60 protein-coding genes, 4 tRNA genes and 6 pseudogenes (1 of these 70 running past the window's edge) are annotated in these 56,594 nt (G+C 52.3%); 57 read left to right on the forward strand and 13 right to left on the reverse strand.

From position 1 onward, the window contains the following. Positions 1-77 precede the first annotated feature (77 nt). From C7B16_RS10545 to C7B16_RS10580, 8 genes and pseudogenes are all read left to right on the forward strand, one after another. Complete coding sequence (locus C7B16_RS10545) at positions 78-404, forward strand: hypothetical protein (protein WP_258182540.1); 327 nt, start codon at positions 78-80, stop codon at positions 402-404. Between the two features lie 243 nt (positions 405-647). Continuing rightward, positions 648-890 (forward strand): annotated as a pseudogene (locus C7B16_RS10550) (DUF551 domain-containing protein); the annotation flags it as partial. A gap of 355 nt (positions 891-1,245) precedes the next feature. Then, positions 1,246-1,806, forward strand: a complete 561-nt coding sequence (locus tag C7B16_RS10555; protein ID WP_033801022.1) for an ORF6N domain-containing protein — start codon at positions 1,246-1,248, stop codon at positions 1,804-1,806. 299 nt (positions 1,807-2,105) lie between these two features. Then, on the forward strand, positions 2,106-2,261 hold the full coding sequence (hokD, locus tag C7B16_RS10560) for a type I toxin-antitoxin system toxin HokD (protein WP_000813256.1): 156 nt from the start codon (positions 2,106-2,108) through the stop codon (positions 2,259-2,261). A 258-nt stretch (positions 2,262-2,519) separates the two neighbouring features. After that, a pseudogene (locus tag C7B16_RS10565) lies at positions 2,520-2,748 on the forward strand (hypothetical protein). Between the two features lie 66 nt (positions 2,749-2,814). Beyond that, complete coding sequence (locus C7B16_RS10570; protein ID WP_107179657.1) at positions 2,815-3,087, forward strand: hypothetical protein; 273 nt, start codon at positions 2,815-2,817, stop codon at positions 3,085-3,087. 1 nt (position 3,088) lies between these two features. Continuing rightward, positions 3,089-4,138, forward strand: a complete 1,050-nt coding sequence (locus C7B16_RS10575; RefSeq protein ID WP_107179658.1) for a DUF968 domain-containing protein — start codon at positions 3,089-3,091, stop codon at positions 4,136-4,138. Between the two features lie 13 nt (positions 4,139-4,151). Then, the gene (locus C7B16_RS10580) at positions 4,152-4,973 is read left to right on the forward strand and encodes an antitermination protein (RefSeq protein ID WP_107179659.1); all 822 of its coding nucleotides are present in this window, start codon (positions 4,152-4,154) and stop codon (positions 4,971-4,973) included. A 303-nt stretch (positions 4,974-5,276) separates the two neighbouring features. Here the strand turns inward: C7B16_RS10580 and C7B16_RS10585 are convergent, their stop codons facing one another. Further along, the gene (locus tag C7B16_RS10585; RefSeq protein ID WP_107179660.1) at positions 5,277-5,570 is read right to left on the reverse strand and encodes a hypothetical protein; all 294 of its coding nucleotides are present in this window, start codon (positions 5,568-5,570) and stop codon (positions 5,277-5,279) included. A gap of 331 nt (positions 5,571-5,901) precedes the next feature. Here C7B16_RS10585 and C7B16_RS10590 point away from each other — a divergent pair. From C7B16_RS10590 to C7B16_RS10625, 5 genes are all read left to right on the forward strand, one after another. Continuing rightward, positions 5,902-5,977: transfer RNA gene (locus tag C7B16_RS10590), tRNA-Met, on the forward strand. A gap of 1 nt (position 5,978) precedes the next feature. Further along, positions 5,979-6,055: transfer RNA gene (locus C7B16_RS10595), tRNA-Arg, on the forward strand. Between the two features lie 2 nt (positions 6,056-6,057). After that, a tRNA-Thr gene (locus tag C7B16_RS10600) sits at positions 6,058-6,133 on the forward strand. Between the two features lie 79 nt (positions 6,134-6,212). Then, positions 6,213-6,287 (forward strand) — tRNA-Gly (locus C7B16_RS10610). Between the two features lie 598 nt (positions 6,288-6,885). Next, entirely contained in the window at positions 6,886-7,248 is a 363-nt protein-coding gene (locus C7B16_RS10625) for a type II toxin-antitoxin system PemK/MazF family toxin (protein ID WP_258182546.1), read from the forward strand. 332 nt (positions 7,249-7,580) lie between these two features. On the opposite strand, the pseudogene C7B16_RS25935 reads toward C7B16_RS10625, so the two are convergent. Further along, positions 7,581-7,718: pseudogene (locus tag C7B16_RS25935) on the reverse strand (hypothetical protein); the annotation flags it as partial. A gap of 236 nt (positions 7,719-7,954) precedes the next feature. Here C7B16_RS25935 and C7B16_RS10635 point away from each other — a divergent pair. The 33 genes and pseudogenes from C7B16_RS10635 to C7B16_RS25620 all read left to right on the forward strand — a co-directional run bounded on the left by C7B16_RS10635 (position 7,955) and on the right by C7B16_RS25620 (position 34,067). Beyond that, entirely contained in the window at positions 7,955-9,940 is a 1,986-nt protein-coding gene (locus C7B16_RS10635; protein WP_107179665.1) for a DUF6645 domain-containing protein, read from the forward strand. A 392-nt stretch (positions 9,941-10,332) separates the two neighbouring features. Next, positions 10,333-10,545 (forward strand): DUF1378 family protein, encoded by a 213-nt coding sequence (locus tag C7B16_RS10640; RefSeq protein ID WP_107179666.1) that lies wholly within the window; start codon positions 10,333-10,335, stop codon positions 10,543-10,545. A gap of 77 nt (positions 10,546-10,622) precedes the next feature. Next, positions 10,623-11,066: a DUF826 domain-containing protein gene (locus tag C7B16_RS10645; protein ID WP_143192597.1), complete on the forward strand. Its 444-nt coding sequence runs from the start codon at positions 10,623-10,625 to the stop codon at positions 11,064-11,066. A gap of 57 nt (positions 11,067-11,123) precedes the next feature. Beyond that, entirely contained in the window at positions 11,124-11,441 is a 318-nt protein-coding gene (locus C7B16_RS10650; RefSeq protein WP_107179668.1) for an HP1 family phage holin, read from the forward strand. Beyond that, complete coding sequence (locus C7B16_RS10655) at positions 11,425-11,958, forward strand: lysozyme (RefSeq protein ID WP_107179706.1); 534 nt, start codon at positions 11,425-11,427, stop codon at positions 11,956-11,958. Before C7B16_RS10650 ends, C7B16_RS10655 begins: the two co-directional genes overlap by 17 nt. Positions 11,959-12,266: 308 nt before the next feature. Continuing rightward, positions 12,267-12,392, forward strand: a complete 126-nt coding sequence (locus C7B16_RS25290) for a hypothetical protein (protein WP_258182541.1) — start codon at positions 12,267-12,269, stop codon at positions 12,390-12,392. A 221-nt stretch (positions 12,393-12,613) separates the two neighbouring features. After that, the gene (locus C7B16_RS24555; RefSeq protein ID WP_143192598.1) at positions 12,614-12,799 is read left to right on the forward strand and encodes an Rz1 family lipoprotein; all 186 of its coding nucleotides are present in this window, start codon (positions 12,614-12,616) and stop codon (positions 12,797-12,799) included. Positions 12,800-13,097: 298 nt separating this feature from the next. After that, on the forward strand, positions 13,098-13,760 hold the full coding sequence (locus C7B16_RS10665) for a hypothetical protein (protein ID WP_107179670.1): 663 nt from the start codon (positions 13,098-13,100) through the stop codon (positions 13,758-13,760). A gap of 387 nt (positions 13,761-14,147) precedes the next feature. Beyond that, positions 14,148-14,735, forward strand: coding sequence for an RNA polymerase subunit sigma-70 (locus tag C7B16_RS10675; protein WP_107179672.1), 588 nt, complete (start codon positions 14,148-14,150; stop codon positions 14,733-14,735). Beyond that, entirely contained in the window at positions 14,677-16,662 is a 1,986-nt protein-coding gene (locus tag C7B16_RS10680) for a phage terminase large subunit family protein (protein WP_258182542.1), read from the forward strand. Before C7B16_RS10675 ends, C7B16_RS10680 begins: the two co-directional genes overlap by 59 nt. Positions 16,663-16,928: 266 nt before the next feature. Further along, positions 16,929-18,593, forward strand: a complete 1,665-nt coding sequence (locus C7B16_RS10690; RefSeq protein ID WP_107179674.1) for a phage portal protein — start codon at positions 16,929-16,931, stop codon at positions 18,591-18,593. Further along, a pseudogene (locus C7B16_RS10695) lies at positions 18,590-19,446 on the forward strand (S49 family peptidase). The gene C7B16_RS10690 and the pseudogene C7B16_RS10695 overlap by 4 nt, the downstream one beginning before the upstream one ends. Next, the gene (locus tag C7B16_RS10700; protein WP_107179675.1) at positions 19,443-20,000 is read left to right on the forward strand and encodes a hypothetical protein; all 558 of its coding nucleotides are present in this window, start codon (positions 19,443-19,445) and stop codon (positions 19,998-20,000) included. Before C7B16_RS10695 ends, C7B16_RS10700 begins: the two are co-directional and overlap by 4 nt. Further along, positions 19,997-20,392, forward strand: coding sequence for a head decoration protein (locus C7B16_RS10705; protein WP_107179676.1), 396 nt, complete (start codon positions 19,997-19,999; stop codon positions 20,390-20,392). Before C7B16_RS10700 ends, C7B16_RS10705 begins: the two co-directional genes overlap by 4 nt. A 55-nt stretch (positions 20,393-20,447) precedes the next feature. Beyond that, entirely contained in the window at positions 20,448-21,503 is a 1,056-nt protein-coding gene (locus C7B16_RS10710; protein WP_107179677.1) for a major capsid protein, read from the forward strand. A 1-nt stretch (position 21,504) separates the two neighbouring features. After that, positions 21,505-21,690 (forward strand): hypothetical protein, encoded by a 186-nt coding sequence (locus C7B16_RS10715; protein WP_107179678.1) that lies wholly within the window; start codon positions 21,505-21,507, stop codon positions 21,688-21,690. After that, positions 21,674-22,009, forward strand: coding sequence for a head-tail joining protein (locus C7B16_RS10720; protein ID WP_107179679.1), 336 nt, complete (start codon positions 21,674-21,676; stop codon positions 22,007-22,009). The genes C7B16_RS10715 and C7B16_RS10720 overlap by 17 nt, the downstream gene beginning before the upstream one ends. Further along, the gene (locus C7B16_RS10725) at positions 22,006-22,572 is read left to right on the forward strand and encodes a phage tail protein (RefSeq protein WP_107179680.1); all 567 of its coding nucleotides are present in this window, start codon (positions 22,006-22,008) and stop codon (positions 22,570-22,572) included. Before C7B16_RS10720 ends, C7B16_RS10725 begins: the two co-directional genes overlap by 4 nt. A 6-nt stretch (positions 22,573-22,578) precedes the next feature. Further along, positions 22,579-22,848, forward strand: a complete 270-nt coding sequence (locus C7B16_RS10730) for a DUF2635 domain-containing protein (RefSeq protein ID WP_107179681.1) — start codon at positions 22,579-22,581, stop codon at positions 22,846-22,848. Then, positions 22,845-24,350, forward strand: coding sequence for a phage tail sheath subtilisin-like domain-containing protein (locus C7B16_RS10735; protein ID WP_107179682.1), 1,506 nt, complete (start codon positions 22,845-22,847; stop codon positions 24,348-24,350). Before C7B16_RS10730 ends, C7B16_RS10735 begins: the two co-directional genes overlap by 4 nt. Before the next feature lie 41 nt (positions 24,351-24,391). Further along, positions 24,392-24,754 (forward strand): phage tail tube protein, encoded by a 363-nt coding sequence (locus C7B16_RS10740; RefSeq protein ID WP_107179707.1) that lies wholly within the window; start codon positions 24,392-24,394, stop codon positions 24,752-24,754. After that, complete coding sequence (locus tag C7B16_RS10745; RefSeq protein ID WP_107179683.1) at positions 24,754-25,035, forward strand: phage tail assembly protein; 282 nt, start codon at positions 24,754-24,756, stop codon at positions 25,033-25,035. Before C7B16_RS10740 ends, C7B16_RS10745 begins: the two co-directional genes overlap by 1 nt. Positions 25,036-25,173: 138 nt before the next feature. After that, positions 25,174-27,033 carry a transglycosylase SLT domain-containing protein gene (locus C7B16_RS10755; RefSeq protein ID WP_107179685.1) on the forward strand — a complete coding sequence of 620 codons (1,860 nt, stop codon included), beginning with the start codon at positions 25,174-25,176 and terminating at the stop codon, positions 27,031-27,033. 10 nt (positions 27,034-27,043) lie between these two features. Continuing rightward, on the forward strand, positions 27,044-28,465 hold the full coding sequence (locus tag C7B16_RS10760) for a DNA circularization N-terminal domain-containing protein (RefSeq protein WP_107179686.1): 1,422 nt from the start codon (positions 27,044-27,046) through the stop codon (positions 28,463-28,465). Beyond that, positions 28,462-29,550, forward strand: coding sequence for a phage baseplate assembly protein (locus C7B16_RS10765; protein ID WP_107179687.1), 1,089 nt, complete (start codon positions 28,462-28,464; stop codon positions 29,548-29,550). Before C7B16_RS10760 ends, C7B16_RS10765 begins: the two co-directional genes overlap by 4 nt. Then, positions 29,547-30,128, forward strand: a complete 582-nt coding sequence (locus C7B16_RS10770; protein ID WP_107179688.1) for a phage baseplate assembly protein V — start codon at positions 29,547-29,549, stop codon at positions 30,126-30,128. The genes C7B16_RS10765 and C7B16_RS10770 overlap by 4 nt, the downstream gene beginning before the upstream one ends. A gap of 1 nt (position 30,129) precedes the next feature. Next, positions 30,130-30,624: a phage GP46 family protein gene (locus C7B16_RS10775; RefSeq protein ID WP_181244193.1), complete on the forward strand. Its 495-nt coding sequence runs from the start codon at positions 30,130-30,132 to the stop codon at positions 30,622-30,624. Then, on the forward strand, positions 30,567-31,706 hold the full coding sequence (locus tag C7B16_RS10780; RefSeq protein WP_107179689.1) for a baseplate J/gp47 family protein: 1,140 nt from the start codon (positions 30,567-30,569) through the stop codon (positions 31,704-31,706). The genes C7B16_RS10775 and C7B16_RS10780 overlap by 58 nt, the downstream gene beginning before the upstream one ends. 10 nt (positions 31,707-31,716) lie before the next feature. Then, entirely contained in the window at positions 31,717-32,298 is a 582-nt protein-coding gene (locus C7B16_RS10785) for a putative phage tail protein (protein WP_107179690.1), read from the forward strand. Next, a complete protein-coding gene (locus tag C7B16_RS10790) occupies positions 32,289-32,519 on the forward strand; it encodes a hypothetical protein (RefSeq protein ID WP_107179691.1) in 231 nt (76 codons plus the stop codon). The genes C7B16_RS10785 and C7B16_RS10790 overlap by 10 nt, the downstream gene beginning before the upstream one ends. Further along, on the forward strand, positions 32,503-33,147 hold the full coding sequence (locus C7B16_RS25300; protein WP_258182543.1) for a phage tail protein: 645 nt from the start codon (positions 32,503-32,505) through the stop codon (positions 33,145-33,147). Before C7B16_RS10790 ends, C7B16_RS25300 begins: the two co-directional genes overlap by 17 nt. Before the next feature lie 29 nt (positions 33,148-33,176). Then, complete coding sequence (locus C7B16_RS10800; RefSeq protein ID WP_107179692.1) at positions 33,177-33,875, forward strand: DUF4376 domain-containing protein; 699 nt, start codon at positions 33,177-33,179, stop codon at positions 33,873-33,875. A gap of 93 nt (positions 33,876-33,968) precedes the next feature. Beyond that, positions 33,969-34,067: pseudogene (locus tag C7B16_RS25620) on the forward strand (capsid protein). Between the two features lie 162 nt (positions 34,068-34,229). On the opposite strand, the pseudogene C7B16_RS25305 reads toward C7B16_RS25620, so the two are convergent. After that, positions 34,230-34,325 (reverse strand): annotated as a pseudogene (locus C7B16_RS25305) (hypothetical protein); the annotation flags it as partial. Continuing rightward, on the reverse strand, positions 34,322-34,888 hold the full coding sequence (locus tag C7B16_RS10810; RefSeq protein WP_000891641.1) for a hydrolase: 567 nt from the start codon (positions 34,886-34,888) through the stop codon (positions 34,322-34,324). The pseudogene C7B16_RS25305 and the gene C7B16_RS10810, both read right to left, overlap by 4 nt. A gap of 310 nt (positions 34,889-35,198) precedes the next feature. Here C7B16_RS10810 and aspS point away from each other — a divergent pair, with 310 nt between their 5' ends. The 4 genes from aspS to ruvC all read left to right on the forward strand — a co-directional run bounded on the left by aspS (position 35,199) and on the right by ruvC (position 38,945). After that, entirely contained in the window at positions 35,199-36,971 is a 1,773-nt protein-coding gene (gene aspS / locus C7B16_RS10820) for an aspartate--tRNA ligase (protein ID WP_107179693.1), read from the forward strand. A 117-nt stretch (positions 36,972-37,088) separates the two neighbouring features. Beyond that, positions 37,089-37,541, forward strand: coding sequence for a dihydroneopterin triphosphate diphosphatase (gene nudB / locus C7B16_RS10825; protein WP_010375688.1), 453 nt, complete (start codon positions 37,089-37,091; stop codon positions 37,539-37,541). A 107-nt stretch (positions 37,542-37,648) separates the two neighbouring features. Further along, a complete protein-coding gene (locus C7B16_RS10830) occupies positions 37,649-38,389 on the forward strand; it encodes a YebC/PmpR family DNA-binding transcriptional regulator (protein WP_000907234.1) in 741 nt (246 codons plus the stop codon). A gap of 34 nt (positions 38,390-38,423) precedes the next feature. Further along, positions 38,424-38,945, forward strand: a complete 522-nt coding sequence (gene ruvC / locus C7B16_RS10835; RefSeq protein ID WP_001516546.1) for a crossover junction endodeoxyribonuclease RuvC — start codon at positions 38,424-38,426, stop codon at positions 38,943-38,945. A 1-nt stretch (position 38,946) separates the two neighbouring features. On the opposite strand, the gene C7B16_RS10840 is transcribed toward ruvC, so the two are convergent. Then, on the reverse strand, positions 38,947-39,549 hold the full coding sequence (locus C7B16_RS10840; RefSeq protein WP_001024955.1) for a YebB family permuted papain-like enzyme: 603 nt from the start codon (positions 39,547-39,549) through the stop codon (positions 38,947-38,949). Between the two features lie 275 nt (positions 39,550-39,824). On the opposite strand from C7B16_RS10840, the gene ruvA reads away from it, so the two are divergent. Beyond that, positions 39,825-40,436, forward strand: coding sequence for a Holliday junction branch migration protein RuvA (gene ruvA, locus C7B16_RS10850; RefSeq protein ID WP_000580346.1), 612 nt, complete (start codon positions 39,825-39,827; stop codon positions 40,434-40,436). Between the two features lie 8 nt (positions 40,437-40,444). Beyond that, positions 40,445-41,455, forward strand: a complete 1,011-nt coding sequence (ruvB, locus tag C7B16_RS10855) for a Holliday junction branch migration DNA helicase RuvB (RefSeq protein ID WP_000568526.1) — start codon at positions 40,445-40,447, stop codon at positions 41,453-41,455. 87 nt (positions 41,456-41,542) lie between these two features. Here ruvB and dsbB read toward each other — a convergent pair whose 3' ends face one another. Beyond that, positions 41,543-42,073 carry a disulfide bond formation protein DsbB gene (gene dsbB, locus C7B16_RS10860; RefSeq protein WP_000943467.1) on the reverse strand — a complete coding sequence of 177 codons (531 nt, stop codon included), beginning with the start codon at positions 42,071-42,073 and terminating at the stop codon, positions 41,543-41,545. Between the two features lie 145 nt (positions 42,074-42,218). After that, positions 42,219-43,760, reverse strand: coding sequence for a Na(+)/H(+) antiporter NhaB (gene nhaB / locus C7B16_RS10865; RefSeq protein WP_001516544.1), 1,542 nt, complete (start codon positions 43,758-43,760; stop codon positions 42,219-42,221). A 221-nt stretch (positions 43,761-43,981) separates the two neighbouring features. On the opposite strand from nhaB, the gene fadR reads away from it, so the two are divergent. Next, on the forward strand, positions 43,982-44,701 hold the full coding sequence (fadR, locus tag C7B16_RS10870; protein WP_001516543.1) for a fatty acid metabolism transcriptional regulator FadR: 720 nt from the start codon (positions 43,982-43,984) through the stop codon (positions 44,699-44,701). 143 nt (positions 44,702-44,844) lie between these two features. Here the strand turns inward: fadR and C7B16_RS10875 are convergent, their stop codons facing one another. Then, positions 44,845-46,377: a SpoVR family protein gene (locus C7B16_RS10875; RefSeq protein WP_000190867.1), complete on the reverse strand. Its 1,533-nt coding sequence runs from the start codon at positions 46,375-46,377 to the stop codon at positions 44,845-44,847. Positions 46,378-46,706: 329 nt separating this feature from the next. Here C7B16_RS10875 and dadA point away from each other — a divergent pair, with 329 nt between their 5' ends. Together dadA and dadX are read left to right on the forward strand one after the other, a co-directional pair. Next, positions 46,707-48,005 (forward strand): D-amino acid dehydrogenase, encoded by a 1,299-nt coding sequence (gene dadA, locus C7B16_RS10880; protein WP_107179694.1) that lies wholly within the window; start codon positions 46,707-46,709, stop codon positions 48,003-48,005. A gap of 9 nt (positions 48,006-48,014) precedes the next feature. After that, positions 48,015-49,085 carry a catabolic alanine racemase DadX gene (gene dadX, locus C7B16_RS10885; protein ID WP_107179695.1) on the forward strand — a complete coding sequence of 357 codons (1,071 nt, stop codon included), beginning with the start codon at positions 48,015-48,017 and terminating at the stop codon, positions 49,083-49,085. Between the two features lie 54 nt (positions 49,086-49,139). Here dadX and C7B16_RS10890 read toward each other — a convergent pair whose 3' ends face one another. Both C7B16_RS10890 and ldcA read right to left on the reverse strand, forming a co-directional pair. After that, a complete protein-coding gene (locus C7B16_RS10890; protein WP_000338390.1) occupies positions 49,140-50,882 on the reverse strand; it encodes a potassium/proton antiporter in 1,743 nt (580 codons plus the stop codon). A 95-nt stretch (positions 50,883-50,977) separates the two neighbouring features. Then, on the reverse strand, positions 50,978-51,892 hold the full coding sequence (ldcA, locus tag C7B16_RS10895) for a muramoyltetrapeptide carboxypeptidase (RefSeq protein WP_000077266.1): 915 nt from the start codon (positions 51,890-51,892) through the stop codon (positions 50,978-50,980). A 99-nt stretch (positions 51,893-51,991) separates the two neighbouring features. Here ldcA and emtA point away from each other — a divergent pair, with 99 nt between their 5' ends. Further along, positions 51,992-52,603 (forward strand): membrane-bound lytic murein transglycosylase EmtA, encoded by a 612-nt coding sequence (gene emtA / locus C7B16_RS10900; RefSeq protein WP_001516541.1) that lies wholly within the window; start codon positions 51,992-51,994, stop codon positions 52,601-52,603. 1 nt (position 52,604) lies between these two features. Here emtA and ycgR read toward each other — a convergent pair whose 3' ends face one another. After that, positions 52,605-53,339 (reverse strand): flagellar brake protein YcgR, encoded by a 735-nt coding sequence (gene ycgR, locus C7B16_RS10905; protein WP_105224430.1) that lies wholly within the window; start codon positions 53,337-53,339, stop codon positions 52,605-52,607. Positions 53,340-53,538: 199 nt separating this feature from the next. Here ycgR and C7B16_RS10910 point away from each other — a divergent pair, with 199 nt between their 5' ends. After that, complete coding sequence (locus tag C7B16_RS10910; protein WP_000511315.1) at positions 53,539-53,793, forward strand: GlsB/YeaQ/YmgE family stress response membrane protein; 255 nt, start codon at positions 53,539-53,541, stop codon at positions 53,791-53,793. Between the two features lie 49 nt (positions 53,794-53,842). Here the strand turns inward: C7B16_RS10910 and C7B16_RS10915 are convergent, their stop codons facing one another. Both C7B16_RS10915 and modD read right to left on the reverse strand, forming a co-directional pair. Next, on the reverse strand, positions 53,843-55,813 hold the full coding sequence (locus C7B16_RS10915; RefSeq protein ID WP_061090495.1) for a TonB-dependent receptor plug domain-containing protein: 1,971 nt from the start codon (positions 55,811-55,813) through the stop codon (positions 53,843-53,845). 25 nt (positions 55,814-55,838) lie between these two features. Continuing rightward, positions 55,839-56,594, reverse strand: partial view of a ModD protein gene (gene modD, locus C7B16_RS10920; RefSeq protein ID WP_016262064.1) — the 3' portion only. It continues 99 nt past the right edge of the window; only the last 756 of its 855 coding nucleotides appear in the window; its start codon lies beyond the right edge, outside the window; the stop codon is at positions 55,839-55,841.

The following is a 56,594-nucleotide window of genomic DNA, read 5'->3' on the forward strand; positions in this document are numbered from 1 at the left end:
GTTGATGCTGCAAATGAAGCCATGAGTTACTACGACGATTAATGTCTGGAGGCCGCCCGAAAGGGCGGTAATGAAAAATGACTGAATTAACCAAAGAGCAATTAATCGAAGAGGCTAAATTAAAAATAGCGATTGCGAAATGCCATCCAAATTCAGGAATGGCACAGGTAGAGGGCGAGTTATTCAAAATTGCACTGGCATCGCTGGAAGCAGAGCCAGTGGCAAAGATTATAGCCCACTACCCATTAGGAATTGACGTAGGCAAACAAAAGTTCGTACAGGCCATTGGAGAGCTTCCTGATTTTGGCGGACATCTATTCGCTGCGCCGCCAGCGCCGGTAGTGCCGGAGAAAATCAATATGTCCTCATTGTTGCCTCTCATGAGTGATCAGTTGATGGCGTAGGGGTATGTGAAAGGCTGGAACGCCTGCCGCGCCGCCATGCTTCAGGGTAGCCAACCTGTAAGCCAAACTTACAACTTGCCAGAATTAATCGAAGGCATGGAAGTTTCCATTGATGTAAGCACTTGTGATGCTGATTTAGGTAATCGCTATTTCGGCACCGTCACCGAGGCGTTAGAACTTGATACTGCCAAGAATGGTTACATCCTCCTGGTTCAGGACGCAGAGCCAAACTTCGATGTAAATGGCAACTCTCCGGTAACTCCGGATGGTTGGATAAGCTGTAGTGAGCGAATGCCGGAAAAGAATAAGAACGTGCTTATTTCGGTGAATTTCGATAGCTCTCTGGTTGAGCCGCTAATATGCTCCGCACGCTATACCGGAAGTACATTCCGGCGTGGAGATGTAACGGTTAAGCCAGGTAATGGTATTGAGCAGGCAACCCACTGGATGCCACTGCCAGAACCGCCGCAGGAGGTGAATCAATGACCTGGCCTGAAGCATTCACCACGGTAGGGATTGCAATGGCGGTGGCACTGGTGGTGTATTCGATTTGTCGCTGGGGTTGACGTAATTACTAATCCGGGGCTATATTCCTCACGCGCCAGCAAAATCTGGCGTCGGGATTGGAACCCCGGATATTCAACCGCGACAGACACACGCCGCGAGCGTGTTTTTTTATTGTCGTAAGCACACGCACATCTGAATAATGGTGGGGCGTATGGGGGAGCTGAAAGGCTCGCCGGTTGGTTGATCCGGTAGTTCCAACCCTGTACGTCTCACCACCCAATGATTGGAACCTGACGGTGGTGATAGTTAAATCCATCAACCAGAGGGCGTTATCATGACGACTCAAGTTTCTGTCGAAACTCTTTCCCCGATCACACACAACCAGATCCCAGTTGTCACTACAGAGTTACTTGCCAAACTATATGGCTGTAGCGTCGAGTGTATTCATAGAAATCACCACCGTAATAAAGAGCGATTTGCAGAAGGGAAGCACTACATAATTGCGAAAGGCGCAGACCTCCAAAATTTGAAAATCTCTTTAAGGGATTTTCAAACGATCGCCCCAAATGTCCGAAAGCTCATCCTCTGGACAGAACGCGGAGCAGCCCGTCACGCCAAAATGCTCGAAACCGATCAGGCGTGGGAGGTATTCGAAAAACTGGAAGACTGCTATTTCAGCCAGAAGCAGATGCCATCAGAACAGAATCAGATGATTAAAGGAGATGGCAGGACACTGGTTATCCGGTTTGATGAGCATGGCAATATCAGATTTGTCGAAAAAGTGCCTGATGATGTGCTGGTCTGTACTGTGGAGAACTTTAAATTCTGGATGGAGAAAAACGGCTGGCTGGTGGTTGATAAATCGCAGTTACTGGAAAGGCTGATGCAGCTTTAGTTACTGATACCCCGTATGACAGCGCGCCTGATAATCACGCCATTTACGGTGTTGAACGGGTGGTTTTATGGATCGTCTTTCTGACTGATTTTATATTGGCTGGGTAACGGGAGTTAAGTAGAATTGCTGCGGGTGCTTGAGGCTGTCTGCCTCGGGCATGCCACTGTAAGGCAGACAGAGAAAAGCCCCAGTTAACATTACGCGTCCTGCAAGACGCTTAACATTAATCTGAGGCCATATCTATGCTCTACACACGTAGGTTAGCCTCTTACGTGCCGAAAGGCAAGGAGAAGCAGGCTATGAAGCAGCAAAAGGCGATGTTAATCGCCCTGATCGTCATCTGTTTAACCGTCATAGTGACGGCACTGGTAACGAGGAAAGACCTCTGCGAGGTACGAATCCGAACCGGCCAGACGGAGGTCGCTGTCTTCACAGTCTACGAACCTGAGGAGTAAGAGACCAGGCGGGGGAGAAATCCCTCGCCACCTCTGATGTGTCAGGCATCCTCAACGCACCCGCACTTAACCCGCTTCGGCGGGTTTTGTTTTGTTATTGTAAATGTTTTTGTTGTCTTTGTTGTGATTATGTGACTAAGTATTGTTGTTAATCAGTGTGGCTTCGCAGTTAGAATGGTGGCTCTTAAGTAGCGCGCATGGAGAAGATGGATAGGCCCCGAACGGGGGGAGTGCTATTTATCCAGAAGGATTCTGAAGATGAAAATCAAAGAATTGCGTGAAATTTTAAGTGAAAATGGTCTTTACGCTGTGTGCGTTGAGAATGGAACTGTTGTCAGTCATTGCCTCATTAAATGTCTACAATTTCAACAAAAGAAGAGAGGGGCAGCGTTAATTTATTTTGCGTGAAAATGAATTTGTCACATCATTGTCGTATCTGAAAGAAACCGGACTTAAGGCTGGTTTTTCTGCTTTTGCTGATGAGTGAATTCATCTACAATTTCGGGCTGGGCTGACCCCCTGCTGAGTAACACCGTGCCACCGGAGAAAGCCGATGGCACGACATGCTAAATCTCACAATTCTGAAACCGACTTTGCCAACAGGCACGGGCGGCGTTCTCATACATTCAAATCTGACTGGTTTCAACATGACCCATGCACTGAAGAGCAGGCCGAGTGGCTGATTCAGAACTACCGCAGACGTGGGTATGAGTTTAGGAAAGCCCTCAGCCTCGATTATCGTCACTGGATAATCTCCGTCAGGCTTCCTTACTCCGAACGCCCACCGCGTCCGTCCCGCACATTCCAGCAACGCATCTGGAGGTAACGTGCGGGTATTACTTCAACCTGTTCTTGTGCCAGAACTCGGGCTGGTGATCCTTAAGCCAGGGCGCGAATCCATGCCGGTATTTCACAATACCCGGGTACTGGTGGAGCCGGAACCGAAAAGCATGCGTAATCTGCCGTCCGGAGTCGTTCCCGCCGTTCGACAGCCGCTGGCAGAGGATAAAACATTACTGCCATTTTTCAGCAACGAACGGGTGATTCGTGCTGCTGGTGGCGCTGGCACACTGTCTGACTGGTTATCACGCCACGTAAAATCCTGCCAGTGGTCACATGGCGATTATCATCACAGCGAAACCGTCATACATCGTTACGGTACCGGCGCGATGGTGTTGTGCTGGCACTGTGACAACCAGTTGCGTGACCAGACATCAGAATCACTGGAGCTGCTTGCTCAACAAAATCTGACCGCATGGATGATTGACGTCATCCGTCACGCGATAAGCGGTGTGCAGGAGCGGGAATTATCGCTCGCTGAATTGTCCTGGTGGGCGGTCTGCAATCAGGTGGTGGACGCACTACCTGAGGCAGTATCGCGTCGTTCTCTGGGATTGCCGACAGAAAAAATCCGCTCGGTGTACCGTGAAAGCGACATCGTACCGGGAGAGCAGACCGCCACCAGCATACTGAAGCAGCGCACAAAAAATATTGCGCCGCCGTCTCACGCCCACCAGCAACAGAACCCACCACAGGAAAAGACGGTGGTCAGCATCACTGTTGATCCGGAGTCTCCGGAATTTTTCATGAAACGGCCTAAACGTCGCCGTTGGGTTAATGAAAAGTACACGCGCTGGGTTAAGACACAGCCGTGTGCGTGTTGTGGTAAGCCAGCCGACGATCCCCATCACCTGATTGGTCACGGCCAGGGGGGGATGGGGACAAAAGCGCATGACCTTTTTGTGTTGCCTTTGTGCAGAAAGCATCATGACGAGCTGCACGCGGATACTGTGGCATTTGAAGAGAAGTACGGCGACCAGATGGCGCTGATATTTCGTTTTATCGATCGCGCGCTGGCAACTGGCGTACTGGCGTAAGTGGAGGACGAGCATGAACCTTGAGGCCTTACCAAAATATTACTCCCCAAAATCTCCAAAATTGAGCGATGACGCACCGGCTACAGGCTCAGGATGTTTAACAATTACGGATGTGATGGCTGCGCAGGGTATGGCACAAAATCGTGCTGAGATGGGTTTTTCTGCGTTCCTTGGGAAAATGGGCATCAGTATGAATGACAGGGAGCGGGCAACAGAACTGCTGGCAGAATACGCTCTCAGTCGGTGTGATCGCGTGGCAGCATTAAGAAAACTTCCGGCAGAAATAAAACCGGTAGTGATGCGCATTATGGCTTCGTATGCGTTTGAGGATTATGCCCGGAGCGCGGCGAGCAAAAAACAGTGCCCATGCTGTCACGGAAAAAAATTTATTGAAAGCGAGATTTTTACAAACAAGATTCAGTATCCGGATGGTAAGCCGCCAGTATGGGCAAAGTGTACAAAAGGCGTGTATCCGTCTTACTGGGAAGAATGGAAAAAAGTCAGGGAGATGGTAAAAGTTGCCTGTCCTGAGTGTGGCGGAAAGGGGGAGGTATCCACAGCCTGTAAAGATTGCCGTGGGCGAGGTGTTGCTGTTCATCGTGAAGAGTCGGAAAAGCAGGGGATGCCTGTTTTCAGAAGCTGTCAGCGTTGTGCGGGGCGTGGCTATGAAAGATTGCCGTCAACAGAGGTATTTTATGCCATATGTTGTGTGACAAAACTGATAACACGCGCGTCATGGAAAAAAACTGTTAAACAATTCTATGACACGCTGGTGGTTCAGTTTGATATTGAGGAAGCATGGGCTGAACAGCAGTTAAAAGAGGTAACCAGATGACAATATTGACTTTTCTCCAATCTGTGATATTATATTCCTAATAATGGGGTTTTTATGCTTGATTCTAAAAGAGTTTTGTAACCGCGCCAGTGCGCGGGTTTTTGCATCGTTGACATCCTCCACGCCCTGAAGGATGGGGTTTTACGATGCACCGGATAATTCACGGGTAAATCCGAAAAAATACTCTTCGTCAGAGGACTGTCGGAGATGAATTGTTCAGACTGGATTTGTGTTCCGCAATCTCGAAAAACTGACTTGTTGATAAAAATATAGTGCGGTCTGTAAACGCATTGATTGTGAACGTTAATGTCTTGTCAGGGTCTCACTACATAATTGCAATGCATCATTCAGGACCTTATAACTCTCTTGTGTTGCATCTTTTATACCAGCCTCTCTTACTGGTCTTCCTTCTGTTGAATATTCTATCCAGAATGAACCGGAGAAGTTTGACATTTTATATGTCGCGAATTCTTTTGCATTAATGGGAAGCTTGATGCCATTGAGATCCATTATATAACCACTTTCTTGAATAGACTTGGAAAGACAATTTATTATTTCGTTTGTTGGCACTCTGCTGTCTAAGTGAGGGTGATCCACAACGGCTCCTGCACAGAGAATACTCAAAGATATTATAAAGGTGTTTTTTTTCATGGTCGCGTTTTTTGGGAATTGTTTTTGTATGTGGTCTGTCGTGGTGATAGATATACCTGTTGCATCATTTTATTTCAAGATAGGATGAATTTTTTGTCTTAATGATATCTAAAGTTTTATTTTTCATGGAGCGGTATAAATCAACAAATTATGCAGCTTAATTAATGTTCGTATTAGATAAATAAATGTAACTTTATTTATCTTTTTTATGATTCGATAATGTAGACTGTATATAGTCTGGATATATGTGAGCCTAACGGATCAAATTCGTTATTCTGGCTCTTTAGTTTGGTGGTGAGAGCGAGCGACTCATAATCGCCAGGTCGCTGGTTCAAATCCAGCAAGGGGCACCAGCCGTCACTAGCTCATCAGGAAAGAGCATCAACCTTCTAAGTTGAGTTTACGGGGTTCGAGTCCTCGGTGGCGGTCCAGTGCCGACTTAGCTCAGCAGGCAGAGCAACTGACTTGTAATCATCAGGTCACCGGTTCGATTCCGGTAGTCGGCACCACACGCTGTTAGCTCAGTGGGATAGAGCAATTGCCTTCTGAGCAATCGGTCACTGGTTCGAATCCAGTGTGGCGCACCATGCGGTCATCGTATAATGGCTATTACCTAAGCCTTCCAAGCTGATGATGCGGGTTCGATTCCCGCTGGCCTCTCCACATATATTTGTGAGCATCAGTATGTTGAACGTTTTATTACGCTATCTTTCATCTGTAAAAATAAGCTCCCAACAACTATTTATGCTGGCATTAGCGATGATAGTTATTGGTTCTCTCGGAGTGAGTTTATTTGTTATTTTTTATCGATAATTGATATTTTTACTGTTAAATCAGAGTGGCACAAACAGAAATAAAAGACGCTGTGAAGCCGGGTTGTATATTAAAAATAACCGCCACTAAGTTCGAATTTCTAAAAATGTTAAAACTATCACATTTCATTATATTGGGTGTTGGCGAATAACCCGCTGTTTTGTTAGAAATAATTTTGCATGGTGAATCCCCCTGTGCGGCGGGGCATAAATGACCGAGGTTGTCTTCCGTGTTCGTTGGTATTGCGGATTCTGTCTGGTCATTGCAGAGTTCACCGGGAGGCACCCGGCACCATGCAGATGATGAAAGTGAATGTGCATGTAACCCCCTCTCCGGAGGGGGGTTTTACGGGTAGAAATGCCGTAGTGTAGTGGAGTTCACAAATCGTCATTATCAGGCAACGGGATTTATGGTATTAAAGTATCAGCCATCTGTTCGTTCTGTTTTAATGTATGATTTTCGGGGAATGGTTGTCCCGGAAATAGTCAAGGTCAGACTTGTGGTGGTTGTGTCTAGAAACAGACATAACAATCCATTGGTAACAGTAGTACCAATAAGTACTACTGAACCGATTCCTCGTAGATATTGTCATCATGAGTTATCAGAAAATCCCATTCCCGGTAATGAGCATATTACTTGTTGGGTGAAATGTGACATGTTAATGACGGTTTCATTGAGTCGATTGGATCGCATAAAAACCAGAACGTGGGAGGGACGAAATTACATTGTTCCCATGATTACGGAAGACGAGTTTGAGAATATTAAACGGGCGGTATTGCACGGGATAGGGATTGCTTACCTGTATCGATAATCGTTTTCGATTATCGAATTCGATATGATTTTATATTGATACTCATAGTGTGTTGATTGATATTGTCGCTGTACCCTGATGGGACTTGTGAGACTTCCGGACAGGAAGCCAGGAGTAGCGATAAGGTGATGACAAGCCTGCTGTCCCTGTGACAAAGGCACCTTAGTGGTGCCTTTATCATTCTTACCAGAAGCCCCTGCCGCTGAGCGGGTTTTGTCGTTTCTGGAGAAGGAAAATTCGCAACCATTATATTCCGATAACAAAATAACTTTATTTGATAATATTGTGCACTTGCCAGTTTATGGTGTTGATGCCATTTTTCTTATTTGCTAAAAAACTCCTGCATGGTGAATCCCCCTGTGCGGAGGGGCATATCAGCAAGGTCGCAAATATCCTTCGGCTTTAGCGGGCAATATTGCGGGTTCGGGTGCTGATACTGAACTCACCGGGAGGCACCCGGCACCATGCAAATGATGAAAGTGATGAGCATACCAGCCCCTCTTCGGAGGGGCTTTTTTATGGGTGAAAAAATGCCCGTAGTGAGTACGGGCAAATTTCATGAGTTATACATCGGATTTTTTATTGCCTTCAGATATTAGCTGCAAGGTGAAGGAGTGTGCAATACCTGATCACATATATAACGCGCTGAATTTATGGGGTCGCCATTCGGTGGCCTTTTTTCGTTCAACCAGACAAGGAGTGACTCATGTCTGAATCCTGGGATTTAATCTCAGCGTCTTCGTCAGGCGCACTGCAACACGCAGTGCAGGAGAAAATAGCTGCGGGATGGTCGCCCTCCGGTTCGCCGTTTTCTCACGCCGGTGCGCTGCTTCAGGCAATGGTAAAAAACGGTGCAGGTGATGTTTCCGGAGGCACATCCACTGAACCGGATTATTACTACGTGGTGGTACTTGCCGGGCAGTCAAACGGCATGGCTTACGGTGAGGGTATTCCGCTTCCGGAGACTTACGACCGCCCTGACCCGCGAATTAAGCAACTGGCCCGGCGCAGTACGGTGACACCGGGCGGCGAAGCCTGTTCATATAACGACATCATCCCGGCAGACCACTGTCTGCACGATGTGCAGGACATGAGCGGCTTTAACCATCCGAAAGCAGACCTGACAAAAGGCCAGTACGGCACGGTTGGTCAGGGACTGCATATTGCCAAAAAACTGCTGCCGTTCATTCCGGCGAATGCCGGTATTCTTCTGGTGCCCTGCTGTCGCGGGGATTTTGCTTTCACGTCAGGCTCAGCAGGAAGCTTCAGTGAGAGTACGGGAGCCACATCAGCATCCGGCTGCTGGCAGACCAGCGCGGCGTTGTACAAGGACATGGTGTTCCGCACGAAGGCCGCCCTGAGTTGTGATCCGAAAAACGTGCTGCTGGCGGTGGTATGGATGCAGGGGGAAGCTGACCTTAAGTCATCCACTTACACGCAGCAGCCAGCCCTGTTTACTGCGATGGTTGGTCAGTTCCGTACTGACCTTGCATCATACGCCGGACAGTGTACTGGTGGTTCAGTCGGTAGTGTGCCGTGGATTTGCGGTGACACGACATATTACTGGAAAAACACGTATGCCACGCAGTATGAGGCAGTTTATGGCGGTTACAAAAACCAGGAGAGTCAGAATATTTTCTTTGTGCCGTTCCTGACGGATGAGAATGGCGTAAACTCGGCCACCAACGAGCCTGCTGAAGACCCGGATATTGTGGCTGTGGGGTATTACGGTGCCGCCTCGCGAACAACGGCAACGCTGGTCTCTTCTGCGCGCAGCAGTCATTTCAGCTCATGGTCGCGCAGGGGAATTATCGCTGACCGTCTTGCGTCAGCGATTCTCACTCACGCCGGACGCACTGAGGACTTTATTACTGGTGAATTACCTGACACGACCGGAAGCCCGTCCGGTGGCAGTGACCCGTCCGTAAATACGGGCAGCGGTGATAACACCACTGATACCGGCACCACAACGCCCGGAACGGGAAGTGAGGGGACCACTGACACCACACCTGCCACAGGGGATATCACCCTGAGTGCGGATAATGGTGAGCTGTCTGCGCAGGGCTGGACAGTGAACGGCACCACGGTGACCAGCACCGCAAACACCCTGACGTCACAGGGTGAGACGCTGGCGCAGAATGTGTTCAGTATTAACGGTGCCACAAACAACGTCTGGACTCTGACACATCCGGCGACCTCCGGCAGTGACCTTCTTACAAATGGCGGTGAGTTCTTCTGCCGTTTCCGTATCACGAGTACGCAGCTTATAGCAAACCGTTATGCAACGGGGATTTACTGGCTGATGCCGTCAGCCCCTGACGGTGTGACGTTTAACCGGACGGGCAGCGGCATGACGCCTGCGTTACTGAACCTGTACGTGCAGACGGACAGCAGCAACATGAATCTCTGCATGCACTGTAAACAGGGCAGTAATGCCAATCTGAAGATTGCCACGATTGGTGCGTTCGACAATAACTGGCACACCATTTCCCTGAAATACCAGGGAGGCGGTACAGCACGAGCCACCCTGACAGTGGACGGAACGGAAGTGGGTGATTTGACGCTGACATGCACGCCAGCCGCTTTAGCCGGGGACACGCTGACGCTGAGCGCCATCACGACCAACACAACCTACAACATTGAGGTGGAAAGTCTGAGTGTGACGGTGAACGGGGCTGCGGAAACAGCTTAACGGAAGGCAAAAAAATACCGCCGGACAGAAGGTAGAAACCGGCGGCACGGTCATTTTATGGATATCCACAATAAGGCAAAAAATGCACGGAGCTGTTTTTAACCGGCGGACATGTGTCGGGTCAATAAGGCGGAGGAATAATGACATTTTTACATCTGATATTACTGTATTTCGGTGAACTGGTCGGTAGCTATAAATATCACCCGGCACCATGAAAGGCGTGAGAAGAATAAAAAAAACCGCCAGTCAGAGGTTGCTGAATCACTGGCGGGGAGCCTTACCCAAGCTTATTAAAGGAGTCTAACGTTATATCCACTGAGAAGAACGATGAGTTTCTTCACACGGCTTTTTTATCTGACAGCGACTGATTTGGTCAACATCCCGGAGGAATAATGACATTTTTACAGCTGATATTACTGTATTTCTGCACGGTGGTGTGTGCGCTGTACCTGCTGAGCGGTGGCTATAAGGTCATCCGTAATTACGTGCAGGGTAAAATAGATGCGGCAGCCGCAGAGAAGGTGAAGGCTTCGGCAGCCGCATCTCCTGCTGCAACGACATCCACGGCACCAGTAACCACGCAGACAATTGACACCTGTTCGTAATACTGGTGATGCATTACCTGTACATCCTGAACTCTGCCCTCCCGGCGGAGTTTTTTATTTATGAAGAGGACAAATCAATGGCAGAAGAAAAAACAGCAGTAACCGGTCTGGTGACTGAGGACATCCTGAAACAGGCACTGGCATCCCGTGAGGTGCTGAACCCGCTGAAGGTGGCAGTGAAGAAGCAGCTCAGTGGACAGATTGACGCCGCGGTGGAAAGTTTGCTGACCTCCCTGACCGGGCAGGCGGTGGATGGTGCCGGGGGTACTGACGATGCTGCTGATGAGGCGGCGGAAGGTAAAAAAGAGCATACCGTGAAAGAAATCGACACCGGAGGGAATACGGAAACATCTGAAGGTCAGGACACGGCTCAGACCGCCGGAGATAACCAGACCGGTACGCAGGTTTCCGGCGAAGCATCTGCAACCGGTAATGCTGCCGGAACACAGGCCGCTGAAGTGAAAACGACCACCACCGTTCAGGCGCAACCCGCAGCAGCACAGGGGCAGAAACAGGCGTAATCCTTATCTGCAACTCCGTCATCACAGGCGGGGTTGCATTCAGCAGGAGATGACACGTTGAACCCGGAAAAACACAGTACATGGCTGGCGTATCTGTGGGCTGTCATTGCGGGGTATTTTCCCTCGATGTCGCTGGATGACTGGGGGGCACTGGTTGGGATTGTGCTGGCTGTGGGGACATTTCTGGTTAACCGGCATTACAAAAGGCGGACGGCAGCAGCCCAGGATGCGCAGGTTGAAGCCATGCGGCAGCGCAACCGTATTCTGGCGCAGATAGCGGACAGAGCCAGGGATTCACCGGACAGCACGCTGAAGACCTTGGTGTCGGTGTCTGAAGAGCCGGAGGGGAATTATGGCGGTGACAGGAAAGATTAAATACGGCCTGTCGGCTGCCGTTCTGGCGCTGATTGCCGCAGGGGCTTCTGCGCCTGAAATCCTCGACCAGTTTCTGGATGAGAAAGAAGGCAACCACCTGACGGCATATCGTGATGGTGCCGGAATATGGATCATCTGCCGTGGTGCCACAATGGTGGACGGTAAGGCTGTCACAAAAGGCATGAAACTGACAAAGGAAAAATGCGTTCAGGTTAATGCCATTGAACGGGATAAGGCGCTGGCGTGGGTGGAGAAAAACGTCAGGGTGCCACTGACTGAACCGCAGAAAGCGGGCATCGCGTCATTCTGTCCGTACAACATCGGGCCTTCGAAATGCTTCACCTCAACGTTTTACCGGAAGCTGAATGCCGGAGACCGGAAAGGTGCATGTGCTGAAATCCGCCGATGGATATATGACGGCGGCAGGGACTGCCGGAACCGCTCAAATAACTGTTACGGGCAGGTATCGCGGCGTGACCAGGAGAGCGCGCTGGCGTGCTGGGGTATGGATCTGTGAGATATCTGCCTTCTTTGGTGTGCTTTGCAGCAGCGGCATATCTTGCTGCAAATGGTACAGACGGATGGGGATGGTTTTTGTTTGCTGGCGTCATTTTTAGTGATGGCGCCCTTTTTATGGAGGATATATGAAACGTATCAGTCGTGAAAAAATCATTGCAGGATTTCGTGATGGTATCCTGATTTATCGTTATCTTGAGATTTTCGAAACTTCGGATAAATGCAGACATTGTCGACTGACAGATTGACAATGAAGATCTAATTCATATGAGGTGCTACCAGGTTAATTACCGCAATTAAGGGGTAAACATGTCAGGCAAACTCATAATGCTGGGGGAAATCCTTTGGGTCATTGTCTGCATTTCATTTTCAGCAACGCTGGCTGCTCTTCTTCTTCCCATGGCCTGGATGGCGTTGTATGCGGCAGGGCTGTGATATGAACCGTTTTCTGTATGTGGTGATTATTGCCCTTCTGGTGGCCTGCGGTGCGCTGTGGCTGGCAACAGACCATTACCGCGATAACGCCATTACCTACAAAGCGCAGCGCGATAACAAAGCCAGTGAACTGGAGAAGGCGAACGCAGCCATTACTGACATGCAGCAGCGCCAGCGGGATGTTGCTTCACTCGATGCGAAATACACAAAGGAGTTAGCCGATGCGAAAGCTGAAAATGAAACTCTGCGCGCTGATGTTGCCGCTGGTCGCCGCAGCCTGCGCGTCAACGCCATCTGCGTATCCACCACAGACAAAACCACCGGCACCGCCAGCGTGGATAATGCAGCCCGCCCCCGACTGGCAGACTCTGCTCAACGGAATTATTTCACCCTCAGAGAGCGGCTGATGACGATGCAGAAGCAACTGGAAGGGGCGCAGGAGTATATCCGTACTCAGTGTATTAAGTAGCCGGGCTGTTGTGAGCGTCAGGGCTGTATTACATCCTGGCCATAAAAAAAAGCCGCAGGTGTTATGCGGCATAAAATGGCACGAATTGAAGAGTGTTCTTCTGGTGCTTATTTTTTATCTGATTTCCTGAGGCGTAATCAACTCGAAATATCCGTGGGTATATAACGGAAATTCCTTTTATTTGCGCACATTGATATTTTCTGGTTCTAAGTGTTTGATAATGTGGAGGACTGTTGGTGACAGATCTGAAATCGCTACCCCGTCAGTTGCGATCGCTACAGAAGCAGGTGCGTTTTGCAACAGCACGGGCAATTACCTCTGCAGTGAGGCAAATAGAAGCGGCAGAAAAAGAAAACCTTCGCCAGAAACTGGATAACCCGACACCGTTCACCGTGAACTCTGTGCGCTCAAAGGGGGCTACAAGGGATAATCTGTCAGCTCAGGTGTTCATTATGGATACCGCCGCGCCATATCTTGAACCGTTTGAAAAAGGCGGGCTGCATTATCTGAAAGAAGGCCGGAAGGCCATTCTGAATCCCAAAAACATCCGGCTGAATAAATACGGCAATCTGCCAAAGGCAAAGTTGCAACAACTGAAAGCAAAACCTGACGTTTTCATCGGTAAGATTTCAACCCGTTATGGAGAGGACGTCGGAGGCGTCTGGCAGCGTAAGAAACCCAAAAAAGTGGCCAGAAACAGGAAGCGAAAACGTTCGCCCAACGGCACACGGGCACCACGAAGAAAAAGCAGACCACCCAAACTGGTTATTCGCTTTGGTGATGCACTGCCTGTGACACCTGTACTGGGGTATCAGGAGCTGGCCCACAAAATGGCATCGCGTCTTATGAACGTTGAGATGAGCGCAGCGCTGGAGCAGGCGTTAAAGACGGCGAAGTGAAACAGGGCATTGCCGTCCTGTTCCCTTCCGATAAAGAGACAACTGCTCACCTGATCGCATTGCTGTCTGATTAATGCCAGACGTGAAGCATTTTACCTGTGGCTGGGGGGGGGGTAACGGATCCTTCCTGAAGGCCTTTATTGCACGGGCATTGCGCGAGCGCGGTGTTTCGCCAGCTATAAATTTTCAATTTTGCGTCCCAATGTCCCATTGTTAGCAAATTGTTGCATCCCTTGTCGCGCGCAGGATACACCTTGGTTAACAATTTTTTAACGTGGGGCATTTGGGACATTTTTATGCCCCAATGTCCCATTTCATGTCCCATCACCGGGACATTCATTTTGATGTCCCGGCGTCCCCATTTTCGGAGGTGATTCAGTGAGCTTAATGACGGTTGGTCAGTACGCTGAACATGCTAGGGTGAACCGGAAAACGATTTCACGGTGGATCAAGGCCGGTACGTTTGTCGTCATGGACGGAAAAAAAATTAACGTGGAGGCGACGGATGAAAACCTGAAGCGTTTTCGTGACAGCGCCGATCCGCGTGCGGCAAACGGACATAAAACCCGGGCTGCCAGAAAAGTCAGGGAATCGCAGACCGGCACGGTGGAAGGGTTTGAACAACGGGCCAGGGAGGTGTTTGATTCACTGGCTTCTGATGACATCGTTATCCGTCCACTGGAAGCGTCCCGTGCAATGAAGGAACACTTTCTTGCGGAGATGGCGCGTCTGGAATATGAGGTGAAGAAAGGAACGCTGCTCCCGTGGAAGCACATGATTGAGCGGGTGAGTGCTGAATATACCCGGATGAGAACCCGCCTTGTTGCTCTTGCGCCGGAACATGGTCCCCGTCTGCGGGCACTTGCGGGAATGACGGATGACCAGGAGTTTACAGCGGCGCTTCAGGAACTGATTTATGAAGCACTTGTCGAGCTTGGCGCTGATGACAGAGCAGCCACCGGAGATACAGTTTGAAGAGGCGCTGATTTCGGCCCGACGAGGTGTTGTTCCGGCACCGCCGATGTCCTTAAGCCAGTGGGCTAACACCTTTGCCGTTCTTTCCCGTGAGACCAGCGCCCAGACAGGGAAATTCCGCTCATACCCGTATCAGGACGGCATCATGGACGCCATCACCGATCCGTCGGTCACGTATGTGTCGGTGATGAAATCAGCCCGTGTGGGCTACACCAAAATTCTTGACCATGTGGTGGGGTATTACCTGGCGCATGACCCGTCCCCGATCCTGGTGGTTCAGCCGAGGGTGGAGGACGCGGAGGACTACAGTAAAACTGAAATTGCACCGATGCTGCGCGACACGCCGGTGCTGGCGGCAATCAGCGGCGACCCGAAGGCGAAAAACAGCAACCAGACCATTCTTCGCAAAACCTTTTCGAACGGCGCAAATCTCACGCTGGTCGGAGCCAACTCGCCAGGCGGTTTTCGCCGTATCACATGTCGCATCATCCTTTTTGACGAAGTGGACGGTTATCCGGCAGGTGGGGCGGGAGCTGAGGGGGACCAGATAGCGTTGGGGACAAAGCGTTCTGAAACGTTCTGGAACCGCAAAATTGTTCTCGGTTCCACGCCAACCGTGAAAGGCGTGAGCCGTATTGAGAAAGCCTGGCAGGAAAGCGATCAGCGCCGTTTCTTTGTTCCGTGTCCCCATTGCGGTGAATATCAGGTACTGGAATGGGGCAGTAAAAGCACCCCGTACGGTATCAAATGGGAAAAGGACAGTGAGGGGAACGGACTGCCGGAGACAGCTTATTATCTGTGCCGTCACAATGGCTGTGTGATTGTGCACAGTGAACTGCCCTGCATGCTGGTAAAAGGCGAGTGGCGTGCCGGTGCGCCCTTCAGGGGACATGCCGGTTTTCATATCTGGACGGGTTACAGTCCACACTCTAATGCCTCATGGCCAAATCTGGTTGCTGAGTGGCTGAGGGTGAAGGACGACCCGCTGATGCGCCAGACGTTCATCAACACCACGCTGGGTGAACCTTACGAAGATGCAGGCGAGTTTGCGATGAGTGAACAGCGGCTGATTGCCCGCGTTGAAGTATGGGCGGCAGAGCTCCCCGATGGCGTTGTTCTTCTCACTGCGGGGGTGGATACACAGGATGACCGTTTTGAAATCACCGTACTCGGCTGGGGCATGAACGAAGAGTGCTGGGTGATTGCGCATGACGTGATTTTTGGTGACCTGGAAACCGCCGAGCCGTGGGAGCGCCTGGATGCTTACCTTAAACAGATCTGGCGGCGGGCTGACGGTTTCGGGCTGACCATCTCAGCGGTCTGCCATGACTCTGGCGGCCACCATACAAACAAAGTGTATGAGTTCTCGAAGGCGCGTATCGGGCGGCGTATCTGGGCCATCAGGGGGGAGTCTGCTACCGGAGGGAAACGCAGCCCTGTGTGGCCAACCCGCAGTGTGTCATCCCGTACGCGTAAATCTTTCCGTCCCGTCATTCTGGGGGTGAACTCAGCAAAGGATGACATCCGTTACCGTCTGCATATCGAACCGGATCCGGCAGGGGAGCCGACAGCGGGCTGTATCCACTTCCCGTCTTTTCTGGATCTGCACTATTTCAGCCAGCTGCTCTCTGAGCGACTGGTGAGAAAGGAGAGCGGCGGACAGGTGTACCGGGTCTGGGAGCTGTCCGCCGGACGGGCGAATGAGGCGCTGGACTGTATGGTTTACGGCTATGCCGCTCTGAAGGGACTACTTCATCACGGGCTGAAACTTAACCGTATGGCTGAACGGGCAGTGCAGGATCGCTCGTTCATGCAGTTGCCGCCGGATAAACCAGAAGAAAAAACGGATTTCAGTATGCCGGGCGTAAAAATTCCTGAAAAAACCAGAGAAAAAATACCACTGTATAAACGTCTTCCGGGAGGTTGAAAATGATCCTGAACAATTCGGGCGTGCTTGCAGGCATGACCAGAGAACAGTTGCAGTCTGCCCTGAATCAGGCTCAGGCTGCTTATCTTGAGCTTTTGTCCGGAAAGCAGGGGTGTGTCCTTTTCCTACACCCAGGGTGATGGCACGCGATCTGTGACCTACTCACAGGCAACGGCATCTGATCTTCTGGGACTGATCCAGACCATTCAGCTGGCGCTGGGTCTGCGGACCCGTCGTGCGGTAAGTTTCAGATACTGAGGCGGATGATGCAGAAATACAGCCGGATAGTGGATATTCACGGGAAGCCGTTACCTGTGGCACCAGGAAAAATGAATGCGCTGAATTGTGGCGGACGTGTACCTTACGACGCGGCAGACCGGCATCACGGTTCTGTTGCTGACTGGAACCCGTTACTCTGGTCGCCGGATTCTGAAGTTAATATCTGGCGTAACCGTATGGTTGCGCGGATACGGGATCTGGTACGCAATGATGGCTGGGCCAGCGGTAGCGTCACGCGACTGCTGGATAATGCCATGGGGGTGGTGTTCCGCCCCAGACTGAAACCGGATTACCGTATGCTGGCAGAGATGACAGGCAACAGCGCCTTTGATGCTGGCTGGGCTGATGAATACGGGCGCTGTGTGGAGGCGCACTGGCGTAACTGGGCAAATGACGTGTCATGTTATTGCGATCTGGAGCGTCGTCAGACACTGCCGCAGTTATTCAGGCTGGCGTTCCGTCATAAGCTGATTGATGGTGATGCGCTGGCAGTACTGCACTGGCGACCTGACCGGATTGCGCCGGGGCGTGGTCGTTATGCCACGGTGGTTCAGGTCATCGACCCGGATCGTCTGAGTAACCCAAACGACACCTTTGATTTGCCCCATATACGCGGTGGTGTGGAAATTGACGCTGACGGGGTGCCGGTGGCTTATCACATCAGGGCAGCACATATGGGGGACTGGTGGAGCGGGAAGGATACGATGCGCTGGGATAAGGTGCCCCGGGAAACTGCATGGGGGAGGCCGGTTGTTGTCCATGATTTTGACCATGACCGGGCGGGGCAGCACCGCGGGACGGGGATCCTGACGCCGGTTGTGCAGCGAATGAAAATGCTGATTAAGTACGACCAGTCGGAGCTTGAGGCTGCCATTCTGAATGCGGTATTCGGTGCCTATATCACCTCGCCTTTCGATCCGAAACTGGTTGAAGATGCGCTGAATGATAATGTTGAATCAGAGCTTTCTGCATATCAGAACAGCCGGATTGGCTTTCACAGGGATAAGCGTATCACCCTTCCGTCCGGAGCCAGGATGCCGATTATGCATCCGGGTGAAGGCATTGAAACGGTGAACGCGGCCCGTCCCGTATCTAACTTTAAGGACTTCGAAAATGCGTTACTGCGTAATGTGGCTGCCGCACTGGGGCTGTCCACCCAGCAGGTGACGCAGGACTGGTCGGATGTTAATTACAGTTCGGCCCGTGCGGCACTGCTTGAGGCGTGGAAAACACTGATCCGTCGCCGGGATGAATTTGCGGTCGGCTTTGCCCAGCCGGTGCTCTGTGCGTTCCTCGAGGAGCTGCACGAAGAAGAAGATTTGCCGTTGCCTGCCGGTGCACCGGATTTTCTGGAGGCCCGCAGCGCTTACTGTCGTGCACAGTGGATGGGACCGGGCCGTGGCTGGGTGGATCCGGTTGCGGAGAAAAAAGGTTCCATTCTGGCAATGAATGCCGGGCTTTCGACGCTGGAAATCGAAGTGGCGGAGAATGTGGGGGAAGATTATGAGGAAATCCTGGATCAGCGTGCCCGTGAAGAGCGCGCATTCAGGGAACGTGGCCTGACCCCCCCTGACTGGTTTCAGGCAGAACAGTTTGCCACCACGCCTCCGGGCAGTGCACCGGCAGAACCAGAGGAGTCTGATGTTTCATGAATCAACTTGCACTGCTGAGCCAGCGCCTGCTGAACACGCCGCTGGCGCTGCATCCGCGAAAAGCGGAGATCATCGTGTCGGCACTTGCTGAACGTCTCGGGATCACCCGGATAAACGCGGGTGCCTGGTATGATGACGATGAGGCGGATTTTTGCCGGCCTGCCCGCGACAGCGGGTATGACATTCTTGAGGGGATCGCCCTCATTCCCGTACACGGAACACTTGTCCAGAAACTGGGGAGGCTGCGGCCTTTCTCCGGCATGACGGGGTATGACGGCATCCGGCGAAATTTTCTGACGGCGCTTAATGACCCTGACGTGAAGGGCATCTGTCTTGATATTGATTCACCCGGCGGAGAAGTGGCCGGGTGTTTTGATCTGGTGGACACCATTTTTACCCGTCGCGGGCAGAAACCGGTGTATGCCATTCTCTCTGAGTCGGCGTATTCGGCGGCGTATGCCATTGCCAGTGCTGCTGACCGGATTCTGGTTCCCCGGACGGGTGGCGTGGGTTCTGTCGGCGCTATTTATGTCCACTGTGACATGTCGCGCCAGATGAAAGATGAGGGGCTGAACGTGACCATCATCACCTGCGGCAGCCGGAAGGCGGAGACCAGTCCGTTGCGCCCGCAGAGTGAGGCGGCGCAGGCCGCGCTTCAGGATGATATTGATGCCGTCGGGGCGCTTTTCACCGAAACGGTTGCCCGTAACCGTGGCATCAGTGCGGATGCGGTCCGGGCGCTCGAGGCCAGGACGCTAAGGGCTGAGGAGGGCGTACGGGCAGGGCTTGCCGATGATGTGATGCGCCGGATGAGGCATTTTCTTTACTGTTAATGGAGACAGAGAAAGTATGAGTAAATTTAATTTTCTGCACCTGCTTGGTTCAGGCCGTCATGCCCGTATGGATGACGATCCGGAGGACAAACGCGACGAGGAAAACGCGGAGGAAGATGAGGATCGCCGCGAAAGCCGTAAGGCCCGCTCCCGTGCAGAGGGTGACGATCCGGATGATGGCAATGATGACAACAAAGCGTCACGTGCTGATGATGACCCGGATGATGACAGCGATGAAAACAATGCGGAAGGTGACGATAAAGACGAAAAAGCCAGGGCCTGCGAGCGTGCACGCTGTGCGGCCATTTTCGCCACGTCTTATGCGGCAAAAAATCCGGCTCTTGCCGCAGAGCTGGCTTTCAATACCCGCATGAGCGTGAAGCAGGCCAGAGCGGTGATGAAAGCGGCGACGGAGGTCATGGCAAACCAGAAAGGCGGACTGGCGGCCCGTATGCAGCATGCACCGCGACCGGAGACCGGGCGGGATGTGCGTCCGGCACCGACGGATGCACACGCACTGGCTCAACACGCAATGGCACTCTACAACGAAGCAACGGGAGGTAAGAAACAATGACCACGTACGGAAATAATCCGGTGACGCCGGGGTACTGGAGCAGCGAATACCAGCCGGATCAGTTGCTGTGCGGACCGCTTCAGCACGTCACAAAAACCGTGACGATCAGCGGTGGAGAGGTGTATCAGCGCGGTACGGTGCTCGGTCGTGTTACTGACAGCGGGGCTTTCACGCTCAGTGTTCCGTCTGCGACTGACGGCAGTGAAACGCCGGTGGCAATTCTGGCCGATCTGGCGGATGCCACGTCCGGTGATGTGCTGGCAGGTGTCTACGTGATGGGTGAGTTCAACGCAAACCGCGTGATTTTCGGTGAAGGCTGGGACATCAGCGCCCTGACTTCTGCGCTGGAGAAAGAAAAAATCTTTCTGCGAAATCCGGTCATGGCACCGTGATCCCGTCTGAAACCTGAACAGCCGCATGATGCGGCTTTTTTTATGGAATTTTTTCATGAGCGAAAAACAGTTTAATTTGCTGTACGACACAGCGTTTCTGGCGCAGGTGGTGCCAAACCTGTTTGTGGCGCAGAACTGGCTGCTGGACAGTTTCTTCCCGAATATCGTGATGAGCGATACCGAGTATGTGGCCATTGACGTGGAGGTGGGAGCGCGCCGTATGTCGCCGTTCTGTTCCCCGCGCGTCGAGGGGATCATGGTTGAGTCACTGCCGTATCAGACAAACACCTTTAAACCGGCATATATCAAGGACAAACGTGTTCCCGATTTGCTCCGTCCTGTCCGACGTATGACTGGTGAGCGTCTGGGAGGTCGGGAGTACACACCGGCAGAACGGGCAATGCTGAACATCCAGTACGAGATGGAGGATCAGATCAACATGCTGAACCGTCGTCTGGAGTGGATGGCAGCGCAGGCGCTTCAGTATGCGAAAGTGACAATATCCGGAGAGGGCTATCCGACCACCGAAGTGGATTTTCGTCGTGACAGTGACCTGACGGTGACGCTCAGTGGTGATGATGTCTGGCCGGATGCTGAAAACACCACCATTCCGACATCATGTCTGGAAGCCTGGTCGACCCTGATGCTGAAAAAATCCGGTGCGTATCCCACGGAGGTGATTTTCACCCCGTCGGCGTGGAAAGCATTCATGAACGACAGCTTCATTCGTGAGAACGCCATCAACATGCCGGCGCTGAACCCGACCAGTAACGTGGTGAACCCGGGGACACAAATCAACACCGGTGCAGTATACAAGGGTAAGTGGGGCAGTTTTAACCTCTGGCTGTACAACGACTGGTTTATTGATCCGGATGACAACACGGAAAAACCGATGCTGGACGACGGTAACGTCATTCTGACGGGGGCGGCACTGATGGGGACCCGTGCTTTTGGCTGCATTATGGATCCGGCGTTCAATTACGCGCAGATGGCCTATGCCCCCAAAATGTGGGAGCAGCAGGATCCGGGACAGATTTTCCTGATGATGCAGTCGTCACCGATTGTCATCCCGTCCCGTGTGAACGCGTGCCTGTGCGCCACGGTGGTGTGATATGGCGTCCGGCAAAAAGGCGGCACCGGTTGATTATGTTGTGCTGCGTGGTTGCGTGCAGCACAACGGTCAACGGTTTGTGCAGGGCAACGTGATCACCCTGAGTTGCAGTGAGGCACAGCGTCTGCTGAAACTGGGGGTGATTGTTTCACTGGCGGAGATGAAAGGCGATGGCCGGACCGGTTGACTGGGATAAAAAACTTCTTGCCCCGTTGTTTGGTGTGTTTGGTGAGGAATGTGAACACCGCCCGCGTGGCGGTGAACCTTACCGGCTTACGGGGATTTTTGACCGTGCTTATGTTCAGCAGGTGATTGTTGAGGACGGCGGCACGGAATCAAACTCAGTGTTTCCCGTGCTGGGGGGGCGTGATGCAGAGTGCCGGGTGAAGCCGGAGCAGGGCGATATTTTTCTCATCGTGAGGACAGGTGATCTGTACACCGTGAACGATGTTCAGCCGGACAGTCACGGCGGAACGCGTCTGGAGCTGAACAGGGTTAAATCATGAACACAGCTGAAGCAGTGAAAATCATCGTGGCGGCGCTGGCGGAGCACAGCGGTACTGAGCGGGTGTACACGCCACGGAGCCTGCCCGTGCAGCTTGATCAGTATCCGTTGATTGTGGTCACCGCGCCGGTGGAACACAAGACCTCTCTGGGGCGGCATACCCCCCAGTTCACGACCGTCACCACCCTGCGTATCGATGGCCGCGTGCTGGCGTATGACAGCGAAAAAGGACGTTGTGATGGTGATGGTATTGCCTGGGAGGGAGCGTTGGAGCTGAAAGAGAGGATTGAGCGGGCGCTGATTGGCAATCCGGATGTCAGAATGAAATTTCAGCAAATCAGCACCATTCGTTCACAGTTGGGGGTGGATTCGCAGGGCGACGGACATATTGCGCAGGTGCTGCTGGAGATGGATTTTGAATATTATCAGGGGCCGGAAGACTTCTTTATTTCAGAGCTCGCCCCTCTGCGCGTAGTGAACGTACGCGGTGTTAATCCGCCGTTTCGTCTGCATATTGATCTGACCGCCGGTGAGAAGCCGGACAGCAAAAAAGAACCGGAGTAAATAATCATGTTTGTGAAACCAGCACCGGGGCGCATTGTGCGTTACCCCGGCGACCCGGCACGTCTGTTGCCGGAGAGTGGCGCGGATGTGCCGGAACGGGATATTTTCTGGCGCAGACGACTTCAGCAGGGGGATGTTGTCCTGGTGACAACAGGTACGGCAGAAGTGGCTCCATCCGGGCAAACCACGACGGTGGTTAATGACATCCGGACAGATGATGCCCCTGAGTCGTCACCGGAAACAGCAGAGGACACAGGAAAGGAGGATGAGGCATGACGGTATCCTTCAGTAATATCCCGTCGTCAGACATTCGGGTGCCACTGTTTTACGTCGAAATTGACAATTCGATGGCGAACAGCGCCACGGAAACACAGCGTACGCTGCTCATTGGTCAGATGACCAGTGAGGGTACGGCAACGGCGGGCACGGCGTACCGTTGCACGTCTGCATCCACGGCTGCGGGGTTGTGTGGTGAAGGTTCAATGCTGCACACGATGATGGCGGCTTATCTGAAGAATGACAGCTACGGTGAGACGTGGCTTCTCCCTCTTGCGGACAATAAGAGTGAAATGACCGCAGCCACCGGCAGTATCTCTGTGGACAGTGTACCGACAGCTTCCGGTGTCATTTCCCTTTATATAGCAGGAACCCGTATCCGTCAGAGTGTGAAAGCCACCTACACTCAGGCTGAGATAGTCACAGCCCTGGTGACCCGCATCAACGGCACTGCCAGTCTTCCGGTCACAGCCGCTGCCGGTAGTGATGGTGTGTCGGTTGTTCTCACGGCAAAAAATGCCGGAGAGGCCGGAAACACGATTGATATCCGCGTGAATTACCTCGGTTCTTCCGGTGGCGAATACACCCCTGAAGGGCTGACGCTGACCATCAAGGCGATGAATGGCGGAGCCGGTGCGCCGGATATGATGGATGCGCTGGCCTCGCTGGGTGACCGGACATTTGATTTCATTGTTCTGGCCTATTCTGACACGGCATCGCTGGATGATATGAAGACGTTTCTTTCAGACGATGAAGGACGCTGGGCGTGGGACAAACAGATTTACGGACATGCTTTTACCGTGGCGACAGGAACGTATGCTGAGCTGGCCGCGAAAGGTGAAGCCCGTAACGATCAGCACATGACGTTCTGGGGCATGTATGACGTTCCGAACACGTCATATGACTGTGCTGCGGCCATGGTGGGTGCACTGGCGCAGTCTGTGCGTAATGATCCGGCAAGGCCGACCCAGACGCTGTCTGTTTCCGGTATTCTGGCTCCGCCGCTGGCGAGTCGCTTCACGCTGACCGAACGAAACAATCTCCTTTACAGCGGGATTTCGACGTTCACGGTATCGGATGACGATACGGTGACGCTGGAGAACACCATCACCACGTACCAGACCAACAGTTCGGGTGCGGCAGACGACAGTTACCTGCAAATCGAAACGCTCTATACCCTGATGTATGTGAACCGGTACATGAAAACACAGATCACCTCAAAAATGGGGCGGATGAAACTGGCCGATGACGGAGCCAATATTCCGGCAGGTATGGCCATTGTGACACCGGCAATCATCAGGGCGGAACTCATTGCTCAGTTCCGGACGCTGGCGAACAACGGCTATGTGCAGGACGCCGACAGTTTTGCGAAGCAGATCCTGGTGGAGCGTGACAAAGATAACCCGAACCGCGTGAACGTGGTGTGGCCGGGTCGTCTGATGAACCAGCTGCGTATTTTTGCGGTACTGAATCAGTTCCGGCTGAACAGCAGCAGTGATTAACCATGATGCCGCCTTCGGGCGGTTTTTTTTCGGAGACTGAAATGAGCCAGAACGCATTAGCGGGAACCTGCACTGTGACGGTGGACGGCATGTCCGTCAATGTCGCCGGGTCGTTCAAATACTCTGTGGGGGAAAAAGAGCGGGAAACCCTGACGGGGATGAGTGGTGTTCATGGTTTTAAGGAGTCGTATAAAGCGCCGTATATCGAAATGACGGTGCGTGACTCCGGTTCGCTGTCGCTGGCGGATTTTGCCGGTTACACCGATGTGACGGTGGCGGCCTATCTGGTGAACGGCAAGACGGTGATTGGTCAGAACATGTGGCTGGTCGGCCGGATCGAAACGGACAACAACGATGCAACATTCACGGCCCGGTTTGAGGGGCGTGAAGTGACGGAGAGCTGATGATGAATGAGAAACAGAATGAAGAACTGGTGGTGACACTGAAGCGTCCGGTAAGGGATCCGGACACAAAAACAGAGTTTCGCGAGCTTCGCCTGCAGGAGCCGGTGCTGTTTCAGGCGGAAGATTTTCACCGCAATTCTGCCACGATGGGGGCGATGGCTGCCATGCGGGAACTGATTGCGGCGGTGGCAGGTGTGCCTTCGGCCCCCCTGAAATTCATGGCGGTGTCAGACTACAAAAAATGCGAACGGTTCCTGACCGGTTTTTTCCTGGACGCCTGAGCCACTGGCAGGCGAAGGCGGCAGAGCTGACGTGGTTTTTTCACTGGTCCCCGCGTGACGCGTGGGGACTGACGATGAGTGAACTGGCCTGGTGGCGGGCGCAGGCATCAAGGATTAACGTACTGAGGGCAGGCGGAGATGGCAAATGATTTTGTTTTCAGTATTAACGCCAGTGGTAATGCCAGCGAACAACTGAACAGCGCGACCCGGGCGGCGGAGTCACTCAGCGAGCAGGTGGACGAAGCCCGTAAAAAACTGTCGGAAGCCACGGAGGCAATACGCGGACTGAGCGGAGGACTGACGGAGGCCACCGGCTCAGAGAGTCAGAAGAACGCGGACACGATGACGGCATATTTTGAGCGCCTGTCACGGCTCGGGAAAGATACCGCGCAGCATTTCGGTGACATTGTGCCACCGTTACGTAATGTCGGGGCGCTGTCCTCCGGGTTGATGGGGTCCCTGGGGCGCTTCGGCCTTTCCGGTGCGGCTGTGCTGGCGGGTGGTATGGCGGTGAAAAGCCTTTACGGCAACCTGAAGCAGGCGTCGGATTCGGCTTACAGTCTGGATGTGAATGCCAGAAATGCCGGAATGAGTGTGAGTACGTTCAGTCGTTTTGCCGGGGTGTTCCGGCAGTTGGGGGTATCGGCAGAACAGGCAAACGCGGAGACCGGTTCGCTTTTTTCGAAGCTGAACGACGCGCTGAACACCCGTTCCCCGGAGGTGACCGGCATTCTGAATCAGTTCGGTGTGAAACTGGCGGAAAACAGCGATCACACGGTGAACCTGGAAAAAAGCACGCAGAACCTGATCGATGCCTTTGGACGGCTTAATGGTTCATCGCAGAAGGTGGTGGCTGACGCGCTGGGGCTGTCGGATGCGCAGCTGGCGTTACTGCGTAACATAAAGGATTTAAACACCTCCCTCAGGGAGCCCGATCGTCTGGGGCTGACAATGCCGGACAGTCTGAATGCAAAACTGGTTCAGTCAAACACCAATCTGAACCGCCTGTCGGCAGCATGGGATGCGTTTACTGACAGACTGCAGGCGAACGTGGCGGGCGGTGATATTGCCACGGCACTCACGGAAAAGGCCGTTGATTTTCTGGCGGGGGTGGATATGACGCAGGCACAGGTGGACGAGTTACGGGACTATGTGTATTCACACCGTGAAACCATAAAGGACTTTAAACCCTCTGAACTGATGGACCTGGATGAGGGAAAAGCCAGCTCCGGCCTGAAGAGAAAATATGAACAGATATTTGGTGAACGGGACAAACGGCTGAGAGGGAATGCGATGATGCTCAGTGATGATCTTGCAGCAGCGTTGTCACCCCCTTCCCCTGTTGCGCCATTACCGGATAAAAATGCCGGTGGGCGGGATATTACGCCTGAGCTGCGGGCGCATTTTTCCCGCCTTGAAAAACAGTACCACCTGCCTGAAAACACGCTTTACGGGCTGGCCATGACGGAGTCATCGGGACGGGCAGATGCGGTCGGCCCGGTCACCCGTTACGGCACGGCGAAGGGGATGTTCCAGCTTATCGACCCGACCGCGCGGGAATTCGGTCTTTACGGGAGGGATGTTTTTGACCCGTACAAAGCTTCGGATGCGGCTGCCAGAAAAATGGTGGGGCTGATGAAACAGTACAACGGAGATCTGCAGCTTTCACTTCAGGCTTACAACTGGGGCGAGGGTAATCTGAATGCTTGGCGTCGCGGACAGAAAAATATGCCGTCGGAGAGAATGAACTATGCGCCGAAGGTTCTGGGGCATATGAACAGGGTTGACGCGGATCCGGTGTCAGGTGGCGTTGTCCGTCCTGCGGGGAACAGCATCATACCGTCATCGCCTTCGGGTTCCGGTGTCCGTGAAGCGCTGCAGCAGGCGTTTGATGAAAACAAAATCCGGCTTGATATTTCTGTCACCAGTACCGCCACCGGGCAGACGACCCGTCAGACGGTGAAAGGCGGGGCGGTGGCAACTGCCATGAACATCTGAGGAGGTTGATTTGGGCATTATCACGAATGCTGTTGCGTCAGCCCTGGGGCTTTCATCCTCTGCGGGTTGGGCGTGGCGGGATCATATCCGCCAGGCATCGTTCAGGGGGGGGCCGTTTGCCGTTGTCAGCGCGGACGGCATGTTTGGCAGACGCGTGGCCATCCATGAATATCCGTTCCGGGACTCGGTGTGGATTGAGGATCTGGGGCGCAGTGCCCGTCGGTTTACCGTCCGGGGATTCCTGATTCAGGACTGTCTGGTGTATTCCGCCGGAGATGTGTTCGCGCAGCGCGATGCCCTTATTGCTGCCTGTGAGACCGGAGAGAGCGGACTGCTGGTACACCCGACGCTGGGTGAACTGACGGTTTATGTCCCGGATGGTGGTTTGTGTATTGAAGAGGGTGTGGAGTCTGAGCGGGTTTTTGCGTTCAGTCTGGCCTTTGTTGAGTCAGGGGAGAAGGTTTTTTCGGTTGTGTCCGGCACAACCTCTTCATCATCAGAAACTTGGTTTAAGACGATGACCACCATGGCTTCCGTTACGCTGGCCACCATCACCGGGGAAATGAACGGTGTCACCGGTGCCATCAGGGAAATAAAAAGTACCGTGAGCGCCTGGCAGACGATACTGGCTTCTGCCGGGACGTCGGTAACCGGTATGGTCGGGACGGTTTCTTCCCTGTTTTCACCGTCGTCGTACAGCCGGTTCTGCACGGGAAATTCTTCTGATTACGCCACGGGCAGTACCTCTTCCACGGCATCTGCGCTCAGAACCTGGCTTTCCACTACAGAAGCTGACGATGATGAGGTGATGTCCGTCATCCGTGCGTGCTCTGTGTCTGAGCAGGCGAAGATTGATGCGGCGGTGAGCGCACTGGACGATATTGCCACGGCTGACGATATGGTGGCGCGCATAAAGGAAGTGATCACCCTCATAGCCTGTTCCCTGGGCAGTGCAGAGGAAAAAATACGCCTGCTGGAAGAGACTGCCGTTGCCCGGAATGGTTCTGACGGGGACGGAAACACATCAGACGTGCTTTCATCGGCCACGCAGGCGTATATCTGCGGGATGGCTGTCGGTGCCATGCTCTGGTGCCTGATGCAGTACACCCCCCGGGGATTGCAGGAGGCTGACCGGATGATGGGGAAAGCCAGGACGATAACCGGGGATGTGCTGCTTCTGCTGGCTGATATGGGGGATGACGACGGGTATGCGGCACTGAATGCACAGTACACACAGTTCGTTCAGCACTGGCAGTCGCAGTACCTTTCTCCGTCGTTCTGGATGACGGTAAAAACGCGTATGCCACAACCGTCCCTGTCACTGGCGAACCGTCTGTATCAGGACGCAGCGCGGGCGGATGAGCTGGTGAAGGTGGCTTCTCCGACCCATCCTGCCTTCATGCCCGTAAGTTTTAAAGCGAGGAACACATGACGACTGAACCTGATAACACGCTGAAACTGAAGGTGAATGGCGTGACGTTATCCGGCTGGCAGAATGTGCGGGTCACCCGCGGGACAGAGCGTATGCCGTCGGATTTTGATTTGCTGCTTACGGACTGGTATCCACAGGAGGGGCAGCAACTGGCTCCGCCGGGAAGCAGCTGTACCATTTCCATTGGTGACGATCTGGTTATCACGGGGTATGTCGATGCGTGGCATAACACGCTTTCCCCCCGGACGCATGAGATCAGGGTGACCGGACGGGGAATGTGTCAGGATCTGGTTGACTGCTCCGCCTGGTGGGAAAACAACATGATTAAGCGGGGTGATGCACTGACCATCATCAGAAAGCTGGCGTCGGTGTATGGTATCACTGTGACGACGAATGTGACGGATTTCACCACGGTACCGGATTTTGTCATCAACTGGGGCGAGTCTCCGCAGCAAATCATAGACCGTATCTGCCGGTATGAGGGGCTGCTCTATTACGATCTTCCCGACGGGAGTCTGTTTCTGACGCGTGTTGGTACAGCGTCAGCCGCAAGCGGTGTTGAAGAGGGGGGCAACCTTCAGAAAGCGGGTTACACCCTTTCAATGAATGAGCGTTTTTCTGAATACATCGGGTTATCGGTGTCGGTGAACACGATCAGCGAACTGTCACCGTCCTCCGGATATGACACGGTAATGCTGGCCACTGCCGGTGATCCGGAGGCTGCCTCCATGCGTACCCGGAAACACATCACGATAGTGGAAAGCGCACTGATGGCAAATGGCTGTGCACAGCAGGCGGTGAACTGGGAGATGAACCGGCGCTACGGCCGAAGCATGGCGGTGAATGTGACGGTGGACAACTGGCGGGACAGTGCCGGGGCGCTCTGGCAGCCCAATACGTTTGTCCCGGTGAATATTCCGTCACTGGGGGCGGATAACCTGAACTGGATCCTCTCAGAGGTGACGTTCAGCCGGAATGATGATACCGGAACAACGGCAGATCTTGTTCTCATGCCCCCGGAGGCGTTCAGTGTGCAGCCATACCGTTTTTATTCCGGCGTGGCCGGACAGGATGTCCTGCAATGATCAGCAGCAGAGAACTTTTTTACCGGGTGATATCACTCTTCAGTACCGGCCGGGTGACAGCGGGTGATGACAGCGGCGTGGTTCAGACCGTGCAGGTACAGAGTCCGCACGAAATTCGCAGTGACACCCCGGTACTGCAGCAGTTTGGTTTTTCATCGTCACTTCCGGTGGGAACGGATGTGGTTGTGCTCAGCCAGGGCGGAAACCGCAGCAGTGCGGTGGTGGTGGCCTCCGGTCATCAGTCTTACCGCATTAACGGGCTGAGCAGCGGGGAGGTGATGGTGTACAACCAGTGGGGGCAGTTCGTCCGCCTGACCGAAAAGGGCATTGTGGTGGAAGCAAAAGGGCAGCCGGTAACGGTGAACAGCGCCACGACACTGGAGGTGACGGCAACGGACAGTGTGATGCTGAAGACCCCGCACCTGAAGGTGTCCGGTGATATTACGGATAACTGCGAAAGCAACAGCACCACCCTGAAGGCACTGCGGGATGCGTACAATACGCACACCCATCCGGTCAGCGGGGTGAAAACGGGTGACAGCAGTGTGACGAGTCAGATAACAACACGAACGGTATGACATGAGCGATATCACGCTTTTTTACGATGAAGAGATGCTCCGGTGTGACTGGATGACCGGAACCGGCGATCTGGTGTGTGGCGATGATTTGCAGACGGCGATGTTCATCAGTCTGTTATCGGACAGGCTGGCTGATGATTCTGATGATACGGACGGCAGTGACCGGCGCGGATGGTGGGGGGATCTGGATCAGGATTACCGTGTTGGTTCCCGTCTGTGGCTGCTGCGTCGTCAGAAACTGACCACACAGGTGGCTCTGAAAGCAGAGGATTATGCCCGTGAGGCGTTGCAGTGGATGGTGGACGACGGCGTTGTCTCATCCCTGACGGCGGAAGCCATGATTGTGTATCCGGACAGGCTGAAACTGACAATATCGTATTCCCTGCCGTTCAGAGGTGACGGGATCCAGGTCGTTTTATCAGTTGTGGGAGGTATGAGATGCCTTTTGAAAGACCCGGACTGTCTGAGCTGCGGGAGAAAAGCCGGTCAGATGTGAAAGACAGCCTGGAAGAGACGGGGGCACTGTTGCGTTTTGCCTCCCTGAGGATCCTGGCCGATGTCACTGCCGGAATGACGCATCTGCATTACGGCTATCTGGACTGGATAGCGCTTCAGTGCACACCGTCCACGGCAACGGATGAATACCTTGAAGCCTGGGGCACTCTGAAAGGTGTGACCCGGCGTACGGCGGTTGCGGCGACATGCGGTTGTGTGAGTTTTTCGGGGACGTCAGGCAGTATCATCCGTGCCGGGGCAGTACTTAACAGGGCTGACGGCTATCAGTATACCCTGGATTCGGATGTGACTCTTGACGGCACAGGGGCGGGGACAGGCAGCGTGACGGCGGTGCTGCCGGATCCTGTTGATGATGATACCGGTGGGGGGGAAAACGGGAATGCTGATGCAGGCACGACACTGACACCGGATACAAGCTGGGCGGGGATCAGCAGTGTTGTCACTATGACGGAAGACGCCACAGGTGGTACTGATGCTGAAGATGAGGATGATTACCGCCAGAGGGTGCTGTATGCGTACCGGAATCTGCCTCAGGGAGGATCTGCTGCAGACTATGTTCAGTGGGCGCTGGAAGTTCCGGGTGTGAAGATGGCATGGTGCGTTAACCGTGTTCTCGGTCCCGGAACGGTCGGTGTATTCATTCTGGCCGACGAAGAGGATGCGGACGTTGTCGGGGATGACGGTGTTGCTTCCGGCGAGGACTGGACATTCCGGAAAGCCACGGGACTCAAACTGACCGTGGCGGATTATATCCGTGAGCGGCAGCCGGTCACTGCGGTGGTGTATGTCATGTCTCCGGTGGAGAAAAGTATTGATATGGAATTGCGGGGGGTGAGTGGAGTCACGGATGCGATGAAGGCACAGATCACGTCTGCCATCGACAGCGTACTGGAAAATGTGAATGCGCTTAATGGTGATGGTGTGGTGAATGTGTCTGATCTGTATTACGCCATTGCGGACATCAAAGGTACAGAAGGGTTCATCCTTGCCATTCCGGATGAGAATATCACTCTGTCACAGGGGGAGATCCCCGTAAGGGGAACGGTGACATGGAGTTCATGAGGAGAGGAGGATGAGTCGTTACTCGCTGAGTGATTATACGCAGGCGCTGATGAATCTGCTGCCACGGGGCATAGTCTGGAACAGGCAACCGGACAGCGTGCAGTACCGGGCGCTCAGGGGGCTTGCCGGGTCATACCAGCGGAGTGATGCCGATGCATGTGCGCTGATAGCCGGCGCATTTCCGGCGGATGTGGAGCAGGCGAGGAAATTCATTCTGGCCAAACTGTTATCCACGGGTGGTCAGAGCAGGGAGTATTTCACGGCGCTGGGCGCGACGATGGGTTTTGTGGTCAGCATCCTGGAATATCGCGTGCCGTTGAGTGGTTTTTCCTCTTGTGGTGCATCCCTGAATACACGCAATAACAGTTTTGTATGGATGGTGGAGGTACAACCGCCGGGTGATGAGGTGACGACCAGCACGGCGTATCTTGAGTGTCTGTTCCGGCGATATGCCCCGGCACACACGCTGGTGATGTTTGAGTATCTGTCTGCGTACGCCGTAACGCTGTCCGTTCTGCCGGGAATGGAGGCAAACAGTGTGTCGGGTTATCTGACGGGAGACAAAGGGGGGGTGTCTCCGGCGTGGCGGTGACGGTTACCCTGAAAGCTATGAACGGACAGCATGATGTACGGCAGGCAGTGACGGACAGCAACGGTTTTTATATTGCAGTGAGTGACGGGGATATTTTCAGGGGATATCACAGCGTGTATGCGGATGCGGTAGTGGATATGCCGGATGATGTTACCGTGTCGGTACGCAGTGAACTGATGTTGTTGAATTGTACGGAGAAGAAAGATGAGGAAAATCAGTAATATCACATCATATGTGGATGAAAACGATGAGTTCACTGATGGTGACATCGCCGCAGGCGTGAAGCCAACGCCGTTGCTGGCATTGTGGTTTAACGTTATTCAGCGTGAACTGGTTAAGGTGGTGGAAAGTGCGGGACTGACGCTGGATCCGACCGATGACACACAGTTGTGGCAGGCGCTGTCAGAATATTTTGCCTCTTCGACGGACATGAAAACAGCTATTGGCGCTCTGGGGACAATGGCTTCCCAGAACAGTGATGCGGTGAATGTTACGAGAGGGAAAATAGAGGGCGCGGAGCTTATTGGTGATTTACAGGGAAACGCAGCCACGGCCACGAGGCTACAGACCGCCCACACCATTAATGGCGTGACTTTCGACGGTACTTCGGACATCACGATCTCATCGGGCATGTCCCAGTCCACTGCTGACACCCGGTATGTGCAGAATGTGAGGCTGGGTTCAGAAACGTCAGTATTAATGCCGTACGCGGGGAAAGTCAGTATAACCGGGCAGGTAATATCGGCGTTATCCATAGCGGGCGAAGTGGATAACAGTGCAGATTATGCCTATTTTCGTCCGGTACAGATAAACATAAATGGCACCTGGGCTACGGTTTCTCAATTGTAGTCACGGGTTCCGTGATGAGAATTAACGCTATGAATAACTTTAACAATTTCACGCTTTATACGCCGGGTAGTGATATCAGCTCAGAGCTGACCGGTGCGGGAGCGCTTTTTCTGCGGGACGAAGACGGACAGGACTGGTACGAATGTCAGAAACTGTTTGCAGAAGATACGTATAAAATCGCTTATGACAGCGACAATATTGTCCGCAGCATCACGACCGATGTTTCCACCCTGTTTCCGCTGAATCTGAGCGTTGCGGAAACTGAAACGCTGCCGGAGGGTTGCGATATTTCCGGACGCTGGAAATATGACAACGGTGAGGTGGTGGATACCCTGACGGTGGAGGAAGCAGCCATCAGGAAAACCGCAGAAATCAACGGCTGGCGTAATATGCAGGAGCAGGGAAACGTGATATTTGAGGCAGAGGGCTACCGGTGGGATGCCAGCCTCGCATCACAGACGCGAATAGAACCCGTCATGACGATGGTGACGTCGGGGACACTGCCGGAGGGATTTTTCTGGACGGATGCGGATAACGAAGATATCCCGGCGACATCTGAGTTGCTGACGGCGATTTATGAAGGGATGCAGCAGGCACTGGTTGCACAGGGATTTAAAATTCATGAACGTCAACGCCAGATGAAACAGGAGGTGTCGGAACTGACGACGGTGGCAGAGATAGAGGCGTACGAGGTCGGATGGGGAGAGGACATAACGACAGAGGAATGACAGCCGCGAGAATGCGGTTTTTTTGTGCCTGAAAAACAACCCCCGTCCTTCATGGTGTGGAGGATGACAAAATAATAAAGAGAACCGCAGTACATCGTATGCAAGAACGTACTGCGGCTGGCTGGATAACTTTCGATAGTGCGAGTATTGAATGATTTCCAGCCATTATTGGTCTTACGCGCAAATTCATGAACAAACTACTTGTCTATCGCGGGGCATCTATGGGGCATGTATGGGACATTTTTTATCGACGAATTTCGTCGAAGTTCGTCGACATTGTAAACGAATCATCTATCCAACCCTTGAAAAACGGCGCTCCTGGACGATCTTCGTCGATTTTTAAAAATGTTGCGTCACGCAGTTAAAATGGCGGGCGTACTCTTCCAGGCTGGAGATCCCCAACCGCACCCATTTTGGATGCGACCATTGCGGCAGACCGATATAAATCATAACGCGTTGAGGATCTCTTCCACGCGACGCACACGAGCAATGCGCGGGTAGATATGGTTGATGCTGTTGTTGTGCTGTTCGGTACTGGCGGCGCTACAGGCGTCTTCAGCGATCACCAGATTAAACCCTAACTCCCACGCGTTACGGGCGGTGGACTCAACACCGATATTGGTTGAAATCCCACACAAGACAATGGTGTCAATGCCACGACGGCGTAATTGCAACTCCAGATCCGTACCGTAAAACGCACCCCATTGACGTTTAATGATTTCAATATCGCTGTCAGTTGCACCTAACGCCGCAGGATGCCGCCACCAGTTCTCCGGCAACGTTTTGGCAGGCGAAGGCGCATCAACCGGCTGTTTCAATGCTTCGGCATAATCGGCAGACCAGCCGACGCGCACCAGAAATACGGACTGTCCGTTTGCGCGAAATTTCGCCGCCAGTTTTCCGGCGCGATTAACAACATCCTCGGCAGTATGTGGGCCACCGGCAAAAGGCAAGATGCCTTCCTGTAAATCAATCACCACCAGCGCAGTGGTTTTAGCATTAAGCTCAAGCATGATCTCTCCTGATAAAACAAAATCGTACCTCTCACCTTAATGCGATTAGCCGATGGCAGGATGACAAATTTTGTTAATTTTTATGTGTTCAGGCAACACCTTTATAGCAAACAAGGGTAGAGTCTGATTCCAGGCCTGATATAAAGTGGTAACGAGTCGTTCCAGAGCGGGCCAGACTCTTACGGTGCGGCAGAATTTCCAGTATAATAGCCGCCTTTTTTCATTCAGTTGTGACATACAGCTAACGCTGCGACTTAGGTCACCTGCGCAGCAGGGGACATCCGCCGGCAGCTAAGTTAAGGGATATCTCATGCGTACAGAATATTGTGGACAGCTCCGTTTGTCCCACGTGGGGCAGCAGGTGACTCTGTGTGGTTGGGTCAACCGTCGTCGTGATCTTGGTAGCCTGATCTTCATCGATATGCGCGACCGCGAAGGTATCGTGCAGGTATTTTTCGATCCGGATCGTGCGGACGCGTTAAAGCTGGCCTCCGAACTGCGTAATGAGTTCTGCATTCAGGTAACGGGCACCGTGCGTGCGCGTGACGAAAAAAATATCAACCGCGATATGGCGACCGGCGAAATCGAAGTGCTGGCGTCTTCGCTGACCATCATCAACCGCGCAGACGTTCTGCCGCTTGACTCTAACCACGTCAACACCGAAGAAGCGCGTCTGAAATACCGCTACCTCGACCTGCGTCGTCCGGAAATGGCTCAACGCCTGAAAACGCGCGCTAAAATTACTAGCCTGGTGCGCCGTTTTATGGATGACCACGGCTTCCTCGACATCGAAACTCCGATGCTGACCAAAGCGACGCCGGAAGGCGCACGTGACTACCTGGTGCCGTCTCGTGTGCACAAAGGTAAATTCTACGCGTTGCCGCAGTCTCCGCAGTTGTTCAAACAGTTGCTGATGATGTCCGGTTTCGACCGCTACTATCAGATCGTTAAGTGTTTCCGTGACGAAGACCTGCGTGCTGATCGTCAGCCTGAATTTACCCAGATCGATGTGGAAACTTCGTTCATGACCGCGCCGCAAGTGCGTGAAGTCATGGAAGCCCTGGTGCGTCATCTGTGGCTGGAAGTGAAGGGCGTAGATCTGGGCGATTTCCCGGTAATGACCTTTGCGGAAGCTGAACGCCGTTATGGTTCTGATAAACCGGATCTGCGTAACCCGATGGAACTGGCCGACGTTGCCGACCTGCTGAAATCCGTTGAGTTTGCGGTATTCGCGGGGCCAGCGAACGATCCGAAAGGTCGTGTTGCTGCTCTGCGAGTTCCGGGCGGGGCATCGCTGACCCGTAAGCAGATCGACGAATACGGTAACTTCGTCAAAATCTACGGCGCGAAAGGTCTGGCTTACATCAAAGTCAACGAACGCGCGAAAGGTCTGGAAGGTATCAACAGCCCGGTAGCGAAATTCCTCAACGCTGAAATCATCGAAGCCATCCTGGAGCGTACCGCCGCACAAGATGGCGATATGATTTTCTTCGGTGCCGACAACAAGAAAATTGTTGCCGACGCGATGGGCGCACTGCGTCTGAAAGTCGGTAAAGATCTCGGCCTGACCGACGAAAGCAAATGGGCACCGCTGTGGGTTATCGACTTCCCGATGTTTGAAGACGATGGCGAAGGCGGCCTGACGGCAATGCACCATCCGTTCACCTCACCGAAAGACATGACTGCCGCCGAGCTGAAAGCGGCACCGGAAAATGCGGTGGCGAACGCTTACGATATGGTCATCAATGGTTACGAAGTGGGCGGTGGCTCTGTGCGTATCCATAATGGTGATATGCAGCAGACGGTGTTTGGCATTCTGGGTATCACCGAAGAAGAACAGCGCGAGAAATTCGGCTTCCTGCTCGATGCCCTGAAATATGGTACGCCGCCGCACGCAGGTTTGGCATTCGGTCTTGACCGTCTGACCATGCTGCTGACCGGCACCGACAACATCCGTGACGTTATCGCCTTCCCGAAAACAACGGCGGCAGCGTGTCTGATGACTGAAGCCCCGAGCTTTGCTAACCCGACTGCACTGGCTGAGCTGAGCATTCAGGTTGTCAAGAAGGCTGAGAATAACTGATATGAATAAAATACACGAAATCATTTGCGGTGCATCGAGGCGGCAACTGAGTGAACTCCCATGAGCATAGATAACTATGTGAATGGGATGAGCGAAAGCAGCCAACGAAGAGGCAGCGTGAAGGATAAAGTGTATAAGCGTCCCGTTTCGATCTTAGTGGTCATTTACGCACAAGATACGAAACGGGTGCTGATGTTACAGCGGCGTGACGATCCTGACTTCTGGCAGTCGGTAACCGGCAGTGTGGAGGAGGGTGAAACCGCGCCGCAAGCTGCTATGCGCGAAGTAAAGGAAGAGGTCACCATTGATGTTGTTGCTGAACAACTGACCTTAATTGACTGTCAGCGCACGGTAGAGTTTGAAATTTTTTCACATTTGCGTCATCGCTATGCGCCGGGCGTGACGCGTAATACGGAATCATGGTTCTGTCTTGCGCTACCACACGAGCGCCAGATTGTTTTTACTGAACATCTGGCATACCAATGGCTTGATGCGCCCGCTGCGGCGGCGCTTACTAAGTCGTGGAGCAACCGACAGGCGATTGAACAATTTGTAATTAACTTAGCCTGAGAAGGCGTATACACAAAATCCTTCGAGCTGTATCAAGGTGGTAAACGAGAGCCGCTAACGCAGGCAGCCTGAAGGATCAAGTGTATAGTTATTTTGGAGATATTTTTATGGCAGGTCATAGTAAATGGGCCAACACCAGACATCGTAAAGCTGCGCAGGATGCTAAGCGCGGTAAAATCTTCACTAAAATCATTCGTGAGCTGGTGACCGCAGCTAAACTGGGTGGTGGCGATCCGGATGCTAACCCGCGTCTGCGTGCTGCCATTGATAAAGCACTGTCTAACAACATGACCCGTGACACCCTGAACCGCGCAATTGCACGTGGTGTGGGCGGTGATGATGATGCGAACATGGAAACCATCATCTACGAAGGTTACGGTCCTGGCGGCACTGCAATCATGATTGAATGTCTCTCTGACAACCGCAACCGTACCGTTGCTGAAGTGCGTCACGCATTCAGCAAATGTGGTGGCAACCTCGGTACTGACGGTTCCGTGGCTTATCTGTTCAGCAAAAAAGGTGTGATCTCCTTCGAGAAAGGTGACGAAGACACCATTATGGAAGCGGCGCTGGAAGCAGGTGCTGAAGACGTTGTGACCTATGATGACGGCGCGATTGACGTTTACACCGCATGGGAAGAGATGGGTAAAGTACGCGACGCTCTGGAAGCGGCAGGTCTGAAAGCAGATAGCGCGGAAGTATCTATGATCCCGTCAACCAAAGCTGATATGGATGCAGAAACCGCACCGAAACTGATGCGTCTGATCGATATGCTGGAAGACTGCGACGACGTGCAGGAAGTTTACCATAACGGTGAGATCTCTGATGAGGTTGCAGCGACCCTCTGATGAGGCCGGCTAAACAACAAAACGGAGACGCGTGATGGCGATTATTCTCGGCATTGACCCGGGTTCACGCGTTACCGGTTACGGCGTTATCCGCCAGGTGGGCAGACAACTGTCCTACCTGGGTAGCGGATGCATACGCACCAAAGTGGATGATTTACCGTCTCGTCTGAAGCTCATTTATGCAGGCGTGACGGAAATCATCACCCAGTTCCAGCCAGATTATTTCGCAATCGAACAAGTCTTTATGGCGAAGAACGCCGATTCTGCCCTGAAACTGGGGCAGGCGCGTGGTGTGGCGATTGTGGCAGCGGTGAATCAGGAATTGCCGGTATTTGAGTATGCCGCTCGCCAGGTAAAGCAAACCGTGGTGGGTATTGGCAGTGCCGAGAAAAGCCAGGTGCAGCATATGGTTCGCACCTTGCTGAAACTTCCCGCTAACCCGCAGGCAGACGCCGCTGATGCGCTGGCAATTGCCATCACCCACTGCCATATCAGTCAGAATGCGATGCAGATGAGCGAATCGCGGCTGAATCTGGCTCGCGGGCGACTGCGTTAAATTATACTGCCTCGGTCAGTTCAGGCTGAGGCGTATCTACTCCTTCGGCATGAATCAACACCAGACCCGGATGATGCCACAAACTCGCTGGCGTTACGGTTTTTCGCGCCCACGGAATTGAGCCTAAAAACCAGAATTTCCAGAAAGTAAGTTTTGCATGTGGATTGCTGTGTAATAACTCTTCAAAAGTTTCTATCTCGCCTACCGGAATACATAATGCTTCTTTATAAATATCAAAGACAAACTTTGAGCAGAACTGGCGAGATGACTCATATTTAAACCCGGTGTGATAGAGCTTGCGCAGTCGAGAGGGAACCTGTTCTATCAGCCTTTGTTTTTGCTGTTCTGTCAGCCCTGCACCTAATCGCTTTACGGCATAGCGTTGGTGAGAAGAACGTTTAATAAAATGGGACAGTGTGGTGATGGTGGAGAGGGGAACACGGCTTTCTGCGACCAGAAAATCATCGCCGTCATGACCGATAATGATCCCGACGTGATTACTCCAGCAATTCGATGCGGCAGAAATTTGGCCGAATAATGCGGCACCTATACATGTAAATACAATATCACCAGTTTCATATTCAGCAGGATAATTAATATTCACTTTATCATTCCATTGAAATAAATTTGAATATGTTTAATAACATAAAATCTTTTTTATCGCAGGTATAGTCAAGTTTATTTTTTTTGGGGGTCTTTTACCTGAATATTTAATATATAAAATATTTGCTTTCAATATGACCTGGAGAATGAATTATGCAGTGACAATTCTCCGTTCATCGAGACGCCTCGCAATTTTTCTGCATCCTTCGCTGGATATCTATCCAGCATTTTTTTATCATACAGCATTATCTTTGATTCATTACGCAGGAGCGTCATGTGATAGGCAGGCTGAGAGGCATCATTCTGGAAAAACAACCCCCGCTGGTGTTACTTGAAGTGGGCGGCGTAGGCTATGAAGTGCATATGCCGATGACCTGTTTTTATGAACTCCCTGAAGCGGGCCAGGAAACGATAGTCTTCACCCACTTTGTAGTACGTGAAGACGCGCAGTTACTGTACGGTTTTAACAATAAGCAAGAACGCACGCTGTTTAAAGAACTGATTAAAACCAACGGTGTGGGGCCGAAACTGGCACTGGCGATCCTCTCTGGTATGTCAGCGCAGCAGTTTGTTAATGCCGTTGAGCGAGAGGATCCTGCAGCACTGGTGAAATTACCTGGCATAGGTAAAAAAACTGCCGAACGGCTGATTGTTGAAATGAAAGATCGCTTTAAAGGCCTGCACGGCGATCTGTTTACACCGGCTGCCGATCTGGTGTTGACCTCACCGGCAAGCCCGGCAACCGACGATGCCGAGCAGGAAGCGGTTGCTGCGCTGGTGGCGCTGGGCTATAAACCACAAGAAGCCAGCCGCATGGTGAGCAAAATCGCTCGTCCTGATGCCAGCAGTGAAACATTAATTCGCGAAGCCCTGCGCGCCGCGTTATGAGGTAAAGGATGATTGAAGCAGACCGTCTGATTTCTGCCGGTACGACCTTGCCGGAAGATGTGGTAGATCGCGCTATTCGCCCCAAATTACTGGAAGAGTATGTTGGTCAGCCGCAGGTCCGTTCGCAGATGGAGATTTTCATCAAAGCAGCGAAACTGCGCGGCGATGCCCTCGATCATCTATTGATTTTTGGTCCTCCTGGCCTGGGAAAAACCACGTTAGCCAACATCGTTGCCAATGAAATGGGCGTCAATTTACGCACAACGTCTGGTCCGGTACTGGAAAAGGCGGGTGACCTGGCGGCAATGCTGACCAACCTTGAACCGCACGATGTGCTGTTTATTGATGAGATCCATCGTCTCTCGCCAGTCGTGGAAGAGGTGCTGTATCCGGCGATGGAAGATTACCAGTTGGATATTATGATTGGTGAAGGCCCGGCAGCGCGTTCGATAAAAATCGATCTACCACCGTTCACCCTGATTGGCGCGACCACGCGTGCTGGCTCATTGACATCGCCATTGCGTGACCGTTTCGGTATAGTGCAGCGCCTGGAGTTTTACCAGGTGCCTGATCTGCAATATATCGTCAGTCGTAGCGCACGGTTTATGGGGCTTGAGATGAGTGACGATGGCGCACTGGAAGTCGCTCGCCGGGCGCGAGGTACGCCACGTATCGCTAATCGTTTGCTGCGTCGTGTGCGTGATTTTGCCGAAGTGAAGCATGATGGCACAATCTCGGCAGATATCGCCGCCCAGGCGCTGGATATGCTTAATGTCGATGCAGAAGGTTTCGATTATATGGATCGCAAGTTATTGCTGGCGGTAATCGATAAATTCTTCGGTGGTCCGGTTGGCCTGGATAACCTGGCTGCAGCCATTGGCGAAGAGCGTGAAACCATTGAGGATGTGCTGGAACCTTATTTGATTCAGCAAGGCTTTTTGCAGCGTACACCGCGCGGGCGTATGGCGACAGTGCGGGCGTGGAACCACTTCGGGATTACACCGCCAGAAATGCCGTAGAGCGGATAAAGCGTTAACGTCGCATCTGGCATTGAATTATTGACAGGATGAATCGAGACAGGCGCTCCCGCAGGAGCGCCTGATTGATTAGCGACCAAACAGGTCACGTTTTTTCGCTTTAAATGGCTGGGAAATCACCACCAGCACTGCGACAATCAGGTAAGCAACAAAAATACCGAGCAACCACTGCGGCATATCCAGACCTAAAAACTCCCACTGACGCTCAGCGCAATCACCAGAGGCGACAAACACTTGTGGCACCCATTTATCCAGCGGCAGCCAGTCCGGGAAGCGAACCATGAAATCACAGGTCATAAACGGCGAAGGATAGAGCTGGAGCATGGTGTGTTCGTAAGTTAACTGCACACCACGAAACGCGCTATACAACCAGATAATCATCGCCACATAACGCAGCGGCGTTTTCGGGGCGATAGCGCCAATCAACGCGGCACCCAGAACACCGAATAACGCGCAGCGTTCATAAATACAGAGCACGCAAGGTTTCAATAACATCACATGCTGGAACCACAGCGCCGTCAGTTCCAGTGCCAGAGCGGTAAGCGCCATTAACAACCAAGCACCCCGCCCCTGTGAACATTGGTTCAAAAATCGCAACATAATAATTTCCCTGCAATATGCATCGAATGCGCAGTTTAAACCAATTCATTCGTTGCGCCACCAGGAGGGAGTAAAAATAGGATGTAATTGAACAATTATCGGGCGGAAAGGCAAACCGGGCATGAATATGCCCGGTAAGTTGTTATCAAAGCGTTGCTATCCACCCCATTTGCATAAACCATTCAGTTACAGGGGCAAGAGTAAACTCTACGCAGAGTAGCCCGACGAGGGTCAGTACGAGGGTGTAGGGCAGAGCCATCCATACCATGCGGCCATAAGAAAGACGTATCAATGGCGCGAGAGCGGAGGTTAACAGGAACAAGAACGCAGCTTGTCCGTTCGGCGTGGCGACGGATGGCAGGTTGGTCCCGGTGTTAATGGCGACGGCCAGCAGTTCATATTGCTTCATACTGATAGCGCCGCTCTCCATTGCTGCTTTGGCTTCGTTGATATAAATCGTTCCCACAAAGACGTTATCCGAAATGGAAGACAGCAAACCGTTGAAGATATAGAACAGCGATAGCTGGGCGTGTTCTGATGCCTGCAATACAAACTGGATAATTGGGGAGAACAGTTGTTGGTCGATAATCACCGCAACTACCGAGAAAAAGACCGTCAACAGTGCAGTGAATGGCAGAGATTCGGTGAAGGCTTTGCCGATAGCATGTTCATCAGTGACACCGGTCAGTGATGTAGTCAGAATAATGACAGACAAACCAATCAGGCCGACTTCCGCCAGATGCAACGCCAGCGCGGTGACCAACCAGACGCCGATAATCGCCTGGACAATCAGGCGAATTTTATCCTGACGTGTACGCTGGTTACGGCTTTGATCGTCAAACTGCTGCAGCACTTCGCGGACTTTCTCCGGCAGCGTTTCACCGTAGCCAAACCAACGCATTTTCTCCACTAACAGGCAGGTTAACAAACCACAAATCAGAACCGGGACGGTTACCGGTGACATGCGCAGGAAGAAATCGCCAAAATGCCAGCCAGCAGCTTTCGCAATAATCAGGTTTTGCGGTTCACCGACCATGGTCATCACACCGCCTAATGCAGTACCGACACCCGCGTGCATCATCAGGCTACGCAGAAAACCACGGAACTGCTCCAGCACCACCTTGTAATGCTTGTCGATATGGCTGTCGTCTTGCAGATCGGTATCTTCGGCACGGGAAGAAGCCACTCGGTGATAAATACCATAAAAACCCACCGCAACGCTGATCACCACGGCCACTACGGTTAAGGCATCCAGGAACGCGGAGAGAAACGCAGCCGCCACACAAAAAGAGAGCGATAACAGCATTTTGGAGCGAATGCTTAACAGCAAGCGGGTAAAGATGAACAGCAATAGCTGTTTCATAAAATAGATACCCGCCACCATAAACATCAGTAGCAGCAAGACTTCAAGATTCGCCGCCACCTCTTCACGGACGTGCTCCGCGCTGGTCATGCCTATGAATACCGCTTCGATAGCCAACAGGCCGCCAGGCAGTAGCGGATAGCATTTGAGCGCCATCGCCAGGGTGAAAATAAATTCCGCTACCAACAGCCAGCCAGCAACAAAAGGGCTGATGAGGAAAATTAACGGGTTAACAATTAAGAAAATAATGAGGGCAAGTTTGTACCAGTCAGGTGACTGGCCCAAAAAATTGCGCCATAACGCGCGGCCCCAGGAGATCTCCATGATGGTTTCCCTTACCTTACAAATAATAAATGATGTTTTTATGTTAGAACGCAAAGCTTAACGGCCAGGCAGGAGTGAGGCAAGTCTTGATAGTCAAGCGGAAAGAGATGCGGAAAATGAAGCCCTGATCCCTTTTTTCTTCTTTTTGTCTGCTATCAGCGTAGTTAGCCCTCTGGTATGATGAGTCCAACTTTGTTTTGCTGTGTTATGGAAATCTCACTATGGTCATTAAGGCGCAAAGCCCGGCAGGTTTCGCGGAAGAGTACATTATTGAAAGTATCTGGAATAACCGCTTCCCACCCGGGACTATTTTGCCCGCAGAACGTGAACTTTCAGAATTAATTGGCGTAACGCGTACGACGTTACGTGAAGTGTTGCAGCGACTGGCACGAGATGGCTGGTTGACTATTCAACATGGCAAGCCAACGAAGGTGAATAATTTCTGGGAAACCTCCGGTTTAAATATCCTTGAAACACTGGCGCGACTCGACCACGAAAGTGTGCCGCAACTTATTGATAATTTGCTGTCAGTGCGTACCAATATTTCAACTATTTTTATTCGCACCGCGTTTCGTCAGCACCCTGATAAAGCGCAGGAAGTGCTGGCAACCGCCAATGAAGTGGCCGATCACGCCGATGCTTTTGCTGATCTGGATTACAACATTTTCCGCGGTCTGGCGTTTGCCTCTGGCAACCCGATTTACGGCCTGATCATTAACGGGATGAAAGGGTTGTACACGCGCATTGGTCGTCACTATTTTGCTAATCCGGAAGCGCGCAGTCTGGCGCTGGGTTTCTACCACAAGCTGTCGGCATTGTGCAGTGAAGGCGCGCACGATCAGGTTTACGAAACGGTGCGTCGCTATGGGCATGAGAGTGGCGAGATTTGGCACCGGATGCAGAAGAACTTGCCAGGTGATTTAGCCATTCAGGGGCGATAATCCATCCAGACTGATGACAAACGCGTAATTGCCTGATGCGCTATGCTTATCAGGCTTACGTTGTTCTTGCAATATATTGAATTTTCGATACTTTGTACGCCACATCAGGCAAAAATGAGTCCTCCTCAAATGAGGAGGACTTTTTACAGATTTCCCATTCTTGGCGGGCAACGTTCCAGCAACTCGACGCTGCCATCTTCGTTTTGCTGCTCCAGCGTCACATCAAATCCCCACAAACGATGCACATGTTTCAGCACCTCTTTACGTCCCCGATCCAGCGGAGCGCGGTTATGCGGAATGTAGCGTAGAATCAGCGAACGGTCGCCGCGCAAATCCACGTTCCAGATCTGAATATTCGGCTCCAGATTGCTTAAGTTATATTGCGACGATAATCGGTTACGGATCTCCCGATAACCTTCCTCATTATGAATGGCAGAAATTTCCAGATAATTATGCCGATCATCATCCAGCACGGTGAAGAAGCGGAAATCACGCATTACCTTCGGTGACAGGAATTGACTGATAAAGCTCTCATCTTTGAAATCACGCATCGCGAAATGCAGCGTTTCCAGCCAGTCAGAACCGGCGATATCCGGGAACCAGTATTTGTCTTCTTCCGTTGGTGACTGACAAATCCGCTTAATATCCTGGAACATGGCGAATCCGAGAGCATACGGATTAATGCCGCTGTACCACGGGCTGTTATACGGTGGCTGGAAGACCACATTGGTGTGACTATGCAAGAACTCCAGCATAAAGCGTTCGGTCACTTTCCCTTCATCGTACAGATGGTTAAGGATGGTGTAGTGCCAGAAGGTGGCCCAGCCTTCGTTCATCACCTGAGTCTGTTTTTGCGGATAAAAATACTGGCTCACCTTACGCACAATGCGCAGGATTTCACGCTGCCATGATTCCAGCAGTGGGGCATTTTTCTCCATAAAATAGAGCAGGTTTTCTTGTGGTTCGGAAGGATAGCGGCGCGCTTCGGCAACGGTTTTCTCTTCTTCGCGTTTCGGCAGGGTACGCCAGAGCATATTGACCTGACTTTGCAGATACTCTTCGCGGCTTTTCTGCCGGGCTTTCTCCTCTTGCAGCGAGATTTTTTGCGGGCGTTTGTAACGATCCACTCCGTAGTTCATCAGCGCATGGCACGAGTCCAGCAGCTTTTCTACCTCATCAACGCCATAACGTTCTTCGCACTCGGTAATGTATTTGCGGGCGAAAATCAGGTAATCGACAATCGAACTGGCATCGGTCCAGCTACGGAATAAATAATTGTTTTTGAAGAAAGAGTTATGGCCGTAACAGGCATGCGCCATCACCAGCGCCTGCATGGTAATGGTGTTCTCTTCCATCAGGTAAGCGATACACGGGTTAGAGTTTATGACAATTTCATAGGCCAGCCCTTGTTGGCCATGCTTATACAGGCGCTCAGTTTCGATAAACTTCTTACCAAATGACCAGTGCGGATAGTTAATCGGCATACCGACGCTGGAGTAGGCATCCATCATCTGTTCTGAGGTGATCACTTCAATCTGGTGCGGGTAGGTATCCAGCCGATAGAGTTTCGCCACCCGGTCTATCTCTGCCAGATAAATATCCAGCAGCTCGAACGTCCAGTCGGGTCCATCGCTCAAACGTGTGGTGTCCTTATTCATAGAATCGATCGTCGCCATACGCGCACCTCATTGTTGTCGGTACTCTCTGTGTGGAGAACCTCATTTCAAGCATAGAACACCCGTTAAAAACCGCGTCGCCGGAGAATTTTTTTCTTTGCGATTTCTTATTATCGTAGTGCCAATAATCAGCCTCTGAACGGAATTTTCTGCTGGATAAAAAGTACCTTCAGCAGGAGATACCAAAGACGGCATATTCCCACAGCGTCAGGGAGATGTGAGCCAGCTCACCATAAAAAAGCCATATGTTGAATAATATTTTTATCTAGGTTATCAAGATGTAATTAGATTATTGTTCTTTTACTGTATCTACCGTTATCGGAGTGGCTATGCGAGTTGTCATACTGGGAAGTGGTGTGGTAGGCGTTGCCAGCGCCTGGTATTTAAATCAGGCAGGACATGAGGTCACCGTTATTGATCGGGAACCGGGAGCAGCCCTGGAAACCAGCGCAGCAAATGCCGGGCAAATCTCGCCTGGTTATGCGGCACCGTGGGCGGCGCCAGGTGTGCCGTTGAAGGCGATTAAATGGATGTTTCAGCGCCATGCACCGCTGGCGGTTCGTCTCGACGGTACGCAATTTCAGTTGAAATGGATGTGGCAAATGTTACGTAACTGCGACACCAGCCACTACATGGAAAACAAAGGGCGGATGGTGCGCCTGGCGGAATACAGCCGTGATTGCCTGAAAACATTACGTGCTGAGACTAACATCCAGTATGAAGGGCGGCAGGGCGGGACGCTGCAACTGTTCCGTACCGAACAACAATATGAAAACGCGACTCGCGATATTGCCGTTCTGGAAGATGCTGGTGTGCCGTACAAACTACTGGGATCCAGCCGTCTGGCGGAAGTGGAGCCAGCGCTGGGCGAAGTGGCACACAAACTCACCGGTGGCCTGCAACTGCCCAATGACGAAACCGGCGATTGCCAGCTCTTTACCCAGAATTTAGCGCGAATGGCGGAACAGGCGGGGGTTAAATTCCGCTTTAATACGCCTGTCGATCAACTGCTTTGCGACGGTGAGCAGATCTATGGCGTGAAGTGTGGTGATGAAATGATTAAGGCCGATGCGTATGTGATGGCATTTGGTTCTTACTCGACAGCGATGCTCAAAGGCATTGTTGATATTCCGGTCTACCCGCTGAAAGGTTACTCGCTGACCATTCCGATTGCACAAGAAGATGGTGCGCCGGTGTCCACTATTCTCGATGAAACCTACAAAATTGCCATTACACGTTTCGATAATCGCATCCGTGTCGGCGGAATGGCGGAAATTGTTGGCTTTAATACTGAACTGCTACAGCCGCGTCGTGAAACGCTGGAGATGGTGGTTCGCGATCTCTATCCGCGCGGCGGTCATGTTGAGCAGGCCACGTTCTGGACGGGGCTACGCCCGATGACGCCAGATGGCACGCCGGTTGTGGGGCGTACACGCTTTAAAAATTTGTGGCTGAATACCGGTCACGGCACGCTCGGCTGGACGATGGCTTGCGGTTCTGGTCAGTTGTTAAGCGATCTGCTCTCTGGTCGCACGCCCGCTATCCCGTATGAGGATTTAAGCGTGGCGCGCTACAGCCGTGGATTTACGCCATCGCGCCCGGGTCATTTACATGGCGCGCACAGCTAAGGACGCGAGATGACCAGACCGATACAGGCCAGCCTCGATCTGCAGGCATTAAAACAGAATCTGACCATTGTTCGCCAGGCCGCGCCGCATGCGCGTGTCTGGTCGGTGGTAAAAGCCAACGCGTATGGTCACGGTGTCGAGCGTATCTGGAGCGCGCTCGGGGCCACCGATGGCTTTGCATTACTTAATCTGGAAGAGGCGATAACGTTACGCGAGCGCGGCTGGAAAGGGCCGATCCTGATGCTGGAGGGATTTTTCCATGCTCAGGATCTGGAAATTTATGACCAGTACCGGCTGACCACCTGTGTACACAGCAACTGGCAGCTCAAAGCGTTGCAAAACGCGCGACTAAAGGCACCGCTGGATATTTATCTTAAAGTGAACAGCGGGATGAATCGGCTGGGCTTCATGCCTGAGCGCATGCTTACCGTCTGGCAGCAATTGCGGGCGATGGCGAATGTTGGCGAAATGACGCTGATGTCGCATTTTGCCGATGCGGAGCATCCTGATGGGATTTCTACGGCGATGGCGCATATTGAGCGAGCAGCAGAAGGGCTGGAGTGTCGGCGTTCGTTGTCTAACTCGGCGGCAACCCTGTGGCATCCGGAAGCGCATTTTGACTGGGTTCGACCAGGCATTATTTTGTATGGTGCTTCGCCGTCCGGTCAGTGGCGGGATATTGCCAATACTGGATTACGTCCGGTAATGACATTAAGCAGCGAGATTATTGGTATCCAGACACTAAAAGCAGGAGATCGTGTGGGCTATGGCGGTCACTATACCGCGCGCGATGAGCAGCGAATTGGCATTGTCGCCGCCGGATACGCCGATGGTTATCCGCGTCATGCGCCAACCGGTACACCTGTTTTAGTGGACGGAGTACGCACCATGACGATAGGGACAGTCTCGATGGATATGCTGGCGGTTGATTTGACGCCTTGCCCGCAGGCGGGAATTGGTACGCCGGTTGAGCTGTGGGGCAAGGAGATCAAAATTGATGATGTCGCCGCCGCTGCCGGAACGGTAGGCTATGAGTTGATGTGCGCGCTGGCGTTACGCGTGCCAGTTGTGACGGTGTAACTTGCTGTTAGCCGGATAAGACGCACAGCGTCGCATCCGGCGATACAAACTACATCAAATTTTAGATTCGGCTTCGTCCTCTGCCACCCGAACGCCGATCTTCAACACGGCATTATCTTCTTTCTCAGCCACCGTCCAGATCATCCCGGCAAACTCCACCTGGTCACCGACAACCGGTGCCGCGCCTAACAACTGCTGAACAATTTCACCCAGTGTTTGCTGTTTATCGCGATATTCCCGGCCGTCTTCCAGACCATATATCAGCGCCACATCAGCATATTTGGCGCTGGCTTCGAGAATGAAGTCACCAAAGAAGCGTTGATCCAGCGCGACTGGCGGCGACTGGCTGAACAGTTTACCGAGCGCCGGAAGATCGCGCTCCCGACCAATTACACACAGCACATCGCCTTCGCGCAGTCGGGTGCTGCCGGTGGGATGAAGCAACTGGTTATCACGAAACAGTGCCGCAATACGCGTCTCTTTTGGCATATGCAGATCGCGCAGTGCCGCACCCACGCACCATTTATCGGCACTTAACTGATAAACAAACTGCTCCCACGGGTTTTCCGGGTGAATATCCAGGCCAACGCGTGATACAGGACGTCCGACGGGCGGAACCACGACTTTGGCTTTTTTCGCTGCCCACGAGAGTGATGTTCCCTGTAATAGCAGTGAAACCAGCACCACGAAGAAGGCGACATTAAAGAACAAGCGCGCATTTTCCAGCCCCGCCATCATCGGGAATACTGCCAGAATGATCGGCACCGCGCCGCGTAATCCCACCCAACTGATAAACACCCGTTCGCGCAGATTGAAGCCGCGGAACGGTAATAATCCGGCAAATACCGACAGGGGACGGGCGAAGAAAATCATCCATGCGGACAATATGAGCGCCGGAATGGCAATAGGCAGCAGGTCGCTCGGATTAACCAACAGGCCGAGCACGAGGAACATGGCGATTTGTGCCAGCCAGGCGAGGCCGTCGAAATTTTGCAGAATGCCGTAGCGGTTGCGAATCGGGCGATTACCCAGCAGAAAACCGCACAGATAAACTGCCAGAATACCGCTGCCTTCCAGCGCCGTGGTTAAAGAGAAAATCAGGATACCGCCGCTTAATGCCAGCAATGGATACAAGCCCGCAGGCAGAGCAATGCGGTTAATCATTTGCAGCAGTAAATAACCACCGCCAAGACCGATCACAATTCCCAGCCCAAATTGCTGCAGAATATCGACAACGAACATCCAGCTAATAGTGCTTTCATGATGCTGGATCATCGCAATCAAGGTAATCGTCAGAAAGACGGCCATCGGATCATTGCTGCCGGATTCTATCTCCAGTGTTGAGCCAACACGTTCGTTAAGTCCCTTGCCGCCAAGCAGAGAAAAGACCGCTGCGGCGTCGGTGGAGCCGACAATGGCACCGATTAATAAGCCTTCAATCAAATCAAGATTAAACAACCACGCCGCCATCATGCCGGTTAAACCTGAGGTGATAAGCACGCCGACTGTCGCCAGTGAAAGCGCCGGACCTAATGCAACACGAAATGAGCTGGCCTGGGTTCGCATCCCGCCGTCGAGCAAAATAATTGCCAGCGCCAGATTACTTACCATGTAGGCAAAAGGATAATTATCAAACGGAATGCCGCCGACGCCATCGACGCCCGCCAACATGCCAATCGCCAGGAAAATAACCAGAATCGGAATGCCAAGGCGGGAAGAAAATGAACTAAGTAAAATACTACTGGTGACAAGGATGGAGCCTAAGATGAAAAGGCTAATGATTGTTGCGGCATCCAACGGTCGGTTACTCCTGATTACGCTGTCTCGTACTATAAACCCTACCATATTCACGGCAGAAACAGCGTTTTACTTGGCCCTGAAGCGTGATTTTTTTACGCTTTCAGAACAGGATGACCGCTTATTGTCATCCGTGTGCCTCTTTTATCGTTATTGAGTATGGCATGTGCGCCCAACGGCAGTGTAACCGTGCGTTGTTCATGACCAAAATCGAGGCCGGTGATGAGTGGGATCGACAGACGAGAGCGCAAGAACGCGTAAACTGACTCCAGGTTGTAACCCGCGTCATAATCATTTGGCGCGCTGCCACTGAAACTACCGAGAATGATCGCGCTCTGACGATGTAAAATACCTGCGTGATAAAGCTGTAACAACATGCGCTCGACGCGGAAAGGATGCTCGTTGATATCCTCCAGCACCAGAATGCCGTTCTCGATTTGCGGCATCCAGGGCGTACCAATCAGCGAAATCAACATCGCGAGGTTGCCTCCCCACAACGTGCCTTCGCTCTGACACGCCGGGCCTTCCCCTTGCCATTCAATGGCGAACGTTTCATTACGTAACGCCAGCCAGAAATGGTGCTCGGTAAAGGCGTTCAACTCATCCGCGCCAAAATTCGCCACCAGCATCGGTCCGCTAAAGGTGATGACATTGCCTTGCGCCAGAAGAGCGCACTGAATGGCCGTAAAATCGCTATGCCCGCAGATGAGCAACGGATCATGTTGTTGGCGAGTTACCAGTGCCTGCCAGTCAATGTCTGCCAGTAAGCGACTGGCACCGTAACCGCCGCGTACTGCCAGTACGATAGTGTTGGGTGACGTCAGCCTGGCAAGGGCATTGATATCCTCCAGTCGCTCCGTTTCCGTACCAGCAAAACGCTCACAGCGTCGGGCAATGACCTCTACGTTATTGACCTGATGACCTGCATCCGTCAGGCGTTGAATACCGCGCTGCGCGGCGTGCTGATTAATGCAGTAACCCGACGGGGCGATTAAGTGAAACTGAGACATGGCAATTCCTTGCTGACAACAGAAACGAATTGTATATCATGCCGCTTAGGTGTGCTGTTGTCACCTCAACGGCGATTCCAGGCTATAAGGATAGATGAAGTGAAATTGAGATGGTTTGCCTTTTTGATTGTGTTATTAGCGGGTTGTTCATCTAAGCATGACTACACGAACCCGCCGTGGAACGCGAAAGTTCCGGTACAACGTGCAATGAAGTGGATGCCAATAAGCCAGAAGGCCGGTGCGGCCTGGGGTGTCGATCCACAATTGATCACGGCGATTATCGCTATTGAATCGGGCGGTAACCCAAACGCGGTCAGTAAGTCGAATGCGATTGGTCTGATGCAGTTGAAAGCCTCAACGTCCGGACGTGATGTTTATCGCCGCATGGGGTGGAGTGGCGAACCGACAACCAGCGAACTGAAAAACCCGGAGCGCAATATCTCAATGGGGGCGGCTTACCTGAATATTCTGGAAACCGGCCCGCTGGCAGGAATTGAAGATCCGAAGGTACTGCAATATGCACTGGTGGTGTCATACGCCAACGGAGCTGGCGCGCTGTTACGGACTTTCTCATCAGATCGGAAAAAGGCGATCAGTAAAATCAACGATCTGGACGCTGACGAGTTCCTCGAGCATGTAGCGAAAAATCATCCCGCACCGCAGGCACCGCGCTATATCTACAAACTCGAGCAGGCACTGGATGCGATGTAACTCAGTCGCGTATTTTGTCCGCTTTCTCCCGGGCTTCCCGTTCGAGTGAGAAAATAATTCGCTGTAATTGCCGCTCCACCGTCGGGCCGACGTTAAGAAAACGAAAGCTCAGACGGGGAGTGGAGATGGTTTCATTTTTGCCATCAATCAATTTGCGTTCGCTGATAGCCAGTAACTGGGCGTCAAAGTGAAAAACTCCCCATTGTCCCATGTTGACCTCAATCTGTGCGAAGCGCATGCCTTCGTGCAATCCGGCTGGTTTTTCCGTTTCCAGCAATGCGCCCATGCCACCTAACGATAAATCATACAGGCGAAAACGTAACGTACTGTTATCTGCCAGTTTGGTCTGGCAATAATAAGGCGGATGAAGTGGGGCGGAGATGCGAAAATATCGGCGTCGTTGTACAAACCATAAGGCGGGAGGGAGTGTGGTGATGAACGCAGGAAGCTGCAAATACTCACTTTGCTGTAATTGTTCAACAGTAAACTCGACTTTCGCCCCCTGAGTTTCGGCGGTAATAGTAATGTGCTGCGCTTTAAGCGCTGTATTATTGTCTTCTGGTTGACTGCCGTGATCCAGCACCAGTTTATCAGGGCTTATTGCCAGTATTTTGCTGATCAACTGACCGCCTGACCAACTGATACGCAAGGGAACAGCGGCTTTGTGCAAATCGCGTAAAACGCCCAGGACTGCTAACGGATTTTGTTTCAGGAACTGCTCATGGTAATGACTCACGCGGAAAAACTCCTGACCGACAAACTGTCTTTGGTTTATCGGTAGTGATTAACAAAACTTAATACAAATGCGTGAATATTTTTTACACGTTGATCTTAAATCAACCGACAGACGCCAGCATCGATCCAGCCCTTGCCTATACTTAGAGCGTTGACGTAAACATTTTCTGCGTCCGATTCATCGAAACGAGGGCCTGAACATGGGAATTATTGCCTGGATTATTTTTGGCCTGATAGCCGGCATTATCGCCAAGCTGATCATGCCAGGGCGTGATGGTGGTGGATTTTTCCTGACCTGTATTCTCGGGATAGTCGGTGCGGTTGTCGGCGGCTGGCTGGCGACCATGTTTGGCATTGGCGGTTCCATCAGCGGTTTTAATTTGCACAGCTTCCTGGTGGCGGTGGTCGGCGCTATCCTGGTTCTGGGGGTATTTCGCCTTCTGCGAAGAGAATAAGATTTTCATAAGGCGGATAGCGGTGCTGACGCCGCTATCCGCTTTCAAATCAGAACGTATACTCCACACCTGCCCAGAAATTACGCCCTTCTTCAATAAACCCTTCGCTGTAGGCATATTTCGTATCAAACAGGTTATTGACGGACGCATTGACGCTGAAGCCATGACCTAAGGCGTAATCGGCACGAATGTGGGTCACCGCAAAACCGGCGGCTTTTTGTGAACCGTCGCTGTTGCTGTAACTGGAAGAACGCGCCTCTTCCGACAGCGTTACGCTTAACGGCTCCCACGGTTTGAGTGTCATCCATGCAGTCATTGTCTGTGTCGGCAGATCGGTTATCTTGCCGATATCTTTGCGTTTGGCATCGGCATGAATCAGAGCGTAGCTCAATCCTACATCCAGTACATTGCTGATTTTCCCCTTAATACCGGCATCCAGGCCACTGTAATCTACCGTGCCGCTGTTCTGGTTTTGAATGGTATCGGCATCGATATTGTGTGAAAGGATGGCGTCACTTACCCGGTTATAGTAAACGCTGACTTCAAATCCCCAGGCGCGGGTGAAAGCGCCATTCCAGGTTAAATCCACTCCGCGAGCGCGTTCTGGCTTAAGTTGTGGATTAACAATGGCTATCTGGTTATACGCCGGTTTGGACGTGGTATAGCGTTCTTTCAGTGTCGGGAAGCGCGTGCGGTCATAGTATGAAAGCGCCAGCGTGTCTTCATTGGCAAAGTGGTATTTCCCCATCACCTGCCAGTTAAAAGCTGACTGATTGTTGTCGTCATAATGGGTGATGCTGCCATCTTTTTCGTGTTTTTTCGCTTCTACGCTATCACGCCAGTCATAGCTGATCCCGGCCACAACATCCAAATTATCAGCAGCAGCCCATTGATATTCACTGGCGAGCGACCAGGTACGATCTTCATAGCGATCGTAAGCGGCGTGAGGTGCACCTTTTTCCCGGTGTACGTCATCCTTCCAGTTAACGGCAAACGACAGCAGATCGTTTTCACGTACATCGGCCGCCAGTTGTAATCCGGCACCATCGCTGTAATCGGAATAGTGACTATAGCTACCGTTTTTACTTTTCAGATCGGCCAGCGAGTTGTACATCATGAGCGTATTTTCAAAGGTGTCGCGATACAGCCGGCTTTTCAGGGTAAAACGGTCGTTTAGCTGTGTGGTTCCCTGATAGTAAAAACTTTCTTTGTCATACTCCGGCCACTGCCAGTAGCGTGACTTTTGGCCACTGTTTCCGCTGTATGGCGGGTTGTCTTTTTCGCCATCCTGCTTAATGTAAGTCAGCGTGTATTCATCGTTTTCACGCGGTGTAAAACCGAGCTTCACAATGCCGCGTTTGTCATCGGCAGATGAGTTAATCATCTTGCCGTGCTTGCCTGCAATATCATTATTAACACCGTGTGGCAGGCCGAGAAAATCCTGTTTTAGCTGGCTGCCGCTGACTTGCAAGTATCCCAGATCGCTGCTGGCGGCAAATGAAGCGTGCATATCGTAGGCGTTGTCCTGACTACGACTCCATCCCTGACGATATCCCAGACTCGCTTCCAGCGGTTTGGTCGGTTTCTGAGTGGTGATGTTTATGGAACCCCCCATCTGATTAGGTCCCTGTAGCAGTGAGGAATACCCTTTGGAAACTTCGACCGCGCCCAGATTGTTGGTTAAAATCCGCGCCAGATCGAGGTTACCATCATAGGGAACATAAATGGGGACGCCGTCGAAATAGACCGGCACCTGACGGCTATCAAAACCACGAACTTTGACCTGTTCTTCGTTGCGGCTGCCTGATTTTTGCAGCACCACGCCGGGAACGACACTTAATGCCTGAGCAACATTTTGTTTATCCAACGCCTTTATGGTGGGTTGATCGAGAATGGTGGTCGTCGTCGATGATACAGGGCTGGACCATACAGTCAGTGTATCGCTCTCTTGAGCTGCTACGGCCTGCTGGGCAAGTGCAATTGATAATGCTGTGCAGAGATAATGTTTTTTGAATCTCATAAAATAAATTCCGTTTAATAAAGAATTAAAAAGAGGCTTTGGGTTTCAGACTGACTTTGATATCAGCCGGTGCCGCGTAATAAGGCGCGGAGGTAATAAACAGTCGGATGCCACAATCGAGGTAATTTTTGAGAGTTGTCAGATTAATTCCACCCGTCAGAGCCAGCGTGCAGTGAGGAGCCAGTGACGGTGCTTTTTGCGCAATTTCCGTTGCCTGCTGCGGACTAAATTTGTCGAGCTGAAGTACGTCTGGTTGCGCGCGTAACGCGGCAATTGCCTCTTCAGGCGTATCGGCTTCAACAACGATTTTCTTCTCCGGTGCGTGGCGACGTAACTGAGCGATTGCGCCCGACCAGTCCTGCTTGTCGGCAAGAAAATGACGGTGGTTGGCAAACAATAATATGGTCTCCGCACATCCGGCACGGTGAATCAATCCCCCTGCGGCCAGAATTGCCTGCGCTGCCAGTAAACGGGTGCCGGGGATCGCTTTTCGGGTGCAGGCAATATTGCCATCGGAATAACGTTCGCGAAGCAGCATCAACATTTGAGCGAGATAATCAGACACGCCGCAACTCCACTCCAGCACGTTCTGGACTGCTTTCCACCCCTGATGAAGTGCTGCGGCATTGCCATGTGCCCGGATTAGACGCTGACCCGGGTTCGCTAGTGAACCGTCGCTGACAGCATCATCGATGGTTAATCCCAGCGTGGTTAACATCTTGCAAGCCACCGCCACACCACTGACGCAGCCGCCCTTGCGGTGAAAAAAATCAATAACACC

The organism is Escherichia sp. 20412-1 (assembly GCF_003027595.1).
Classification (GTDB): Bacteria; Pseudomonadota; Gammaproteobacteria; order Enterobacterales; family Enterobacteriaceae; genus Escherichia; species Escherichia marmotae.

Excerpts from the sequence above, each read along its gene's own strand:
- C7B16_RS10545 (WP_258182540.1), top strand. The coding sequence starts at position 78 with ATGACTGAATTAACCAAAGAGCAATTAATCGAAGAGGCTAAATTAAAA.
- C7B16_RS10555 (WP_033801022.1), top strand. The coding sequence starts at position 1,246 with ATGACGACTCAAGTTTCTGTCGAAACTCTTTCCCCGATCACACACAAC.
- hokD (WP_000813256.1), top strand. The coding sequence starts at position 2,106 with ATGAAGCAGCAAAAGGCGATGTTAATCGCCCTGATCGTCATCTGTTTA.
- C7B16_RS10570 (WP_107179657.1), top strand. The coding sequence starts at position 2,815 with ATGGCACGACATGCTAAATCTCACAATTCTGAAACCGACTTTGCCAAC.
- C7B16_RS10580 (WP_107179659.1), top strand. The coding sequence starts at position 4,152 with ATGAACCTTGAGGCCTTACCAAAATATTACTCCCCAAAATCTCCAAAA.
- C7B16_RS10625 (WP_258182546.1), top strand. The coding sequence starts at position 6,886 with ATGTATGATTTTCGGGGAATGGTTGTCCCGGAAATAGTCAAGGTCAGA.
- C7B16_RS10635 (WP_107179665.1), top strand. The coding sequence starts at position 7,955 with ATGTCTGAATCCTGGGATTTAATCTCAGCGTCTTCGTCAGGCGCACTG.
- C7B16_RS10640 (WP_107179666.1), top strand. The coding sequence starts at position 10,333 with ATGACATTTTTACAGCTGATATTACTGTATTTCTGCACGGTGGTGTGT.
- C7B16_RS10645 (WP_143192597.1), top strand. The coding sequence starts at position 10,623 with ATGGCAGAAGAAAAAACAGCAGTAACCGGTCTGGTGACTGAGGACATC.
- C7B16_RS25290 (WP_258182541.1), top strand. The coding sequence starts at position 12,267 with ATGTCAGGCAAACTCATAATGCTGGGGGAAATCCTTTGGGTCATTGTC.
- C7B16_RS24555 (WP_143192598.1), top strand. The coding sequence starts at position 12,614 with ATGCGAAAGCTGAAAATGAAACTCTGCGCGCTGATGTTGCCGCTGGTC.
- C7B16_RS10675 (WP_107179672.1), top strand. The coding sequence starts at position 14,148 with ATGACGGTTGGTCAGTACGCTGAACATGCTAGGGTGAACCGGAAAACG.
- C7B16_RS10680 (WP_258182542.1), top strand. The coding sequence starts at position 14,677 with ATGAAGCACTTGTCGAGCTTGGCGCTGATGACAGAGCAGCCACCGGAG.
- C7B16_RS10690 (WP_107179674.1), top strand. The coding sequence starts at position 16,929 with ATGCAGAAATACAGCCGGATAGTGGATATTCACGGGAAGCCGTTACCT.
- C7B16_RS10700 (WP_107179675.1), top strand. The coding sequence starts at position 19,443 with ATGAGTAAATTTAATTTTCTGCACCTGCTTGGTTCAGGCCGTCATGCC.
- C7B16_RS10705 (WP_107179676.1), top strand. The coding sequence starts at position 19,997 with ATGACCACGTACGGAAATAATCCGGTGACGCCGGGGTACTGGAGCAGC.
- C7B16_RS10710 (WP_107179677.1), top strand. The coding sequence starts at position 20,448 with ATGAGCGAAAAACAGTTTAATTTGCTGTACGACACAGCGTTTCTGGCG.
- C7B16_RS10715 (WP_107179678.1), top strand. The coding sequence starts at position 21,505 with ATGGCGTCCGGCAAAAAGGCGGCACCGGTTGATTATGTTGTGCTGCGT.
- C7B16_RS10720 (WP_107179679.1), top strand. The coding sequence starts at position 21,674 with ATGGCCGGACCGGTTGACTGGGATAAAAAACTTCTTGCCCCGTTGTTT.
- C7B16_RS10725 (WP_107179680.1), top strand. The coding sequence starts at position 22,006 with ATGAACACAGCTGAAGCAGTGAAAATCATCGTGGCGGCGCTGGCGGAG.
- C7B16_RS10730 (WP_107179681.1), top strand. The coding sequence starts at position 22,579 with ATGTTTGTGAAACCAGCACCGGGGCGCATTGTGCGTTACCCCGGCGAC.
- C7B16_RS10735 (WP_107179682.1), top strand. The coding sequence starts at position 22,845 with ATGACGGTATCCTTCAGTAATATCCCGTCGTCAGACATTCGGGTGCCA.
- C7B16_RS10740 (WP_107179707.1), top strand. The coding sequence starts at position 24,392 with ATGAGCCAGAACGCATTAGCGGGAACCTGCACTGTGACGGTGGACGGC.
- C7B16_RS10745 (WP_107179683.1), top strand. The coding sequence starts at position 24,754 with ATGATGAATGAGAAACAGAATGAAGAACTGGTGGTGACACTGAAGCGT.
- C7B16_RS10755 (WP_107179685.1), top strand. The coding sequence starts at position 25,174 with ATGGCAAATGATTTTGTTTTCAGTATTAACGCCAGTGGTAATGCCAGC.
- C7B16_RS10765 (WP_107179687.1), top strand. The coding sequence starts at position 28,462 with ATGACGACTGAACCTGATAACACGCTGAAACTGAAGGTGAATGGCGTG.
- C7B16_RS10770 (WP_107179688.1), top strand. The coding sequence starts at position 29,547 with ATGATCAGCAGCAGAGAACTTTTTTACCGGGTGATATCACTCTTCAGT.
- C7B16_RS10775 (WP_181244193.1), top strand. The coding sequence starts at position 30,130 with ATGAGCGATATCACGCTTTTTTACGATGAAGAGATGCTCCGGTGTGAC.
- C7B16_RS10780 (WP_107179689.1), top strand. The coding sequence starts at position 30,567 with ATGCCTTTTGAAAGACCCGGACTGTCTGAGCTGCGGGAGAAAAGCCGG.
- C7B16_RS10785 (WP_107179690.1), top strand. The coding sequence starts at position 31,717 with ATGAGTCGTTACTCGCTGAGTGATTATACGCAGGCGCTGATGAATCTG.
- C7B16_RS25300 (WP_258182543.1), top strand. The coding sequence starts at position 32,503 with ATGAGGAAAATCAGTAATATCACATCATATGTGGATGAAAACGATGAG.
- C7B16_RS10800 (WP_107179692.1), top strand. The coding sequence starts at position 33,177 with ATGAATAACTTTAACAATTTCACGCTTTATACGCCGGGTAGTGATATC.
- C7B16_RS10810 (WP_000891641.1), bottom strand. The coding sequence starts at position 34,888 with ATGCTTGAGCTTAATGCTAAAACCACTGCGCTGGTGGTGATTGATTTA.
- aspS (WP_107179693.1), top strand. The coding sequence starts at position 35,199 with ATGCGTACAGAATATTGTGGACAGCTCCGTTTGTCCCACGTGGGGCAG.
- C7B16_RS10830 (WP_000907234.1), top strand. The coding sequence starts at position 37,649 with ATGGCAGGTCATAGTAAATGGGCCAACACCAGACATCGTAAAGCTGCG.
- ruvC (WP_001516546.1), top strand. The coding sequence starts at position 38,424 with ATGGCGATTATTCTCGGCATTGACCCGGGTTCACGCGTTACCGGTTAC.
- ruvB (WP_000568526.1), top strand. The coding sequence starts at position 40,445 with ATGATTGAAGCAGACCGTCTGATTTCTGCCGGTACGACCTTGCCGGAA.
- dsbB (WP_000943467.1), bottom strand. The coding sequence starts at position 42,073 with ATGTTGCGATTTTTGAACCAATGTTCACAGGGGCGGGGTGCTTGGTTG.
- nhaB (WP_001516544.1), bottom strand. The coding sequence starts at position 43,760 with ATGGAGATCTCCTGGGGCCGCGCGTTATGGCGCAATTTTTTGGGCCAG.
- fadR (WP_001516543.1), top strand. The coding sequence starts at position 43,982 with ATGGTCATTAAGGCGCAAAGCCCGGCAGGTTTCGCGGAAGAGTACATT.
- C7B16_RS10875 (WP_000190867.1), bottom strand. The coding sequence starts at position 46,377 with ATGGCGACGATCGATTCTATGAATAAGGACACCACACGTTTGAGCGAT.
- dadA (WP_107179694.1), top strand. The coding sequence starts at position 46,707 with ATGCGAGTTGTCATACTGGGAAGTGGTGTGGTAGGCGTTGCCAGCGCC.
- dadX (WP_107179695.1), top strand. The coding sequence starts at position 48,015 with ATGACCAGACCGATACAGGCCAGCCTCGATCTGCAGGCATTAAAACAG.
- ldcA (WP_000077266.1), bottom strand. The coding sequence starts at position 51,892 with ATGTCTCAGTTTCACTTAATCGCCCCGTCGGGTTACTGCATTAATCAG.
- C7B16_RS10910 (WP_000511315.1), top strand. The coding sequence starts at position 53,539 with ATGGGAATTATTGCCTGGATTATTTTTGGCCTGATAGCCGGCATTATC.
- C7B16_RS10915 (WP_061090495.1), bottom strand. The coding sequence starts at position 55,813 with ATGAGATTCAAAAAACATTATCTCTGCACAGCATTATCAATTGCACTT.